The sequence below is a fragment of the Streptomyces sp. WAC03905 genome (assembly GCF_057371075.1).
This window is the reverse complement of the sequence record NZ_JBXYDZ010000003.1, coordinates 4,050,815-4,106,498: the sequence shown is the minus strand read 5'-3', so window position 1 is coordinate 4,106,498 and position 55,684 is coordinate 4,050,815. Positions and strand designations below refer to the sequence as shown.

General features: G+C 72.0%; 53 protein-coding genes, 4 tRNA genes and 2 pseudogenes (2 of these 59 cut by a window edge). 28 read left to right on the top strand and 31 right to left on the bottom strand.

From position 1 onward, the window contains the following. The 9 genes from AC2RP6_RS21080 to AC2RP6_RS21040 form a co-directional block, all read left to right on the top strand. On the top strand, positions 1-23 hold the 3' portion of the coding sequence (locus AC2RP6_RS21080; RefSeq protein WP_486447601.1) for a hypothetical protein. Its footprint begins 157 nt before the window's first position; only the last 23 of its 180 coding nucleotides appear in the window; its start codon lies beyond the left edge, outside the window; it ends in the stop codon at positions 21-23. 301 nt (positions 24-324) lie between these two features. Next, positions 325-873 (top strand): tRNA adenosine deaminase-associated protein, encoded by a 549-nt coding sequence (locus tag AC2RP6_RS21075; RefSeq protein ID WP_486447600.1) that lies wholly within the window; start codon positions 325-327, stop codon positions 871-873. 59 nt (positions 874-932) lie between these two features. Further along, entirely contained in the window at positions 933-1,361 is a 429-nt protein-coding gene (tadA, locus tag AC2RP6_RS21070) for a tRNA adenosine(34) deaminase TadA (protein WP_486450393.1), read from the top strand. 126 nt (positions 1,362-1,487) lie between these two features. After that, a tRNA-Ser gene (locus AC2RP6_RS21065) sits at positions 1,488-1,572 on the top strand. A gap of 175 nt (positions 1,573-1,747) precedes the next feature. Continuing rightward, entirely contained in the window at positions 1,748-2,044 is a 297-nt protein-coding gene (locus AC2RP6_RS21060) for a hypothetical protein (protein WP_486447599.1), read from the top strand. Between the two features lie 377 nt (positions 2,045-2,421). Further along, a complete protein-coding gene (locus AC2RP6_RS21055) occupies positions 2,422-2,583 on the top strand; it encodes a hypothetical protein (RefSeq protein ID WP_167344740.1) in 162 nt (53 codons plus the stop codon). 227 nt (positions 2,584-2,810) lie between these two features. Further along, complete coding sequence (locus AC2RP6_RS21050; protein WP_486447598.1) at positions 2,811-3,779, top strand: RNA polymerase sigma factor SigF; 969 nt, start codon at positions 2,811-2,813, stop codon at positions 3,777-3,779. A gap of 230 nt (positions 3,780-4,009) precedes the next feature. Further along, a complete protein-coding gene (locus AC2RP6_RS21045) occupies positions 4,010-4,852 on the top strand; it encodes an RNA polymerase sigma factor SigF (protein ID WP_486447597.1) in 843 nt (280 codons plus the stop codon). 127 nt (positions 4,853-4,979) lie between these two features. Then, the gene (locus AC2RP6_RS21040; RefSeq protein WP_486447596.1) at positions 4,980-5,783 is read left to right on the top strand and encodes a hypothetical protein; all 804 of its coding nucleotides are present in this window, start codon (positions 4,980-4,982) and stop codon (positions 5,781-5,783) included. Between the two features lie 34 nt (positions 5,784-5,817). Here the strand turns inward: AC2RP6_RS21040 and AC2RP6_RS21035 are convergent, their stop codons facing one another. Beyond that, positions 5,818-6,057 (bottom strand): hypothetical protein, encoded by a 240-nt coding sequence (locus tag AC2RP6_RS21035; RefSeq protein ID WP_486447595.1) that lies wholly within the window; start codon positions 6,055-6,057, stop codon positions 5,818-5,820. A 118-nt stretch (positions 6,058-6,175) separates the two neighbouring features. Between AC2RP6_RS21035 and AC2RP6_RS21030 the strand changes: the two genes are divergently transcribed. Beyond that, a complete protein-coding gene (locus AC2RP6_RS21030; protein WP_486447594.1) occupies positions 6,176-6,607 on the top strand; it encodes a MarR family winged helix-turn-helix transcriptional regulator in 432 nt (143 codons plus the stop codon). Between the two features lie 61 nt (positions 6,608-6,668). Further along, positions 6,669-8,228 (top strand): annotated as a pseudogene (locus AC2RP6_RS21025) (MDR family MFS transporter); the annotation flags it as partial. 87 nt (positions 8,229-8,315) lie between these two features. Here AC2RP6_RS21025 and AC2RP6_RS21020 read toward each other — a convergent pair. The 9 genes from AC2RP6_RS21020 to AC2RP6_RS20980 form a co-directional block, all read right to left on the bottom strand. Continuing rightward, on the bottom strand, positions 8,316-8,996 hold the full coding sequence (locus AC2RP6_RS21020; protein WP_486447593.1) for a TetR/AcrR family transcriptional regulator: 681 nt from the start codon (positions 8,994-8,996) through the stop codon (positions 8,316-8,318). A gap of 115 nt (positions 8,997-9,111) precedes the next feature. Then, complete coding sequence (locus AC2RP6_RS21015) at positions 9,112-11,346, bottom strand: ArnT family glycosyltransferase (RefSeq protein ID WP_486447592.1); 2,235 nt, start codon at positions 11,344-11,346, stop codon at positions 9,112-9,114. Then, the gene (locus AC2RP6_RS21010) at positions 11,343-12,623 is read right to left on the bottom strand and encodes a bifunctional glycosyltransferase family 2/GtrA family protein (protein ID WP_486447591.1); all 1,281 of its coding nucleotides are present in this window, start codon (positions 12,621-12,623) and stop codon (positions 11,343-11,345) included. The genes AC2RP6_RS21015 and AC2RP6_RS21010 overlap by 4 nt, the downstream gene beginning before the upstream one ends. Before the next feature lie 25 nt (positions 12,624-12,648). Beyond that, positions 12,649-14,205: a sensor histidine kinase gene (locus AC2RP6_RS21005; RefSeq protein ID WP_486447590.1), complete on the bottom strand. Its 1,557-nt coding sequence runs from the start codon at positions 14,203-14,205 to the stop codon at positions 12,649-12,651. Next, complete coding sequence (locus AC2RP6_RS21000; protein ID WP_486447589.1) at positions 14,205-14,972, bottom strand: response regulator transcription factor; 768 nt, start codon at positions 14,970-14,972, stop codon at positions 14,205-14,207. Before AC2RP6_RS21000 ends, AC2RP6_RS21005 begins: the two co-directional genes overlap by 1 nt. Positions 14,973-15,039: 67 nt before the next feature. After that, positions 15,040-15,921, bottom strand: a complete 882-nt coding sequence (locus tag AC2RP6_RS20995; RefSeq protein ID WP_486447588.1) for an amidohydrolase family protein — start codon at positions 15,919-15,921, stop codon at positions 15,040-15,042. After that, positions 15,905-16,243: an antibiotic biosynthesis monooxygenase family protein gene (locus AC2RP6_RS20990; protein ID WP_486447587.1), complete on the bottom strand. Its 339-nt coding sequence runs from the start codon at positions 16,241-16,243 to the stop codon at positions 15,905-15,907. Before AC2RP6_RS20990 ends, AC2RP6_RS20995 begins: the two co-directional genes overlap by 17 nt. Before the next feature lie 148 nt (positions 16,244-16,391). After that, entirely contained in the window at positions 16,392-17,285 is an 894-nt protein-coding gene (locus AC2RP6_RS20985) for a DUF2797 domain-containing protein (RefSeq protein WP_486447586.1), read from the bottom strand. Further along, the gene (locus AC2RP6_RS20980) at positions 17,282-17,716 is read right to left on the bottom strand and encodes an Lrp/AsnC family transcriptional regulator (RefSeq protein WP_486447585.1); all 435 of its coding nucleotides are present in this window, start codon (positions 17,714-17,716) and stop codon (positions 17,282-17,284) included. The genes AC2RP6_RS20985 and AC2RP6_RS20980 overlap by 4 nt, the downstream gene beginning before the upstream one ends. Positions 17,717-17,823: 107 nt before the next feature. On the opposite strand from AC2RP6_RS20980, the gene AC2RP6_RS20975 reads away from it, so the two are divergent. Then, positions 17,824-18,735 (top strand): SMP-30/gluconolactonase/LRE family protein, encoded by a 912-nt coding sequence (locus tag AC2RP6_RS20975; protein WP_486447584.1) that lies wholly within the window; start codon positions 17,824-17,826, stop codon positions 18,733-18,735. An 18-nt stretch (positions 18,736-18,753) separates the two neighbouring features. On the opposite strand, the gene AC2RP6_RS20970 is transcribed toward AC2RP6_RS20975, so the two are convergent. The 3 genes from AC2RP6_RS20970 to AC2RP6_RS20960 form a co-directional block, all read right to left on the bottom strand. Then, positions 18,754-19,119 carry a PH domain-containing protein gene (locus AC2RP6_RS20970; protein WP_486447583.1) on the bottom strand — a complete coding sequence of 122 codons (366 nt, stop codon included), beginning with the start codon at positions 19,117-19,119 and terminating at the stop codon, positions 18,754-18,756. Between the two features lie 208 nt (positions 19,120-19,327). Next, a tRNA-Arg gene (locus tag AC2RP6_RS20965) sits at positions 19,328-19,400 on the bottom strand. 254 nt (positions 19,401-19,654) lie between these two features. Continuing rightward, positions 19,655-19,745 (bottom strand) — tRNA-Ser (locus tag AC2RP6_RS20960). Between the two features lie 186 nt (positions 19,746-19,931). On the opposite strand from AC2RP6_RS20960, the gene AC2RP6_RS20955 reads away from it, so the two are divergent. From AC2RP6_RS20955 to AC2RP6_RS20945, 3 genes are all read left to right on the top strand, one after another. Further along, a complete protein-coding gene (locus AC2RP6_RS20955; protein WP_486447582.1) occupies positions 19,932-20,357 on the top strand; it encodes an SSI family serine proteinase inhibitor in 426 nt (141 codons plus the stop codon). A 120-nt stretch (positions 20,358-20,477) separates the two neighbouring features. Beyond that, positions 20,478-23,810 carry a response regulator gene (locus AC2RP6_RS20950; RefSeq protein WP_486447581.1) on the top strand — a complete coding sequence of 1,111 codons (3,333 nt, stop codon included), beginning with the start codon at positions 20,478-20,480 and terminating at the stop codon, positions 23,808-23,810. Positions 23,811-23,823: 13 nt separating this feature from the next. Then, complete coding sequence (locus tag AC2RP6_RS20945) at positions 23,824-24,399, top strand: antibiotic biosynthesis monooxygenase (protein WP_053624990.1); 576 nt, start codon at positions 23,824-23,826, stop codon at positions 24,397-24,399. Between the two features lie 39 nt (positions 24,400-24,438). On the opposite strand, the gene AC2RP6_RS20940 is transcribed toward AC2RP6_RS20945, so the two are convergent. The 15 genes from AC2RP6_RS20940 to AC2RP6_RS20870 all read right to left on the bottom strand — a co-directional run bounded on the left by AC2RP6_RS20940 (position 24,439) and on the right by AC2RP6_RS20870 (position 38,701). After that, positions 24,439-26,088: a long-chain fatty acid--CoA ligase gene (locus tag AC2RP6_RS20940; protein WP_486447580.1), complete on the bottom strand. Its 1,650-nt coding sequence runs from the start codon at positions 26,086-26,088 to the stop codon at positions 24,439-24,441. A gap of 152 nt (positions 26,089-26,240) precedes the next feature. Continuing rightward, entirely contained in the window at positions 26,241-26,774 is a 534-nt protein-coding gene (locus tag AC2RP6_RS20935; RefSeq protein WP_486447579.1) for a SigE family RNA polymerase sigma factor, read from the bottom strand. A gap of 136 nt (positions 26,775-26,910) precedes the next feature. Beyond that, a complete protein-coding gene (locus AC2RP6_RS20930; RefSeq protein WP_486447578.1) occupies positions 26,911-28,077 on the bottom strand; it encodes a lipid-transfer protein in 1,167 nt (388 codons plus the stop codon). Continuing rightward, positions 28,074-28,457 carry a MaoC family dehydratase gene (locus AC2RP6_RS20925; protein WP_486447577.1) on the bottom strand — a complete coding sequence of 128 codons (384 nt, stop codon included), beginning with the start codon at positions 28,455-28,457 and terminating at the stop codon, positions 28,074-28,076. Before AC2RP6_RS20925 ends, AC2RP6_RS20930 begins: the two co-directional genes overlap by 4 nt. Further along, positions 28,454-29,485, bottom strand: a complete 1,032-nt coding sequence (locus AC2RP6_RS20920; RefSeq protein ID WP_486447576.1) for an acyl-CoA dehydrogenase family protein — start codon at positions 29,483-29,485, stop codon at positions 28,454-28,456. Before AC2RP6_RS20920 ends, AC2RP6_RS20925 begins: the two co-directional genes overlap by 4 nt. Further along, complete coding sequence (locus AC2RP6_RS20915; RefSeq protein ID WP_486447575.1) at positions 29,485-30,432, bottom strand: bifunctional MaoC family dehydratase N-terminal/OB-fold nucleic acid binding domain-containing protein; 948 nt, start codon at positions 30,430-30,432, stop codon at positions 29,485-29,487. Before AC2RP6_RS20915 ends, AC2RP6_RS20920 begins: the two co-directional genes overlap by 1 nt. Further along, on the bottom strand, positions 30,429-31,580 hold the full coding sequence (locus AC2RP6_RS20910; RefSeq protein ID WP_486450392.1) for an acyl-CoA dehydrogenase family protein: 1,152 nt from the start codon (positions 31,578-31,580) through the stop codon (positions 30,429-30,431). The genes AC2RP6_RS20915 and AC2RP6_RS20910 overlap by 4 nt, the downstream gene beginning before the upstream one ends. A 179-nt stretch (positions 31,581-31,759) precedes the next feature. After that, a complete protein-coding gene (locus tag AC2RP6_RS20905; RefSeq protein ID WP_486447574.1) occupies positions 31,760-32,062 on the bottom strand; it encodes a hypothetical protein in 303 nt (100 codons plus the stop codon). A gap of 334 nt (positions 32,063-32,396) precedes the next feature. Continuing rightward, on the bottom strand, positions 32,397-32,810 hold the full coding sequence (locus AC2RP6_RS20900; RefSeq protein WP_486447573.1) for a DUF6344 domain-containing protein: 414 nt from the start codon (positions 32,808-32,810) through the stop codon (positions 32,397-32,399). A gap of 331 nt (positions 32,811-33,141) precedes the next feature. After that, positions 33,142-33,226: transfer RNA gene (locus AC2RP6_RS20895), tRNA-Ser, on the bottom strand. 49 nt (positions 33,227-33,275) lie between these two features. Then, positions 33,276-34,232 carry a trypsin-like serine peptidase gene (locus AC2RP6_RS20890; RefSeq protein ID WP_486447572.1) on the bottom strand — a complete coding sequence of 319 codons (957 nt, stop codon included), beginning with the start codon at positions 34,230-34,232 and terminating at the stop codon, positions 33,276-33,278. A gap of 208 nt (positions 34,233-34,440) precedes the next feature. Beyond that, positions 34,441-35,487 (bottom strand): YeiH family protein, encoded by a 1,047-nt coding sequence (locus AC2RP6_RS20885; RefSeq protein ID WP_486447571.1) that lies wholly within the window; start codon positions 35,485-35,487, stop codon positions 34,441-34,443. Beyond that, positions 35,487-36,035 carry a cysteine dioxygenase family protein gene (locus AC2RP6_RS20880; protein ID WP_486447570.1) on the bottom strand — a complete coding sequence of 183 codons (549 nt, stop codon included), beginning with the start codon at positions 36,033-36,035 and terminating at the stop codon, positions 35,487-35,489. The genes AC2RP6_RS20885 and AC2RP6_RS20880 overlap by 1 nt, the downstream gene beginning before the upstream one ends. 87 nt (positions 36,036-36,122) lie before the next feature. Continuing rightward, the gene (locus AC2RP6_RS20875; RefSeq protein ID WP_486447569.1) at positions 36,123-37,028 is read right to left on the bottom strand and encodes a LysR family transcriptional regulator; all 906 of its coding nucleotides are present in this window, start codon (positions 37,026-37,028) and stop codon (positions 36,123-36,125) included. Between the two features lie 89 nt (positions 37,029-37,117). Then, entirely contained in the window at positions 37,118-38,701 is a 1,584-nt protein-coding gene (locus AC2RP6_RS20870; protein ID WP_486447568.1) for a S1C family serine protease, read from the bottom strand. A 237-nt stretch (positions 38,702-38,938) separates the two neighbouring features. Between AC2RP6_RS20870 and AC2RP6_RS20865 the strand changes: the two genes are divergently transcribed. From AC2RP6_RS20865 to AC2RP6_RS20855, 3 genes and pseudogenes are all read left to right on the top strand, one after another. After that, on the top strand, positions 38,939-39,727 hold the full coding sequence (locus AC2RP6_RS20865) for a glycerophosphodiester phosphodiesterase (RefSeq protein ID WP_486450391.1): 789 nt from the start codon (positions 38,939-38,941) through the stop codon (positions 39,725-39,727). An 85-nt stretch (positions 39,728-39,812) separates the two neighbouring features. Next, positions 39,813-40,414 (top strand): annotated as a pseudogene (locus AC2RP6_RS20860) (ATP-binding protein). 217 nt (positions 40,415-40,631) lie between these two features. Next, positions 40,632-41,606, top strand: coding sequence for a DUF5926 family protein (locus AC2RP6_RS20855; protein WP_486447567.1), 975 nt, complete (start codon positions 40,632-40,634; stop codon positions 41,604-41,606). A gap of 181 nt (positions 41,607-41,787) precedes the next feature. Here AC2RP6_RS20855 and AC2RP6_RS20850 read toward each other — a convergent pair whose 3' ends face one another. Continuing rightward, a complete protein-coding gene (locus AC2RP6_RS20850) occupies positions 41,788-42,360 on the bottom strand; it encodes a hypothetical protein (RefSeq protein ID WP_486447566.1) in 573 nt (190 codons plus the stop codon). 109 nt (positions 42,361-42,469) lie between these two features. Continuing rightward, positions 42,470-43,228: a bifunctional DNA primase/polymerase gene (locus AC2RP6_RS20845; protein WP_486447565.1), complete on the bottom strand. Its 759-nt coding sequence runs from the start codon at positions 43,226-43,228 to the stop codon at positions 42,470-42,472. Positions 43,229-43,624: 396 nt separating this feature from the next. Between AC2RP6_RS20845 and AC2RP6_RS20840 the strand changes: the two genes are divergently transcribed. Both AC2RP6_RS20840 and AC2RP6_RS20835 read left to right on the top strand, forming a co-directional pair. Next, on the top strand, positions 43,625-45,175 hold the full coding sequence (locus AC2RP6_RS20840) for a PP2C family protein-serine/threonine phosphatase (protein ID WP_486447564.1): 1,551 nt from the start codon (positions 43,625-43,627) through the stop codon (positions 45,173-45,175). Positions 45,176-45,291: 116 nt separating this feature from the next. Beyond that, positions 45,292-46,758: an aminopeptidase P family protein gene (locus tag AC2RP6_RS20835; RefSeq protein ID WP_486447563.1), complete on the top strand. Its 1,467-nt coding sequence runs from the start codon at positions 45,292-45,294 to the stop codon at positions 46,756-46,758. Positions 46,759-46,839: 81 nt separating this feature from the next. Here the strand turns inward: AC2RP6_RS20835 and AC2RP6_RS20830 are convergent, their stop codons facing one another. Beyond that, positions 46,840-47,283, bottom strand: coding sequence for an ATP-binding protein (locus tag AC2RP6_RS20830; RefSeq protein ID WP_486447562.1), 444 nt, complete (start codon positions 47,281-47,283; stop codon positions 46,840-46,842). Between the two features lie 234 nt (positions 47,284-47,517). Here AC2RP6_RS20830 and AC2RP6_RS20825 point away from each other — a divergent pair, with 234 nt between their 5' ends. The 8 genes from AC2RP6_RS20825 to serS all read left to right on the top strand — a co-directional run. Then, the gene (locus AC2RP6_RS20825) at positions 47,518-48,342 is read left to right on the top strand and encodes a hypothetical protein (RefSeq protein WP_486447561.1); all 825 of its coding nucleotides are present in this window, start codon (positions 47,518-47,520) and stop codon (positions 48,340-48,342) included. A gap of 112 nt (positions 48,343-48,454) precedes the next feature. Next, positions 48,455-49,180, top strand: a complete 726-nt coding sequence (locus AC2RP6_RS20820; protein WP_486447560.1) for a YcnI family copper-binding membrane protein — start codon at positions 48,455-48,457, stop codon at positions 49,178-49,180. 76 nt (positions 49,181-49,256) lie between these two features. After that, on the top strand, positions 49,257-49,913 hold the full coding sequence (locus tag AC2RP6_RS20815) for an SCO family protein (RefSeq protein WP_486447559.1): 657 nt from the start codon (positions 49,257-49,259) through the stop codon (positions 49,911-49,913). Next, positions 49,910-50,389: a copper chaperone PCu(A)C gene (locus tag AC2RP6_RS20810; protein ID WP_486447558.1), complete on the top strand. Its 480-nt coding sequence runs from the start codon at positions 49,910-49,912 to the stop codon at positions 50,387-50,389. The genes AC2RP6_RS20815 and AC2RP6_RS20810 overlap by 4 nt, the downstream gene beginning before the upstream one ends. A 21-nt stretch (positions 50,390-50,410) precedes the next feature. Beyond that, positions 50,411-52,372, top strand: a complete 1,962-nt coding sequence (locus AC2RP6_RS20805; RefSeq protein ID WP_486447557.1) for a copper resistance CopC/CopD family protein — start codon at positions 50,411-50,413, stop codon at positions 52,370-52,372. Further along, on the top strand, positions 52,297-53,655 hold the full coding sequence (efeB, locus tag AC2RP6_RS20800) for an iron uptake transporter deferrochelatase/peroxidase subunit (protein ID WP_486447556.1): 1,359 nt from the start codon (positions 52,297-52,299) through the stop codon (positions 53,653-53,655). Before AC2RP6_RS20805 ends, efeB begins: the two co-directional genes overlap by 76 nt. A gap of 42 nt (positions 53,656-53,697) precedes the next feature. Further along, positions 53,698-54,633: a prephenate dehydratase gene (gene pheA / locus AC2RP6_RS20795; RefSeq protein WP_486447555.1), complete on the top strand. Its 936-nt coding sequence runs from the start codon at positions 53,698-53,700 to the stop codon at positions 54,631-54,633. Between the two features lie 524 nt (positions 54,634-55,157). After that, positions 55,158-55,684, top strand: the beginning of a protein-coding gene (gene serS, locus AC2RP6_RS20790; RefSeq protein ID WP_486447554.1) for a serine--tRNA ligase. Its footprint extends 751 nt past the window's final position; the window shows 527 of its 1,278 coding nt (coding positions 1-527); its start codon is at positions 55,158-55,160; its stop codon lies off the right edge, out of view.

Sequence of the window (55,684 nt, the reverse complement as noted above, 5' to 3'; positions counted from 1 at the left end):
GCATGCGCACGTTCCGCTGGTGAACCCGGCGCGCTCCGGCGCGACACGAGCGGTCGGTCGGACGACCGGCGCGACACGAGCGGCCGGTCGGACGACCGGCGCGACCCCCGCCGACCCCGGAACGCCCCGGCGCCGCAACCCCGCACCGGCCCCGGCGGGGCACGGCGCGGCACGACGCAAGCGCGGAAGACCTCTCGCAAAGCCGCTGTTTCTGCCACGATGCCGATTGGGCGGGGCAGGCGGCGCGCAGCACGGCCGCCATGTCCCAACCTCCGGCCGGGGGGACCTCCAACCGGCACGCCTAAGACCAGTGGGAGAGTCACGGTGTATTTCGCCGCACTGCTCGCGCGCACCGAAGACGGGTGGGAAGCGAGCGACATGGAACTCGACGACGTCGAGTCCCTCAGTGATCTGATCGATCTCGCCCGGTCCGCCGCTGTCGACGACGACACGGTGGTCGCCCTCATCGAGCAGGAGGACGCCTGGTTCGGCGTCGTCCGCGTGGACGGCGAGGAGGACCCGCGGTACTACGTGTCGAACGCCGCCGCGGCCGCCCGCAGCTCCTACGGCTCGATGCTGACCAAAGAGCTGCTGGGCAGCGACGAGGAGGACGACGAACTCGACGAGCTGGACCTGGACGGCACCGAGGACGGCGAGGAGGACGCCGTCGCCGCCTTCACGGACGAGGACTCCGACGAGGACGGGGAGCGCGGTACCGGCTCCGAGCCGGTACCGGCCGGTCCGCTCGGCGACCCCCGGCTGCTGGACGACCTCGGCGTGACCAACAAGCAACTGATGACCCTCGACGGAGACGCCCTCTCGGAGATCGCCGAGTCCCTCGGCGCCACCGAGGTCCTGGAGGCCGTCCGCTAGTGCTCACCGCCGACACCACCGATCCCGTCGACCCCGTACGGGACCCGTGGCGGGACTCCATGCGCCTGGCGCTCCAGGAGGCCGCCCGGGCGGTGCCGGCCGGCGACGTGCCGGTCGGCGCCGTCGTGCTGGGCCCGGCCGGGGAAGTCCTCGCCACCGGGCACAACGAGCGCGAGGCGAGCGGCGACCCCACGGCCCACGCCGAGGTCCTGGCGCTGCGCAGGGCCGCCGCCAAGCTCGGGGAATGGCGGCTCCCGGGATGCACCCTCGTGGTCACCCTGGAGCCGTGCGTGATGTGCGCCGGCGCGCTCGTGCAGTCGCGCGTCGCCCGGGTCGTCTACGGCGCGGACGACGACAAGGCGGGCGCCGCCGGGTCGCTGTGGGACCTCGTACGGGACCGGAGGCTCAACCACCGGCCTGAGGTGGTGCGCGGTGTGCTCGGTGACGAGTGCGCCCGTCAGCTGACGGAGTTCTTCCGCGACCTGTGACCGGGCTCGCGACGAAGTCGTGGTGCGACCCGCGTTGCGGGCCGGGAGGACCCGGCACGCGGGCCGTGGCGGGGCTCGCGGGCACCGATTTCGGCGGATGGGGTTCCTTAGGCTAGGATCCATCTCGGTAGTGTGTCCGAGTGGCCGAAGGAGCTCGCCTCGAAAGCGAGTATGGGGCAACCCATCGGGGGTTCAAATCCCTCCACTACCGCTCCGTTCGAAAGCCCCGCCCCGCAAGGGACGGGGCTTTCGGCGTGTTCGGCGGTGCGTCGGGGCCCTGGCGTCCCGCAGTCCGGTGCCCCGGGCGCGCTCCGTGCGGCGGCCCGCGGATCGGCCCTCCGGAGGACAGCGGCGTGACCGCCCGCCCCGTCGGCCGTTGTCACGGCATGACCAAGACCCAGCGCATCCTCGCCGCCTTCGCCCTCGCGGGGGCCGCCGCGGGCCTCGCCGCACCCGCCGCCTCCGCGGACACGGCCCCGATCTCCCCGCTCACCCTCCCGGACGTACCGATCCCCGCTCCCGGGATGCCCGCGGGGACCCAGCCCGCGTCCGTCCAGGAGGTCGTCGGCAAGGTCGGCGAGGGCGCGAACGGGCTCAACGCGCTGATGGACCTGCCCAACCAGCTGGCGCCCGTGATCGCCCCCGTCCAGCCCCTCACCGACCTGGCCGGCGCCATCCAGTAGCCGTGACCGCGACCGCCGCCCCTCGGCGGGATGCGAAGAAGGCCCCGACCGGGGTCGGGGCCATCGACGCGTAGGACGGGGGAAGTGGCATCGGGGGGACAAGCCACTTCCCCCGAGGAGGACGGGCCTGCCGGTCCGTGCCGCAGTCAGGGGGAAGCTCGCGGCCCGGACCCCGCAGTGAGGCCCTGTCCCTCACCCACCGGTTTCCTGCCAGAACCGGTGGGCTCACATCCATCCTGTGCCCACCGCACCCGTCGCCCGCCCGGCAAAGGGCCCGCACCACTGGGCCATTGGTCCTTAAAGGACAGGTGAGTGCCCAAACCTGACCGGTTAGACTCACCCGACTTGCAAGGACCGGTTGGGGAGGCCGCCCGCACGTGGACACCAAGAAGCTCATCACGGGTGCCCTCACCGTATTCGCCCTCTTCGTGATCATCACCCAGCCGAAGCGAGCCGCCGAGATCGTGGAAATAGGCTTCCAGGGGATATCGGATGCCGCCTCCGGCATCGGCGAGTTCATAACCGAACTGGTGCGCTGACCCGTACGCCGAAGCGGTTCCCGGACTTCCGGCCCCCCACTCGACGGGTGGGGGGCTTTTGCGTACCTCCCGCCAGGCATAATGTCCCGATATGCCCAACTTGCCCTCAACACGGAGATATACGGTGCTTGCACACAGTGCACATCTCTTGTGATGCTATGACCGCTTTTGACGGATGAGTTGACTGAAGGGGTGGCGTGACCGTGCCGGCCAGTACTGCGCCTCAAATGCCACCCCGACAGGACCCCCAGGTACCTCCCCAGCAGGAACCCCGGACGGGAGCCCGCCCGGCGCAGTCGCCCGAGGGACCCCCGGCCGGCACCCTCGCCGACCACCCGACCGGCACCCTGGCCGGCCACCCGGCCGACCCCCCGGCGGCCGTCCCCGCGGCCACAGCAGCCCCAACAGCCCCAGCGGCCCCGAGACCGACGAGCCGGGGGGCGGACACCCGGGCCCTCACCCAGGTCCTTTTCGGCCAGCTGAAGGGCCTCCAGCCGGGCAGCAGCGAGCACGCGCGCGTGCGCGGGGCCCTGATCGAGGCGAACCTCCCGCTGGTCCGGTACGCGGCCGCCCGCTTCCGCAGCCGCAACGAGCCGATGGAGGACGTGGTCCAGGTCGGCACCATCGGCCTGATCAACGCCATCGACCGCTTCGACCCGGACCGCGGCGTGCAGTTCCCGACCTTCGCCATGCCGACGGTCGTGGGCGAGATCAAGCGGTACTTCCGCGACAACGTCCGCACCGTCCACGTGCCGCGCCGCCTGCACGAGCTGTGGGTGCAGGTCAACGCCGCCACCGAGGACCTCACCACGCTCCACGGCCGCACCCCGACCACCGCCGAGATCGCCGAGCGGCTGCGCATCACCGAGGACGAGGTGCTGTCCTGCATCGAGGCCGGGCGCAGTTACCACGCGACCTCGCTGGAGGCCGCCCAGGAGGGCGACGGGATGCCCGGACTGCTGGACCGCCTCGGCTACGAGGATCCCGAGCTGGCCGGGGTCGAACACCGCGACCTCGTCCGCCACCTCCTCGTACAACTGCCCGAGCGCGAACAGCGGATCCTGCTCCTGCGGTACTACAACAACCTGACGCAGTCGCAGATCAGTGCCGAGCTGGGGGTGTCGCAGATGCACGTCTCCCGGTTGCTGGCGCGCAGTTTCGCCCGACTGAGATCCGCAAACAGGATCGAGGCGTAACCGGAACGGGTGGAGATCATTCACGCGTTTCCCGACAGAACGGGCTGATCACGTTCTGTCCCTTTCTGTCGTCGGAGATATATGTCGACTTGGCGCTACAGCGTGTTGCCGACATGTGACATTCTGCTTGAACCGCGTTTGCCGCGGCCCCGCCTCCGGTATTCAGGTGGAAGCTGCGTTCCTCTGACGGGCGCTCCGTACGCGACCGTCCGCGACCTCAAGGGGGTGGCATGTCCGTAGACCAGGGCAGCTCCAAGGTGCTCACGCTCGTAAAGCCCGTGACGCCGCCGGCAGTGGCCGAACGCTCGGAAGCCATCGACACCCGCACCCTCTCCCGCTCGCTCTTCCAGCGACTTGCCACGCTGGACGCGGACAGTCCCGAACGGGCGTACGTACGCGACACCCTGATCGAGCTGAACCTGCCCCTCGTGCGCTACGCCGCCGCCCGCTTCCGCAGCCGCAACGAGCCGATGGAGGACATCGTCCAGGTCGGCACGATCGGGCTGATCAAGGCGATCGACCGCTTCGACTGCGAACGCGGCGTGGAGTTCCCGACGTTCGCCATGCCGACCGTCGTGGGCGAGATCAAACGATTCTTTAGGGACACCTCCTGGTCCGTGCGCGTCCCGCGCCGGCTCCAGGAACTGCGCCTGGCGCTGACCAAGGCCAGCGACGAGCTCGCCCAGAAGCTGGACCGCTCGCCGACCGTCCCGGAACTCGCCGCCGTGCTCGGGGTCTCGGAGGAGGACGTCGTCGACGGCCTCGCCGTCGGCAACGCCTACACGGCCTCGTCGCTCGACTCGCCCTCCCCGGAGGACGAGGGCGGCGAGGGCTCGCTCGCGGACCGCCTCGGCTACGAGGACACCGCGCTCGAAGGCGTCGAGTACCGCGAGTCGCTGAAGCCGCTGCTGGCCAAACTCCCGCCCCGGGAACGGCAGATCATCATGCTGCGCTTCTTCGCGAACATGACGCAGTCGCAGATCGGCGAGGAGGTCGGCATCTCCCAGATGCACGTCTCCCGGCTGCTGACCCGCACGCTCGCGCAGCTGCGCGTGGGCCTGATCGGCGACTGACGCGACGCCCGAAGCGACGACAGGCGCGACGACAGGCGCGGGGCCGACGCGGGGGCCCGGATCGACTGTTGGCCCGAGCCGGTGCCGGACGCTTCCCAATTGACGACCCGTCAGGAACACTGGCGCGATGCGAAAGGGATCGCGAGCGGCCGTCGCCCTGCTCACCCTGTGCTGCACGGCGGCCGCCGCCGGCCTCACCGGCTGCGGCGGCCCGGCGCGCGAGGGCTTCTCCGCCGTGGGCGCCGCCGCCCCGGGCCCCGAACGGGGGGCCGGGGAGAACGTCGCACCTCGGGGTGGAGTGGAGCTCCAGCGGCTCGGCGACCCGTCCGCGGCGGGCGGATCCACGGAGTCCTCGGTTACGTCGGCCACTCCCCCGGGAGCAGGGAGCGCGGGGGGTTCCACCCCGGGCGGAGCCTCGGCCGCCGCACCCGGCGGCTCCGGAGGCGCCCCGGGCGCCGCAGGCGGCCCGGGCCGCACCACCACGCCACCGGGCGCTCCCGGCGCCCCCACGACGCCCACGGGTCCCACCGGTCCTGCGAACCCCACGGGTCCGACGGGTCCGACAAGCCCCACCGGTTCTCCCGGCAGGCCCGGCACGACACCCCCGGCCACGCCCCCCGCCACCCCGGCGCACCTGACGCTGTCGGCGCCGGCCCGGGCCGCCGCCGCCGACCGCTGGTGCGAGCGGGTCACCGTCACCTTCACCAACACCGGGACCACCGCGGCCCGCGCGGGGACGGTCAGCTTCGCGACGCACGTGATCGGCGCGCTCGGTGTCGACTGGGCCACGATCACCACGACCCAGCCGCTGCCCGTGCCCCTCGCGGGCGGAGCCTCGAAGACGCAGACCTACACGGTGTGCCTGGAGGCCTGGCGGGTGCCACTGGGCATGCACGTGGACACCCGGAAGGTCACCGCGACCTGGAGCTGATCGCGGTGGACCTCCCGGGAGGCGGTACCGGGCCTCAGCGCAGGACCATCCACGCGGCGGCGCCGATCACGAGCACGAGCGCGACGAGGAGCCCCACCTTCACGCCCGCACCCGACGCCTTGGACGCCTCCTGCTCGGCGCGGCGCTGCTGACGCGCCCCCGGGCCCGCCTGCCGGGCGGGTGCGGCCTCCTCGACGAAGGCACGGAACATCTGTGTGCTGCCCGCGGGGTCGTAGTTGCCCTCGGGGACCTGTGAGTTGTGGTTCTCAGCCATGGAGCAGGACCCTAGCCGGTTTTCCGATTCTTTTACCGCCTCCACCCCCGGATTCATTTGCCTGTAGCAACCACCTGCTTCTATGGTTGCCTGAAGCAACAAGATGGAGGGTCGCCCGGTGCCGACACAGACAACACGGACCACTCCGCACGAGGAGCTGGCCGGCCGGCTGACCGGGATCGGTGCGGTCAAGCGCGAGCTCGCCCGCAACCTGCCCGCCGACTGCCCGCCCGGCGCCGCCGCCGTGCTCACCGTCCTCGACCGGCACGGGGAGATGCGGCTGAGCAGGCTTGCCGACCTCATGGCCGTCGACATCTCGGTCACCAGCCGGCACGTGACCCACATCGCCGAGCGCGGCTGGATCGAGCGCGAGCCGGACCCCGTCGACGGGCGCTGCCGCATCCTGCGGCTCACCCCGGACGGACGGGCGCTGCTCGCCGAGATCGGCGCGCGGTACACGGCAGCCCTGGAGAGAGCCCTCCACGACTGGTCCGCCCAGGACATCGACGTACTCAACACCCTGCTGGCCCGACTCCGATCGAGCTTCTAGCGGAAGGAAAGACATGGCCCAGTCGGAGACGACGACCGCCCCCGTGTCCACATCCGTGGACATGACCCATCCCCAGATCATGAAGGCGCTCTCCGGGCTGATGCTCGGCATGTTCGTGGCGATCCTGTCCTCCACGATCGTCTCGAACGCCCTGCCCCAGATCATCAGCGACCTCGGTGGCACCCAGTCCTCGTACACCTGGGTGGTCACCGCCGCCCTGCTGTCCATGACGGCTGCCACCCCGCTGTGGGGCAAGCTGTCCGACCTCTTCAGCAAGAAGCTGCTGGTCCAGATATCCCTGGTGATCTACGTCCTCGGCTCCGTGGTCGCGGGCATGTCCCAGAACACCGGCACCCTCATCGCCTGCCGCGTGGTCCAGGGCATCGGCGTGGGCGGCCTCTCGGCCCTCGCCCAGATCGTCATGGCCGCGATGATCTCGCCCCGCGAGCGCGGCCGGTACAGCGGCTACCTCGGCGCGGTCTTCGCCGTCGCGACCGTCGGCGGCCCGCTGCTGGGCGGCGTCATCACCGACACCGAGTGGCTCGGCTGGCGCTGGTGCTTCTACGTCGGCGTGCCGTTCGCGATCATCGCGCTGATCGTCCTGCAGAAGACGCTGCGGCTGCCGGTGGTCCGGCGCGACGTCAAGGTCGACTGGCTCGGCGCCTTCCTGATCAGCGCCGCCGTCTCCCTGCTGCTGATCTGGGTCACCCAGGCCGGCGACTCCTACGCGTGGGTCTCGTGGCAGACCTGGGCGATGACGGGCGGCTCGGTGGTCCTCGGACTGCTCTTCGTCCTCGTCGAGTCCCGTGCGAGCGACCCGATCATCCCGCTGCGGCTCTTCCGCAACAAGACCATCACCCTCGCCTCGACGGCCTCGCTCTTCGTGGGCATCGCAATGTTCTCGGGGACCGTGTTCTTCAGCCAGTTCTTCCAGCTGGCCCGTGGCGAGTCCCCCACGATGTCCGGGGTCCTCACGATCCCGATGATCGCCGGCCTCTTCGTCTCGTCCACCGTTTCCGGTCAGGTGATCACCAAGACGGGCCGGTGGAAGGTCTGGCTCGTCTCCGGCGGCGTGCTGCTGACGGCCGGACTGGGCCTGCTCGGCTCCCTGCGCCACGACACCCCGTACTGGCACATCGCGGTCTACATGGCGGTGACCGGCCTCGGTCTCGGCATGATGATGCAGAACCTCGTCCTCGCCACCCAGAACCAGGTGGCTCCCGAGGACCTGGGCGCGGCCAGCTCGGTCGTCACCTTCTTCCGCTCCCTCGGCGGCGCCATGGGCGTCTCGGCGCTGGGCGCGGTCATGGCCCACCGGGTCACCGACTACGTGCAGGACGGGCTCGCGGCCCTCGGCCCGAAGGCCGCGGCGGCCATGGGCCAGAACGGTACGGCCGGGGGCGGGATCCCCGACCTGGACAAGCTGCCCGCACCCCTTCGCGAGGTCATCGAGTCCGCCTACGGGCACGGCGTCGGCGACGTCTTCCTGTACGCCGCCCCGTTCGCGCTCCTCGGCCTGGTGCTGGTGGTGTTCATCAAGGAGGTCGCCCTGAAGTCGAAGCCCGCGGTGCACACCCCGGCGGCTGCTTCGCAGGAGGTCACGGCCGCCGAGGTCACGGACGCCGTCAAGGCCTGACCCCCGTGGCCGCCCGGGCCTAAGCATCCCGACCGAGCGCCGCCGGAGCCCTCCGGCGGCGCTCGGTCGCGCTCAGGCGGTGGTCCGGGCCTCGATGCCCGCGATCAGGACGTCGAGCGCGAGGCAGAAATCGCCCTCGGGCGTCCGCCGGACCGCGCCCCCGCAACCGTGCAGGAACTGCCGGACGGCCAGGTGGGCGCCGGTCCGGGTGGCACCCACCAGTCCGGTGGCGTCCATCAGCCGCTGGAGGGCGGCGTCGAAGGCCCGCGCGTTGGGGCCGATGTTCGGATAGGCGGCGCTGAGCGGAGCCACCCACGGGTGGGCCACCAGCACCTGCCGGTAGCCCCGCGCCAGCTCCTTCAGACCGCCCGGCCAGCCGGCCCCGGCCGGGCCGCCGTTCCCGACGGCCCCGGCGGCCCCGGCGGCCCCGGCGGCCCCGGTGCTCCGGACGGCGGCGGTCCCGGCCGGCGGGGCCAGTTCGCCCAGGGCCCGGTCCAGGGCCAGTTCGAGCAGGTCGTGCTTTGTGTCCACGTACCAGTACAGGGACATCGCCGTGACCCCGAGCCCCGCGGCGAGCCGCCGCATCGAGAATCGGGCCAGCCCGTCGGCGTCGAGCAGCCGCACGGTGGCTGCGGTGATCCGCTCCCGGTCGAGCCCCGAAGGTGCCTCGGGGCGCCGTCTGCCGGGTGGGGCGGGTCTGGCCACCAGCCAGACGCTGGTCCGTGTCTCGCCCGGATCGGCCGCGGTCACCATGCGGGCACCCTCCTCGCGACAGATGGACCGGCCCGAAATGCCCGGTCCGCCCTCTTGATGCTAGCGGGACACGACCTCGGGGCGTGCCCCGTGGATCAGTTCGGGTGACGAGGCATCAGGACGCCGGCACCGTCAGGTCGTAGAAGGTGGCTCCGCCCACCGTGGACGCCTTGAAGGTGGCCTTGACCCAGCTCTCGATCTCCGTGCTGGTGCCGCCGCCCGGTCCTCCCGGACCGCCGCCGCCACGGCGCCCGCCGTCCTCGGCCGCGCCCGTGCCGGTGCCTGTGCCGGTGCCTGTGCCTGTGCCTGTGCCTGTGCCTGTGCCGGCCTGGCCGATGAACCAGTGGATCTTCCCGTCCCGCACGTACTCCTTGAACTGCTCCAGGGAGGGCGAGGGGTCGCTGCCGTTGAAACCGCCGACCGGCATCACCGGTACGCCGGAGGCCAGCTGGTAACTCGCCGCGTTCTGCGATCCGATGGCCGCCGCCGCCCAGGTGTAGGCGTCGGCGTCGGCGGTGAGGGCCGCCTCGGCCTCGGCGCTGACCCGGGCCCCGTTGAGCAGACCGCCGGCGCCCCCGCCGGGACCGCCGCCCGTCATCCCGCCGGGGAAGCCACCCGTCCGCCCGGCCCCGCGGCCGTCCGCACCGGGCATGCCGCCCTGGCCCTGACCGCCCGGCGGTACGGCGCCCTGCGGCGGCGCGCCGCCCGGCTGCTGCCCGCCCGCCGGTCCGCCGCCCGGACCGCCGGCCGGGCCGCCCGCCTGGCCGCCCTGGCCGTTCGGACCGCCCTGACGCAGTTCACCGAAGCCGCCCGGTCCGCCCGGGCCGCCCGTCATTCCGCCGGGGCCGCCCCGGCCTCCGGCCACCGCAGGACCGGCGGTCACGATGGAGCCGGTGTGCGCGGTGCTCACGGTGGTCAGGCAGTACGCGAACGGCCCGGCCAGAGCCGCCGCCACCCCGAGCCCCGCCGTGGCGCGCAGCACCCGCCGCCCGGCACGCCCCGCGAAGGGCAGCGCGGCCGCGGCGAGCAGCCCGCCCACCAGCACCGCCCAGCGCAGCCACGGCAGGTAGCCGGTGGCGCGGCCGAGCAGGACGTACGACCACACCGCCGTCAGCGCGAGCGTGCCGGAGAGGGTGACGGCGGCCGCCACGCTGCCCCGCTCCTCCCACAGGACGGCGACGCCCATGCCGATCAGCGCGGCCACGAACGGTGCCAGCGCCACGGTGTAGTACTCGTGGAAGATGCCCTGCATGTAGCTGAAGACCACCGCGGTGATCAGCAGCGACCCGCCCCAGGCCAGGAACGCCGCGCGTGCCATGCCGTCCACCGAGTCGGTGGCGCGGCGGGCCCGCCAGGTGATCACCAGTCCGGCCACGAGCAGGACCAGGGCCGCCGGCAGCAGCCAGGAGATCTGTCCGCCGATGGTCCCGGAGAACAGCCGGTCGATCCCGCTCTCCCCCCAGCGTCCACCGCCGCCGGGGCCTCCCGCACCCCCGCCGCCGACACTGCCGGTCTCGTTGCCGTTGATCCGGCCGAGGCCGTTGTAGCCGAGGGTCAGCTCCAGGAAGGAGTTGTGCTGGGAACCTCCGATGTACGGGCGGGAGGAGGCGGGCCACAGCTCGACGACGGCGACCCACCAGCCGCCCGCGACCACCGTCGCGCCCCCGGCGAGCAGCAGCTGCCCGATGCGGCGGCGCAGCCCGGTGGGCGCGCAGACGGCGTACAGCAGGGCGAGCGGCGGCAGGATGACGAAGGCCTGCAGCGTCTTGGTGAGGAAGGCGAAGCCGACCGCGACCCCCGCCCAGAGCAGCCAGCGGGTGTGCGCCCCTTCGAGGGCCCGCAGCAGGCAGTACACGGTGACGGTCAGCAGCAGGGTGAGCAGCGCGTCGGGGTTGTTGAAGCGGAACATCAGCGCGGCGACGGGCGTCAGCGCGAAGGCGGCGCCGCTCAGCAGCGCGGCTCCCGGCCCGAACTGGCGGCGTACGGAGGCGTACAGCACGCCGGTGGTCGCGACGCCCATCAGCGCCTGCGGCACGAGGATCTGCCAGGAGCCCAGACCGAAGAGCCGGACCGACAGCATCATCGGCCACAACGCGGCGGGGGGCTTGTCGACGGTGATGGAGTTGCCGGCGTCGGAGGAGCCGAAGAAGAAGGCCTTCCAGCTCTCGCTCCCGGCCTGGACGGCGGCCGAGTAGAAGGAGTTGGCGTAGCCGGAGGCGCCCAGGTCCCACAGGAGCAGGACCGCGGTGGCGATCAGCAGCCCGGCGAGGGCGGGGCGTTCCCAGCGGGGCCGGGAGGTGGCGGCACCGGTCACGGCGGCCGGGAAGAGCGGGAATGCTGCCGTGGTCATCGGCCCTCCTTGGAAGTGGCTGTGCGGGGATCGGTGGTGCGTCGCTCGGGGAAGACCCAGGCGCGCAGGAGCAGGAAGCGCAGCACGGTGGCTGCGAGGTTCGCGGTGATGAGGACGGCCAGCTCGGTGCCGTGCGCGGGATCCGGCGTCGCCGCCGCGAGGGCGGCGAGGGAGCCGCTGGTCAGGGCCAGGCCGATGCCGAAGACCACCAGCCCCTGGGCCTGGTGGCGTACGGCCCGCTTCCTGCCGCGGACGCCGAAGGTGAGTCGGCGGTTGGCCGCGGTGTTGGCCACGGCGGAGAGCAGCAGGGCTGCGCCGTTGGCGAGCTGAGGGCCTGCGCCGCCCCGGAAGGCGGAGTAGAGCACCAGGTAGAGCAGGGTGGAGAGGATTCCGACCGTGCAGAAGCCGATGAGCTGGCGGGCCAGTCCGCCGTCGACGCCGGGCACCGCGGTGCGGTCGCGCGGGTCGTCGCCGAACGGGCGGGCGAGCCGGTCCAGCGGGAGGGCTCCGACGGCCAGGGCCCGGCCCACGCGCCAGACGCCCTTGAGGTCCTCGGTGGCGGTCTTGACGATGTGCACGGTGGAGTCGGGGTCGTCGACCCAGTCCACGGGCACTTCATGGATCCGCAGCCCGGCCCGCTCGGCGAGGACGAGCAGTTCGGTGTCGAAGAACCAGCCCGTGTCCTCCACCAAGGGCAGCAGCCGCTCGGCGACCTCGCGCCGGATGGCCTTGAAGCCGCACTGGGCATCGCTGAACCGGGCGGCGAGGGAGGACCGCAGCAGGAGGTTGTAGGCGCGGGAGACGAACTCCCGCTTGGCTCCCCGCACGACGCGGGAGGAGCGGGCCAGGCGGGTGCCGATGGCGAGGTCGGAGTGGCCGGAGACCAGCGGGGCGACCAGCGGCAGCAGCGCGTTCAGGTCGGTGGAGAGGTCCACGTCCATGTAGGCGAGGACGGGGGCGTCGGACCCGGACCAGACCGTCCGCAGGGCCCTGCCCCGTCCCTTCTCCTCCAGACGGGTGCTGCGGACGCCGTCCAGCGCCGCGGCGAGTCCGGCCGCCACCTCGGGGGTGCGGTCGGTGCTCGCGTTGTCGGCGACCGTGATCCGGAAGGGATAGGGGAAGGTCCGCGTCAGGTGGTCGTGCAGCCTGCGCACGCACGGCCCGAGGTCCTTCTCCTCGTTGAAGACCGGGATCACCACGTCGAGGACGGGCTCGCCCGGTACGAGCGCGAGGGGCGCCCGTACCGGAAGGGCCCCGGGGGAGGTGTCGGTTGGCATGCTCCGACCCTCGCGGGGCCGCCTGTCACCTCAGTGTGCTGAGCCTGTGGCCCATCTGTGAGTCCGGATCCGCCTCTGCATCGGCCCCGGCGAGCGGCAGGACGACCTCGAAGCGGGTCCGTCCCGGCTCGCTCCGCACGCCGACGCTCCCGCCGTGGGCCGTGACCACGGCCTGGACGATGGCCAGCCCCAGACCGGTGGAACCGGCGGCACGGGAGCGGGAGGCGTCACCCCGGGCGAAGCGCTCGAAGACGCGGGGGAGCAATTCGGGCGCGATGCCGGGGCCGTCGTCCTCGATGAGCAGCCGGACGGTGGATGTTTCACGTGAAACATGGGCGGTGACGGTGGTGCCGGGCGGCGTGTGCGTACGGGCGTTGGCGAGCAGATTGACCAGCACCTGCTGGATGCGGGCCGCGTCGGCGCGTACGGGCGCGGGCTCCTCGGGCAGGTTCAGGCGCCAGTGGTGCTCGGGCCCGGCGGCGCGGGCGTCGCTGACGGCGTCGATGACGAGCGGGGCGAGGTCGGTGTCGGTGGCCGTGTGGACGGACGGCGGGCGGCCCGCGTCGAGCCGGGCCAGCAGCAGCAGGTCCTCGACCAGACCGGTCATCCGGGTGGCCTCGGATTCGATCCGGCCCAGGGCGTGCCGGGTGTCGGGACCGGGCTCCTCGCGGCCCCGGCGGGTGAGTTCGGCGTAGCCGCGGATGGAGGCCAGCGGCGTGCGCAGCTCGTGACTGGCGTCGGCGACGAACTGGCGTACCCGCGTCTCGCTCTGCTGGCGCGCCGTGAGGGCGGAGGAGACGTGGCCGAGCATCCGGTTGATGGCGGCGCCGACCTGGCCCACTTCGGTGCGGGGGTCGGCCTCGGCGTCCGGGACCCGCTCGTGGAGGGCGGGCTCGCCCTGGTGCAGGGGGAGTTCGGAGACCCGGGTGGCGGTGGCGGCGACCCGGCGCAGCGGCCGCAGAGCGACCCCGACCAGGGCCTGTCCCGCGAGCGAGGCGGCGATCAGGCCGGCGAGGGTGACGCAGACCTCGACCCCGACCAGGGTGCTCACGGTGGAGTCGACCTCGCGGAGCGGGAAGGCGAGGACGAGTCCTCGGTCGGGGGAGGCCAGCACCCGGTAGGCGCCGAGGCCCGGCAGGTCCGCGCCCACCGCCCGCCCGGGCGATGCCTCCGCGGCCTTCAGCGCGGCGCGGGTGAGGGTCGTGCTCTGGGCCTCCGTGAGGGCCGGTGGCGCCTGGTCGGGCGACCATCCCTCACCGCGGGTGTTGCGGGCGCTGGCGAGGACCGCTCCGGTGGGGTCCAGCCGGACCCCGGCGGCGTCCAGGGGGCTGCCGGGGGGCATGACGAAGCCCGCGCTGCCCTCCCGGGCGGCTTTCCCGCCCGGTGCCCTGGCGGCCATCCTCATGGAGGTGTCCAGCTGCTCGTCGAGCTGGGTGACCAGGTACGAGCGCAACGCGAGGGTGGTGACGGTCCCGATGGCCGCCCCCACCACGGCGATCAGCGCCACGGCCGAGACGACGAGCCGGGTCCGCAGGGACCAGGGCCGGCGCCCGCCCGGCCACCGGCTCCCGCGCGGTGCCACTACTCGGCCGGCTTGATCAGGTAGCCGGCGCCGCGCCGGGTGTGGATCATCGACGGCAGGCCGAGGCCGCTCTCCAGCTTGCGGCGCAGGTAGGAGATGTACAGCTCGACCACATTGGCCTGCCCGCCGAAGTCGTAGGACCAGACCCGGTCCAGGATCTGCGCCTTGCTCAGCACGCGCCGCGGGTTGCGCATCAGGTAGCGCAGCAGCTCGAACTCGGTGGCGGTGAGGTGGACCTCCCGGCCGTCCCGCACCACCTCGTGACTGTCCTCGTCGAGGCGCAGGTCGCCGACGGTCAGGACCGAGCCGCCGCGCGCCGCCTGGGCCGCGCCCGAACGCCGCACCAGGCCGCGCAGCCGGGCCACGACCTCCTCCAGGCTGAAGGGCTTGGTGACGTAGTCGTCGCCGCCGGCGGTGAGGCCTGCGATCCGGTCCTCCACCGAGTCCTTGGCCGTCAGGAACAGGACGGGGACCTGCGGGATCTCGCGGCGCAGCCGGCCGAGGACGGCGAGTCCGTCCATGTCGGGGAGCATGACGTCGAGGACCACCACGTCCGGACGGAAGCCACGCGCGGCCCGCAGCGCCCCGGCCCCGTCGGCGGCGCTGCGTACCTCGCAGCCCTCGTAGCGCAGGGCCATGGACAGCAGCTCGGAGAGGGAGGCCTCGTCGTCGACGACGAGCACCCGGCAGGGCCCGCCGTCGGGCCGGACCAGGGCCGTGTGGTTGCTGGTGGACGTGGACGCAGGGGAGGTGGTCGTCGCAGTCATACGGACACGCTCCCCGGCGCCTCTGAGAGCGTTCTTGCCCCAACCTGTGAATTCCCTGAGAAAGGGGTCAGCCGTCGAGGCCGAAGAGGCGGGCACCGTTGTCGTGGCAGACCGCCCGCAGCCAGTCGTCCCCCAGACCCAGTCGTTCGAGGGCGACGAGCTGGTGCTCGTAGGGGTACGGGATGTTCGGGAAGTCGGTGCCCAGCAGGATCCGGTCGCCGAGGTCCGCGAGCCGTCCGAGGTCTCCGGCCGGGAAGCCGCTCAGCCGTTCGGAGAAGTCGGTGAAGGCCATGGTCGTGTCGAGGCGCACCTCGGTGTGGCGGTCGGCGAGGTCGAGGAAGTCCGAGTACTCGGGCATGCCCATGTGGGCGATGATCAGCGGCAGCCTCGGATGGCGGGCCAGCAGCCGGGCGATCGGTGCGGGGCCCGTGTGCTTGCCGGGGGCCGGCCCGGAGCCGCAGTGGATCACCGTGGGGATGCCGGCCTCGGCCAGCAGGCCCCAGACGGGGTCCAGCAGGTCGTCGTTCGGGTCGTAGCCGCCGACCTGGAGGTGCGCCTTGAAGACCCGGGCACCGGAGGCGACGGCCTGGCGGACGTACGCGGCCACGCCCTCCTCCGGGTAGAAGGTCGCGGTGTGCAGGCAGTCGGGGGTGCGGGCCGCGAACTCGGCGGACCAGGCGTTGAGCCAGGCGGCCATTTCCGGTTTGTGCGGGTAGAGCATGGAGGTGAAGGCCCGGACCCCGAACTCCCGCAGGAGCGCGACGCGCTGCTCCTCCTCGTGCCGGTAGGTGATGGGCCACTCCATGCCGGTCAGCGGGCCGACCGCGTCGAAGTAGTCCCACACCTTCTCCAGGACCCGCTCGGGCATGAAGTGCGTGTGGACGTCGACCAGTCCGGGCAGCCCGAGCCGCGCACGGAAGGCCCGCACCGCATCAGCCGTTGCGGACAAAGCCGTGGCTCCGCTCGACGGTGGCGACGTGCAGGGTGTAGCTCTCGTACCAGTCGGCGCGGCCCTTCTTCATCGCCGCCTGGTGCTCCATGTCCTCACGCCACACCGTGAGGGCCTCGTGGTCCCGGAAGTAGGCGACGGTGATGCCCAGGCCGCCGGGATTGCGCGCGGATTCGTAGCCGAGGTATCCGGGGATCGCCCGGACGATCTCTTCCATGCGGTCGTTGCGCTCGTCGAACCCGGTGTCGTCCGCGGTACGGACGCTGCTGAAGACGGCCATGACGTAGGGCGGTTCAAAGGCCGCCACCGGTTGAGTGGTCATGCCCTCCACCCTCGGTGGAGGGCACCCGGCGTGTCCACCCGGATCGGCTCCGGACGGCCAAAGGGATCCAAGTCTTGACCTGGCGCGCAGGGCGCTCACCTCCACCGTGGACCCTGATGATCCCGCGCGTCGGGCGGCGTCCGCAACGTCAGAACAGCCCGTCCTGCCCGGCCGGAGGGGCGGCGACGGGCGGGATCCGCACCACCGGCGCGGAGGTCACCGCTCCCTGGGCGGGAGGGGCCAGCTCCCAGCCGGCCAGCAGACGGGTATCGACCACGAGCCCGTCCTCGAAGTGCAGGTCGGGCCCGGCGGCGCCGACCAGCCGACCCACGACGGCCCGGCCGTCCGCCATCTCCGCGATCACCCGGTCCGGCGCCGGCAGCCCCGCCCAGCCGTCCATACCGAACACGGCCGCGTGATCGGTGACTTCGCACCTCAGCCGCTCCAGGGATTCCGGCCACCCGGACAGCGCCGCCGCCCGGCCGTGCAGCTCGGCGACCTCCCCCGCCCGTTCCGCCGCGCCGGGCAGGTGCGCCCGGACCGCACGCTTACGGGCGTACGCGATCCGGTCGGGCACCCCGAGCGCCGCCCGCAGCAGCTCCTCGGTGCGTCGGGCCGCCATCAGCGGCCCCCGCCCCAGCCAGGTCCACGTCATCGCCCCCTGCTCCAGCAGCCGGGCGGAGCCGCGCTCCTCGGCGGTGATGCCGACCTTGACCATGCCGGGCCCGAACCAGGCCAGATAGACCCGGTAGGTCCGCGGATCGGCGGCGTTGGTGTCGGCCGCCACGGAGAACGACCGGTCGAGACGGGCGCATGCGGGGCACTGCGCGCTCCCTCCCCGGGCGGACACCAGGGCGGTGGTGGGGCAGGGCGTCCGCTTCCCGGCCCGCCGCACGCCCAGGCAGTGGCGCTTGCCGCGTGCCGCGAAGGCCAGCCGTTGCCCGTACACGGGTGCGCTCACCCGCTCGCCGCGCCCCTGGCCGTACCACCCGATGACGGGGGCGGAGCCCTTCCACCGAATCCCGGTGCACCACCACGTCACAGCGGCAGCGGCCGCTCGAAGAAGGTGTCCAGGACGACGGTCGCGTGCGTACCGCTGACGCCGTCGATCGCGTAGAGCCGGCGCAGCACGTCCTGCAGCTGCTCGGTCGAGGCCGTACGCACCTTCACCAGCACCGACGCACTGCCGGCGATGATGTGCGCCTCCTGGATCTCCGGGATGGCGGCGAAGTCGTCCGCCGACTCGCCCATCCACGCGTTGGAGTCGACCATCACGTAGGCGAGGACCCCGCTGCCGACCGCCGCCGGGTCGACGTCGATGGTGGTCCGCCGGATCACCCCGCGCTCGCGCAGTTTGCGCACACGCTCGTGGGTGGCCCCGGCCGAAAGCCCGACAGCCGTCCCGAGGGCCGCGTAGGACTGGCCGGCGTCCTGCTGCAGGCGCAGGACGAGCGCCCGGTCGATGTCGTCCACGCAATCTTCCTCTCATGGGCCGGAAAACCCTTGCGAAGACGGTACCTGATCCTGCAATCTCACCATCGAGCCGAACATTCTTCGGCCATCTGCTCTCAGGGGGAATCATGTCTGCCATAGCCGACCTCACCTTGTACGAGATTCTGGACGAGCGCTTCAAGACCGGCCGCTGCGCGAACGGAGACGCCCGGCTGGAGCGGCTCTACGACGACTGCCGCTGGGCGGAAGGCCCGCTGTACCTGCCGGCCTGGCGACAGCTGGTGTGGAGCGACATCCCCAATGACCGGATGCTGCGCTGGGACGAGGCGACCGGGGCGGTCTCCGTCTTCCGCTCGCCCGCCGGCCACTCCAACGGCAACACCCTCGACCGCGAAGGCCGCCTGATCTCCTGTGAACAGGGCAACCGCCGCGTGACCCGCACCGAACCCGACGGCAGCATCACCGTCATCGCCGACCGCTTCGACGGCAAGCGGCTCAACAGCCCCAACGACGCCGTGGTCCGCTCGGACGGCTCCGTATGGTTCTCCGACCCGGACTTCGGCATCACCAGCGACTACGAGGGCCGCCGCGCGCCCAGCGAGATCGGATCCTGCAACCTCTACCGGGCCGACCCCTCGACGGGAGAGGTGCGCATGGTCGCCGACGGCTTCCTCGGCCCCAACGGTCTCGTCTTCTCCCCCGACGAGAGCGAGCTGTACGCGGCGGACACCAGGGCGGGCCACATCCGCGCCTTCAAGGTCGCCGACGACGGCACTCTCAGCGGCGACCGGGTCTTCACGGCCTGCCCCGGCGTCGACAACATCCGCTTCGACGACGAGGGCCGGCTGTGGGCGGCCGCGATGGAGGACGGCGTCCGGTGCCACGCGGCGGACGGCACCCTGATCGGCCGCCTGCGCGTCCCCGAGCCCGTCTCGAACATCGCCTTCGGCGGACCCAGGAACAACCGCCTCTTCATCACCGCCACCACGTCGCTCTACTCACTGGTGATGTCGGTGACCGGCCTGCCCCGGGTCCTCTGAGACCGGCCGGACGTCCGGCTACCGGGCGACGAACTGCGTCAGGATCGCCTGCACCTCGTAGACGTCGACGCCCTTGGTGAAGGTCTTCTCGATCGGCGTCGAGCTGCCGGATATCCAGATCTTCAGCTCGGCGTCGAGATCGAAGTGCCCGGCCGTCTCCACGGAGAAGTGCGTGATGCTCCGGTAGGGGACGGAGTGGTACTCCACCTTCTTGCCCGTGATCCCCTGCTTGTCGACGAGCACCAGCCGCCGGTCCGTGAACAGGATCGTGTCCCGGATCAGCAGGAAGGCGGCGTGGACCTGCTCCCCCTGCCCCAGCAGCCGCGCGTAGTCCCGCTGCGCCGACACGGGGTCGACGGTGTGCGCATTTCCGAACAGTCCCATGAGTGCCCCCGTTCTCGACTTCGGGCGATCTTCAAGAACCGTACCGACGCCACCGGGTAGCCGGCGTCCCCCGCCAGAGCCATCCCGCCCCTGACATCTTCCGGGGGACCCCCTCCCCAACAAGGAGGAGATCCGGGAGGTCCCGCCCGGCACGTCCGGGACATACGACAGAGGCCCCGGACTTTCGTCCGGGGCCTCTGGCCTGCTGTGCACTCGGCAGGATTCGAACCTGCAACCTTCTGATCCGTAGTCAGATGCTCTATCCGTTAAGCTACGAGTGCTTGGGCTTCCCGGGGTTTTTCGCCCCGTTGGCCTTGCGAGAACAACAATACATGGACCTTGCCGGGACGCGAAATCCATTACCCAAACCCATCCTGACCTGCGGAAACGCCGTGGATGGAGATCATCCGTGCGAGGTCGCGCAAGAGGCGGGCCGGGCTTGAGCGCCCACATCGGCCACGAGGGACGGGCCTTCGCGCAAGCCCCCGAACGCATCGAAGCCCCGGTCCGTCAGGACCGGGGCTTCGATGAACTGCGGAGGCGGAGGGATTTGAACCCTCGATGGGTGGTAAGACCCAAACCGCATTAGCAGTGCGGCGCCATAGACCGGACTAGGCGACGCCTCCAGCACACCCACGCGTACGAAGGTGCGTGCAGATGATGACACAGGCGCAGGGCCCCTCACCAATCCGCTCCCACGGTACTAGGCGGGACGGGCCGAGGGCAAAGCCTTAAAGGCCCCTCCGCACGCAACATCGGCGCGCTCACGTCGTTGGTCAGGCGAATGACGTACGGACGACCTGGAGTGCCCCATGCTGCGTCTCGCCGCCTTCGCCGCCACCTCGGCCCTGGCCACCGCGGCCGTCGGACCGCTGCCCCCGCTGCCCCTGGGAGCGCTGCTGTCCCCGCCCGACCGGCTGACCATGACCATGGCCGACACCGGCAACCGCCAGCTCGACCGCGAGTACGAGCTCGAATGCGGGCCGGTGGGCGGTGACCACCCCGAGGCGGAGGGCGCCTGCGCACGGCTGGACCAGTTCGCCCGGGAGGGGCGCGACCCCTTCACCCCCGTCCCCCCGGACCAGATCTGCACCAAGCAGTACGGGGGACCCGCGACCGCGCGCGTGACCGGAACATGGAACGGACACAAGGTGAACGCCACCTTCCGCCGGACGGACGGATGCGAAATCAAGCGCTGGGACGAGTTGGAACCTCTGCTTCCGAGTGGGCGTTCCTGACCTGGGAGGATGCCGACGAGCGGCATCGCCGACCCCACATCGGCCACCCCGCCGCGAGCCCGTGGCCTTAGACTCCTCCCGTGACTTGCCGGTAGTCGTTGGTCAGGGAGGAAGCTCGTCGTGAGCAGCAGGCCATCCCGAGGCGCTGCTCGCCTCGCAGCAATACTCGACGCCCTTCCGGACGCGCTGTTGCTCGTCAACGCCAACGGCACGGTCGTGAACGCCAATTCGATCGCGCTCGAGGTCATGGAGAGCCCCGGCACGGGGCTCGTCGGACGGGGCGTGCTCGACCTCCTGCCCGAATTCGACTCCAAGCTGATTCCCGGCTCCATGCGCCGGCCCGGCGAGGACGAGGGCGGGCGGACCACACCCAAGCGGATGGTGGCCCGCCGCACCGACGGGTCGGAGTTCCCCGTCGAGGTCACCAGCGCCCACCTCGACGGCCGCGACGCCTACCGCGAGCCGCAACCCACCTACACAGGCGACGAGCTGCTGATGCTCGTCGTCCGGGACCTCTCCCAGACCGTCGACACCGAGGCCGAGCTGGCCCGTTCCCAGCGGCAGACCGAGATGATCCTGCGCGCCGCCGCCGAGGGCGTCGTGGGCACCGACACCGACGGACGGGTGGTGCTCGTCAACCCGGCGGCCGCCCAGATCCTCGGCTACCGCGCCACCGACCTCGGCAACCGCGAACTCCACGGCCTGGTCCAGCACTCCCGCGCCGACGGCTCCCCCTTCCCCTTCGAGGAGTCCCCGCTCGCCGACACCCTGCGCAGCGGGCGCAAGCACCGCGTACGCGGGCAGGTGCTGTGGAACAAGGCCGGTCAGCCGGTCGCCGTCGACCTGACCACCTCTCCCGTACGGGACGGGGAGCAGCTCGTGGGCGCCGTGATGACCTTCACCGACCGCCGGCCCTACGACGCCCTGGCCGCCCGGCACGCCCAGCTGCTCGCCGTCCTCGGGGACTCCCTGCGCGGCCCGCTGGACGAGCTGCGCGGCGAGCTGGCGACCCTGGCCGCCGACGACGCGGGCCAGCTGTGGCCCGAGGCCAACCAGCTGCTGCACCACCTGGCCGCGGGCTACTCGCGGATGACCACCCTGGTGGACAACGTGCTCGGCTTCCAGCGCCTGGACGCCGGCCGCGAGAAGCTCGCCAAGAAGAAGGTCCTGATCAACGGCGTGGTCACGGCCGGCGTCGACGGCGCCGTCGAGCTGATCGGGCCCGGGCGCGCGCAGTTCGCCGTCCACGCGCCGACCATCGAGGCCGAGGTGGACGGCGAGCGGATCTCGACCGCCCTCGCGCACCTGGTGGCGGACGTCGCCGGGGTGGACGCCACCGGCAAGACCCGTCAGGGCAGCGGGTACAGCGACTCGACGATCGTGGTGGCCGCCGCGCAGCGGGGCGACGTCGTACGGATCGAGGTGCGCGGGCCCTACGAGGGTGGCAACCCGGTCCACGAGCCGATCGTCCGGGGCATCGTGGCCGCGCACGGCGGCGTACTGCAGACGGTGGAGGTCCCGGGCGCGCCCGGCGGGGCCTACGTGCTGGAACTGCCGCTCGGCTCGGGTGCCGGGACGGTGACCCTGCCCGAACCGGCGGAGGAGCCCCCCGCGGCCACCGGCCCGGACGGCGCCGGAACGGCCCCGGGGGCCGCCCCCGGCAAGGTTTCCGGCGGCCGGCGCGGCCGGCGCGGAGTGGACGCCTTCCTGGAGGACGAGGCCGCGGGACCCCAGGCCGCGCAGGGCGGGCAGGGCGGCGGCGCGCTGGCGCTGTCGTCGGGCCGCCGGCGGGCGGGCGAGGCCGAACCGTCCGCGGGGCCCGAGCTCGCGCAGTCCCCGGTGAACCCGGCGGGCCTCGGCACCGGCCGCAGGCGCGGCCGGGCAGGTGACGACAGCGGCGCGGGCGGCGGTGCCGACGGCCAGGGCGGCACCGGTCGCCCCGTGCAGCCGCAGGGCACCGCCGTGCCCGCGCTGCCGCCCGTACCGGCGGTGCCCCCGGTGCCGGTGACCGAGCACCCGGCCGGCCGGCGCCGGGCACTGGGTCCGGCGCAGCCGGGCGGTCCCGTCCCCGCGACGGGGCTCGGCCCGACGCCCGTCCCGGCACGGCCCGTCGCACCGGAGGGCGGCTTCGCGCTGCCGGCCGGTCCGGCCCCCGTCCCCGCCGCTCCGGCCGCCCCCGCGGGTCCCGGTGCCTCCGGGGGCGAGGCCGCACCCGACGCCGAGGCACCGGCCGGACGCCGTGGCCGCCGGGCGCTCGGCTCCCCCGCGGGCGAGCCCGAGGCCCCTGCCGCTGCGTCCGACGCCACCGCCGAGAACCCGACCGGGCGGCGGCGCGCGCTGTCCGGTGCTCCCGCGTGGCCGGCTCCCGCCGCCCGTACCGCCGCCGAGGACGACGGCGCCACCGGCCAGGTCGCGGTCCCCGGAGCACGCCAGGCGCAGGACTCTCCCGCGCAGGCGCAGGCCGCGCAGCCGATCAGTGTGCGCGCGCTGGGCACCCTCGGCCAGGGCATCGCGGTCGACCCCGCCGCGGCGTCCCCCGCGACGTCCCCCGCCGGGGCCTCCGGGTCCGGGCGGCGCCGCCGGCTCGCCGAGCCCAGCCCGCAGGGCCGCGCCTTCGCCATAGGCGCCCCCGAGGCGGGCGCCGACGAGGGTCCCGAGCCGCTGGACGGTCCCGGCGGTGCGGTCGAGGTGGTCAACCGGCCCGTGCCGCAGCCGGTGGACGACGAACTCCCGCCGGAGCCCCTGGACAACCCGCGTCGGCTGCTGGTGTGGCCGGCTCCGGACGTGCAGACGCAGCAGGCGCTCAGCGACCGGGGCTACCGCCCGGTGGTCGTGCACTCCCGCGAGGAGGTGGACGCGCAGATCGCCGCGTTCCCCGCCGCGCTGTTCGTCGACCCGCTGACCGGCCCGATCACCCGGACCGCCCTGCAGTCGCTGCGGCAGGCCGCCGTGGCCGCCGAGGTGCCCGTACTGGTCACGGCCGGGCTGGGCCACGCCACGCGCGAGGCGGCGTACGGGGCAGATCCGGCCGTGCTGCTCAAGGCGCTGGCCCCGCGCGACAGCGAGCAGCACCCCTCCCGGGTGCTGCTGATCGAGGAGCACGACGAGATCGCGACGGCGCTGACCGCCGCCCTGGAACGGCGCGGCATGCAGGTCGCCCGGGCGGGCGCGGACACCGACGCGGTGGAGCTGGCCACACGGATGCGGCCGAACCTGGTGGTCATGGACCTGATGCAGGTGCGCCGCCGGCGGGCCGGGATCGTGGACTGGCTGCGGGCGAACGGCCAGCTGAACCGGACTCCGCTCGTCGTCTACACGGCGACCGGCATCGATCCGGCCGAACTGCCGCGGCTGGCCTCGGGCGAGAGCGTGCTCTTCCTCGCCGAGCGGGCCACCACCACGGACGTCCAGGGCCGCATCGTGGACCTGCTGGCCAAGATCGGCACCAACTAGCGATCCTGGCCCGATGGCCATCATCAACACGACCGAGCACACCGTTCCCGCCGACAACGGGGAGGTGAACCTGCTCATCGCGCGACAGGTGGAGCCCGGGCACGAGGAGACGTTCGAGGCCTGGGCCCACGGGATCCTGGAGACGGCCGCCGGTTTTCCGGACCACCTGGGCTACGGGCTCTTCCGGCCGGCGACGGAGGGCGGGCCGTGGTTCCTGGTCCACCGCTTCCGCAACCAGGCCGCCTTCCAGCGCTGGCAGGACTCTCCGGAGCGGGCGCAGTGGTTCTCCAACTGCCTGGGCCACCACCACACGGAGATAGCCCGGCGGGAACTCCAGGGCATGGAGACCTGGTTCGCCAAGCCGGGTACGACCCGGCCCGCGCCGCCGCGGTGGAAGATGGCGATCAGCTCGGGGCTGGCCATCTTCCCGATCTCGCTCGCCGGGAACGCGGTGCTCGGGCCGTACCTGGTGGATCTGCACTTCGTGCTGCGGACGGCCGCCTTCGCCGTCGTGTTCAGCACGCTGATGACCTACGTGGCCATGCCCGCCGTCAGCAGGCTGCTGCGGCCATGGCTCACGCGGGGGTAGGCCCTTCCCGTCCCGGGGCGTCCTTCCGTACCCGGGGCGTCAGACGAGCTTGGTCACGTCCAGCGCGCCGTCCGCGTACTGCTGCCGGATCACCTTCTTGTCGAACTTGCCGACGCTGGTCTTCGGTACCGCCTCGATGATCGTCCAGCGCTCCGGCAGCTGCCACTTGGCGATCGACTGCGAGAGGAACTCGCGCAGTCCCGTGTAGTCCACGGTCGCGCCCTCCTTGAGGACGACCGTCGCGAGCGGCCGCTCGCCCCACTTGTCGTCGGGTACGGCGACCACCGCGGCCTCGGCGACCTCGGGGTGCGCCATCAGCGCGTTCTCCAGCTCGACGCTGGAGATCCACTCGCCGCCGGACTTGATGACGTCCTTGGCACGGTCGGTGAGGGTGAGGTAGCCGTCGGGGCTGATGACGCCGACGTCCCCCGTCTTGAGCCAGCCGTCCGCGCTGAACTTGTCCTCGGGCGTGAAGGGTTCGCCGGACGCACCGCCGTAGTAGGCGTTCGCGATCCAGTTGCCGCGTACCTCGAGTTCGCCGGCCGACGTGCCGTCCCAGGGCAGCAGGTCACCGGCCGGGCCGACGAGACGGGCCTCGACGCCCGCGGGGAAGCGGCCCTGCGTGATCCGGTAGGGCCATTCCTCCTCGGCGCTCAGACCGGCCGGCGGGTGCGCCATCGTGCCCAGCGGGGAGGTCTCCGTCATGCCCCACGCGTGGCAGACGCGGACCCCGAGCTTGTCGTAGGCCTCCATCAGGGAGGGCGGACAGGCCGCGCCGCCGATGGTGACCTGCTTCATCGAGGTCAGGTCACGCGGGTTGGCGGTGACCTCGGCCAGCAGGCCCTGCCAGATGGTGGGGACGGCCGCGGCGTGGGAGGGCTTCTCCCGCTCGATCATCTCGGCGAGCGGGGCGGGCTGCAGGAAGCGGTCCGGCATCAGCATGTTGATGCCGGTCATGAAGGTGGCGTGCGGCAGGCCCCAGGCGTTCACGTGGAACTGCGGGACGACCACGAGGGTGGTGTCCTTGTCGGTCAGGCCCATCGACTCGGCCATGTTGACCTGCATGGAGTGCAGGTAGAGCGAGCGGTGGGAGTAGACGACGCCCTTCGGGTCCCCCGTGGTGCCGGAGGTGTAGCACATGGCGGCCGCCTGGCGCTCGTCCAGCTCGGGCCAGTCGTAGCTGTCGGAGCGACCTTCGAGGAGCTCCTCGTACTCGTGCACGCGCACGTTCAGGCCGTCGAGCACGGAGCGGTCGCCGATACCGGTCACGACGACGTGCTCGATGGTCGGCAGGTGCGGCAGCAGCGGTGCGAGCAGCGGGAGCAGCGTGCCGTTGACCAGGACGACCCGGTCCGCGGCGTGGTTGACGATGAAGACCAGCTGCTCCGGGGGAAGCCGCAGGTTCAGCGTGTGCAGGACGGCGCCCATGGAGGGGATCGCGAAGTACGCCTCGACGTGCTCGGCGTTGTTCCACATGAGGGTGGCGACCCGGTCGTCCTGCTGCACTCCGAGCTCGTCGCGCAGGGCTCCGGCGAGGCGGGTGGCGCGGAGGCCGATCTCGGCGAAGCTCCGGCGGTGCGGCTCGGCCTCCCCGGTCCAGGTCGTGACCTGGGACTTCCCGTGGATCGTCATCCCGTGACGAAGTATGCGGGTGACGAGGAGCGGTACGTCCTGCATGGTGCTGAGCAAAGCGTCCTCCCGGTGAGCGCTGCGGCGCTGCGGCGGCTACGGATGCTGCCGATTCTGCGCACATACCGGTCGGTCTGTCACTACCCGAGGGTAGAAACCGCCTCGTGTTTCACGTGAAACATTCCCTGGTTTCACGGGGCGCCTCTGCCGTATCAGCGGACCGGGGTGAGTTCCGGGTCCTCGCGGAGCTTGCCCAGCGCCCGGGAGACGGCGCTCTTGACGGTACCGACCGAGACTCCCAGCAGCTCTGCGGTCTGCACCTCGCTGAGGTCCTCGTAGTAGCGCAGGACGACCATGGCACGCTGCCGGTCGGGCAGCCGGGTCACCGCACGCCACATCGCGTCGCGCAGCGCCTGGGCCTCGGCGGGGTCGGAGGAGGGGGCGGGCTCGGTCTCCGGGAGGTCGTCGCACACGAACTCGTCGACCTTGCGCTTGCGCCACTGTGAGGTACGGGTGTTGACCAGGGTCCGGCGGACGTAGCCGTCCAGGGCGCGGTGGTCCTCGATGCGGTCCCAGGCCACGTACGTCTTCGCGAGGGCGGTCTGGAGCAGGTCCTCCGCATCGCAGGGGTTCGCGGTGAGGGAGCGCGCCGTGCGCAGCAGGGCCGTGCCGCGGGTCCTGACGTACGCCGAGAACGACGGGTACGGCGTCGGGTTCGAGGCGAGCGTGCACACAGGCGGGGTCATGTCTCCACGCTAGGAGCGCCCGCCAGCCCTGGAATCGGCCGCAGGTGCCGATGGGGGGTCCGTCTCAGGTTGTAGGAGTAGGGCCATCCCCACCCCCTGAAGGTGGAGGAGGCGGGGCCCGGCACGGACCACGGTCTCAGCCGTCGGCGCCGAGGATCAGCCCGGACGTCGGCACGCCGGTACCGGCCGTGACGAGTGCGCGCGCGGCTCCCGCCACCTGGTTGACGGAGGTGCCGCGCAGCTGGCGGACGGCTTCGGCGATGCCGTTCATGCCGTGCAGGTACGCCTCCCCGAGCTGGCCGCCGTGGGTGTTGAGGGCGAGCGCGTCCGCGGCCACGAAGTCGGCGGCCTCACCCGGCTTGCAGAAACCGAACGCCTCCAGCTGCATCAGGACGAAGGGGGTGAAGTGGTCGTAGAGGATGCCGACGTCGATGTCGGAGGGACGCAGCCCGCTGGTGCGCCACAGCTGGGGCGCGACGACGTCCATCTCCGGCAGGCCGGTCAGGTCGTCGCGGTAGAAGGAGGTCATGCCCTCCTGACGGCGGCCGGCGCCCTGCGCCGCCGCGGTGATGACGGCGGGCGCGTGGCGCAGGGTGCGGGCCCGCTCGGTCGTGGTGACGACGAGGGCCTGGCCGCCGTCGGTCTCCTGGCAGCAGTCCAGCAGCCGCAGCGGTTCCACGATCCAGCGGGAGGCGGCGTGGTCGGCGAGGGTGATCGGCTTCCCGTGGAAATAGGCGGCCGGGTTGTTCGCGGCGTGCCGCCGGTCGGTGACCGCGACGTGCCCGAAGGCGTCGGGGGTGAGGTGATGGGTGTGCAGGTACCGCTGGGCGGCCATGGCCACCCAGGACGCGGGGGTCAGCAGCCCCCAGGGCAGGGACCAGCCGAGCGCCGCGCCCTCCGCCGAGGCCTCGCGTTGCTGGACGCCGGAGCCGAAGCGGCGTCCGGAGCGCTCGTTGAACGCGCGGTAGCAGACCACGACCTCAGCGACCCCGGTGGCGACGGCGAGGGCGGCCTGCTGGACGGTGGCGCAGGCCGCACCCCCGCCGTAGTGGATGCGGGAGAAGAAGGACAGTTCCCCGATGCCCGCAGCCTGGGCGACGGTGATCTCGGGGCTGGTGTCCATGGTGAAGGTGACCATGCCGTCGACGTCGGCAGGGGTGAGTCCGGCGTCGTCCAGGGCCGCGTGCACGGCTTCGACGGCGAGCTTGAGCTCGCTGCGGCCGGAGTCCTTGGAGAACTCGGTCGCGCCGATGCCGGCGATCGCGGCCGCGCCGCCGAGCCGGTCCCGGTTGCGGACGCTCATTCCGCCACCTCCGCGGTGACGGTTCCCGACACGTGCCGGCCGATCCCGTTGGCTCCGAGGACCCGGATCTCGACGGTGTTGCCGACCACGGAGGTGACGGTGCCGGTGAGGGTCATGGTGTCCCCCGGGTAGTTGGGGGCGCCGAGGCGGATGGCCACCTTGCGCAGGACGGCTCGCGGCCCGAGGTGGTCGGTGACGTAGCGGCCGACCAGTCCGTTGGTGGTCAGGATGTTCATGAAGATGTCCGGGGAGCCCTTCTCCCGTGCGAGCGCCGTGTCGTGGTGCACGTCCTGGTAGTCGCGGGAGGCGATCGCGCCCGAGACGATCAGGGTGCGGGTGACCGCGATCTCCAGTGGCGGCAGCGTGTCGCCGACGTTCATGCCTGTTCTCCCTCGGCTATCGAAGCTCCCAGCTCGGCCAGCAGCTCGCTGCCGCAGCCCAGGTAGGCGTCCAGCTGGCGTCCCCACAGGAAGTGCCGGTGGACCGGATGGTCCAGGTCGGCGCCCATACCGCCGTGCAGGTGCTGGCCCGCGTGCACGACCCGTTTGCCCGCCTCGGAGGCCCACCAGGCCGCTGTCAGCGCGTGCTCGTGAGCCGGCAGCCCCTGGTCGATGCGCCAGGCCGCTTCGTACGTGGTCACCCGGATCGCCTCGGTGTCCATGTACGCGTCGGCCGCGCGCAGCATGACGCCCTGGTTGGTGGAGAGCGGCCGGCCGAACTGCTCACGGGTGGAGGTGTGGTCGACCGCGCGGGCGAGCGAGCCCGCGCAGACGCCCGCCTGGAGTCCGGCGAAGGCGGTGCGCGCCGCGGCGAGGGTGGCCTCGTAGGCGCCTTCGGACCCGAGGCGCTCGGCCTCGGCGCCGCTCAGGACCAGGCGGCCGGCCGACCAGGGGGCGGTCGTCTCGACGGGGGACGTCCGCACGCCGGGCGCGTCGGTCCGTACGAGCCACAGGGCCCGCTCGGTGTCCGGGACCAGTACGTGCGTGGCGTCGCGCAGCCAGGGAACGGCCGGGGCGGCGCCGCTGAGCCGGCCGTCGTCGGCGGTGATCCGGCCGCGCGCCGGGAACGCTCCGGTGGCCACGGCTTCCCCGCTGCCGAGCGCGGGCAGCAGACGGGCGCGCTGCTCCGCGCTGCCGTGGGCGGCCACGGGAAGGATGCCGTACGCGCAGGTGGCGGCGTAGGGGACCTGCGCGGTGGCGCGGCCCTGTTCCTCCAGCAGCAGGACCAGCCCCAGCAGGCCGATCTCCTCGACGGCGGCGGCCAGTCCGGCGGCGGTGAGGGCCTTCCACAGTTCCGCGTCGCTGCCGGTGCCGGTGGCGGCGAGGCGTTCGTGGGTGGCCAGGTCGGTGAAGATCCGGGCGGCGAGACCGGCCGCGGCGGCCTGTTCCTCGGTGGGGTGGAAGTCCATCAGCCCTCGCTCCCGCGGAAGACGGGGAGTTCGAGGTCGTCGTCGACGCGCAGGAACTCCAGTCGGACGGGCAGGCCGATGCGCACCTTGTCGTACGGGACGCCGGTGATGTTGCTGATCACGCGGACCCCTTCGGCGAGCTCGACGAGCGCGACCGCGTAGGGCGGATCGAAGGCCGGGAAGGGCGGGTGGTGCATGACGACGAAGCTGAACACGGTGCCGGCACCGGAGGCCTCCACGGTGTCCCATTCGGGGCTCGCGCAGGTATTGCACCCGGGGAGCCAGGGGAAGCGGAGGGTGGCGCACGAGGTGCAGCGCTGAATGAGCAGTCTGTGCTCCCGCACCCCGTCCCAGAATCCCTGGTTGTCGCGGTTGACCACGGGCCGCGGGCGTCGCGCCGCGGCCTCCGGGCGGGCTCCGGGCTCCTTCGCCGGTCGTGCGGCGGGCGCGTACTTGAGGATCCGGAAGCGGTGGGTGCCGGCGGGCTGCCCGCTCGCCCGGACGTCCATCCGGGTCGTCACGAAGTGGCCGGTGCCCAGCTTGGTCGTCTTGCGCGGCGACACGGACTCGATGACGGCGTCGAAGGTGATCGTGTCGCCGGGGCGCAGCGGACGGAGGTACTCCTGCTCGCAGTCGGTGGCGACGACGGAAGTGAAGCCGGCCCCGTCGAGGAGGGCGAGGAGCTCGTCGTAGGCCGAGGAGCGGTCGGAGTGGCCGGAGAGCCCGCCCATGGTCCAGGCCTGGAGCATGGTGGGGGGAGCGACCGCGTCCGGCCCGGTGTAGGCGGGGTGGTCGTCGCCCATCGCCTCGCACCAGTGCCGGATCATCGGCTCGTTGACCGCGTCCTTGCCACGGCCCGCGGTGGCGGCAGGCCGTCCCTCGAAGGCCGCCAGCAGCGCGTGGAAGCGGTCCGCCTCCTCGGCCGTGCCGGTTGCTTCCACCGTCATCGCTTCCTCCCCTTCATGCCGAGCCGCATCATCGCGACGATCTCCCGCTGGACCTCGCTCACCCCGCCGCCGAAGGTGTTGATCTGCGCGGCCCGGTTCATCCGCTCCAGCTCGCCGCCCGCGAAGGCCGCGGGCCCCCGTACGAGCGCCTCCTCGCCCACCACCTCCTGGCACATTCGGTACACCTCGACGGCGGATTCGGTGCCGAGGAACTTCACGCCGCTGGCGTCGCCGGGGGCCAGGCCGCCACTGCCCACGTCCTGTACGAGTCGCCAGTTGAGGAGGCGTACGGCGGCCAGCCGGGCGTGGGCCTCGGCGAGGCGGGACCGCACCCAGGGCAGGTCGGCGGGCCGCTCTCCGGTGGCGGGGTCGGGGGTCCGGGCGTGGCGCAGGGTGTGTGCGTAGAAGTCCTCGGCCTGCATGCCGATGGCGGCGAGGGCCACGCGCTCGTGGTTCAGCTGGTTGGTGATCAGCCCCCAGCCGCCGTGCTCGGGGCCGACGAGGTTCCCCGCCGGTACGCGGACGGAGTCGTAGTACGTCGCCGTGGTGGTGAGGCCGCCGACGGTGTCGACAGGGGTCCACGAGAAGCCGGGGTCGTCGGTGGGGACGAGGATGATCGAGATGCCCTTGTGCTTCGGGGCCTGCGGGTCGGTCCGGCAGGCGAGCCAGATCCAGTCCGCGTTCTGGGCGTTGGAGGTGAAGATCTTCTGTCCGTCGACCAGCCAGTCGGCTCCGTCGCGGACCGCCCGGGTGCGCAGGGAAGCAAGGTCGGTGCCGGCCTCGGGCTCTGAGTAGCCGATGGCGAAGACGATCTCGCCCGCGAGGATCCGGGGGAGGAAGTGGTCCTTCTGCTCGCGCGTCCCGTACTTCATCAGGGTCGGGCCGACCGTGTTCAGCGTGACCATGGACACCGGGGCACCGGCCCGGTAGGCCTCGTCGAAGAAGACGAACTGCTCGTCCGCGCCCCGGCCCTGTCCGCCGTACTCGACGGGCCAGCCGAGGCCGAGCAGCCCGTCGGCCCCGATGCGGCGCAGGAGTGCGCGCTGGCGGGCCGGCTCCTCGGGCACCCCGTCGCGCAGCAGTTCCTTGAAGTACGCGCGCAGTTCGGCACGGAGCCGCAACTGGCCTTCGGTCGGGGCGAGGTGCACGGCGCAGGCCTCCCGGCATCGCATCATCGAGGTACCTGACTGTCCGTCAGATCTGCCCGCGGTGTCAAGGTCGGGAAGGGGAGCGGAAGCCGGGCACGCGCGGGGGCGCCCGCGCTACCGGACCCCAGCCGGTCCGGTCGCACGGGCGCCCTCACGATGCGGAGCGACTGATGCCGCTGTTACCACCCGGGGTGGAAGTCGACCGCCAGGTTGGTGTTGGCCTGGTGGACCGCGGTGAAGGCCGAGCCGTTGACCTGCGCGGCGTTGCGCTGGTTGGAGGCGCCGGAGCCAGTGGCCACCTGCTGCGAGGTGGACGAGTTGCCGTTGTTGCCGCCCCCCACACCGCTGCCGATGATGCTGGCGACGCCCGCATCAGGGAAACGTTTCGCCAGGCCACCGCGCCCGGACATGCCGAAAAGGGCCGCTCCGTCCGGGAACCCCACCGTCTCCCGGGCCTGCGGCCCTGCAATGCCAAGCTTCACGCCCCCGGCACGCTCCCCGGCGCACGCCGGGGTGATCCATCCGTGCCCCGTTGCCGGGACACCGCGTGGCGCGATCCGCGGTCGTGACCGACCGGGCTCCAGCGCCTGCCTACGCTGCTGCTTCCTCGCGTGCCGTGCTTCCGTCCGTGGTCCTGCTTCGACTGACGTGCCTGGTGCTGCTGACGTACCCGGTGTTGCGATGCGTCTGGTGCTGCGACGTATTCCGTGCTGCTGACGTACCTGGTGCTGCGATACATCCGTGCTGCTGTGCCTGCGGTTCCGCTTCGTTCGTCCGGCCTGCCCGTACGGGAACCAAGGGGGCCGGCCACCGGGGCTACGCGGCGAGGGCCAGCGCCTCGCGAGCTGCGGGGGCCGCCGCAGGGACCAGGGTGCGCGCGGCGGGTACTCCGGCGGAGCTCTGGACGCGGGTGGCGGTTCCGGGGTCGGCGCCCATGGCCGCAGCGGTGGTGGATCGGCGGACACCGGGGGTCTTGCCGTGCGCCTCGGCGCGGATGCGCTGCTTCAGGGTCGGCGGGAGCGAACCGCCCCGCATCATCTCCCGCCAGCTCCGCGGGGCCGTGACGACCGGCCGGCGCACGGCGGCGGTGACGGTCGCCGCGGTGGCGCCGGCGGCCGGGGCGGCGGCGGCCGGGGCGGTCTTGCCGCCGAAGCCGAGGGCGGAGAGGACGGCCACGAGGGCCGCGAGGACGGAGGTCCAGATCGACGTGAGGATGGTGCGGTCAGTCATGACGGAGTGCCTCGATTCGCGATGTTCCGACGGGCGGATCTGAATACATTCGTCATGATGTGGGGGCAAGCGCACCGCGTTCATCACACGCGCCGATCTTCCGACAAACACCACTCAGAAGGACCAATCCGGCCTTTCGCCGCCTCGCACCTCTCGGTGCGGCAGGCTCCCCAGCGCCGCCTGAAACAGGCTCTGACCTGCTACTTTGCCCTCGGCATACCGGCAGCTGACCCGCAATCCGAGATTTCTCCCGCCGCGCTACCCCCGACCGAGCCCACCGGACACGCAAGCGGCCCCTGACCGGTCATACCGGTCAGGGGCCGTTCGTCTGCGGTGGGTGTGGGATTTGAACCCACGGTGACTCGCGCCACGACGGTTTTCAAGACCGTTCCCTTAGGCCGCTCGGGCAACCCACCTGGCCGGTACAGAGTACCGGCCGGGCGGGGATGGCGGGCGACGGTGAGGTCAGGAGCTCTGGGCCTTGTCGTAGGCGGCCTTCGCCTCGTTGCCGAGGTACGGGCCGTACATGCGGTTCGGCAGGAAGGTGTAGCCGAAGCTGTTCACCGAAACCTGCGTTCCCAGGCCCGTGGCCTCGTTGAAGTCCTGGAACCAGGGGCCGCCACTGGAGCCGCCGGTCATGTTGCAGCCCAGGCCGTGGTCCTTGGTGAGCAGGAAGTCCTTGCCGCTGTTGCCGCTGCAGTAGACCAGCTTCGTTCCGTCGTACGGGGCCGCGGCCGGGAAACCGAAGGAGTACATCTTCTTGTTGTAGCCGCCGTTGAAGAGGACCCCCTGGGCGCCGACGGCCTGACTGAGGGTCTGGCCGTTCAGCGGCGCGACGACGGCCAGGCCGACGTCCATGTTCATGTCCTCGCTCGCCGCCCACTGGTCGGTGGCGAAGGTCTTGGTGGCCGACCACTGGCCGTAGGGCGCCGACCCGTTGTCGTAGCCGGGCACGAAGACCCAGTTCGTGTGCCAGGCCCCCTGGTACTTCACGCAGTGGCCGGCGGTCATCACCGTGCTGCCGTTGGCGCTGGTGATCGAGTTGCCCGAGCAGGAGGCGGTGCGGCTGCCCATCGTGAAGAAGACCCGGCCCGAGGTCTTCACGACCGCGCCGCCACCCGTCCAGGCACCGCCCGCCTGCGGGAACGCCGTGGGGGATACGGCAGGCGCGGCAGCGGTCGGGGCGATGGCGGTGGGCGCCGCGGCGGTGGGCGCCGCGGCGCGGGCCGCGCCGGGAACCGCCGTCACGTCGAGCGGAACGGCCTCCCGCATCCGCTCGGCGGTCCAGAAGCCCTGGGTGTGCTGCTGCCGGAAGGACGCCGGGGCGTCCGCCGCGGTCGAGGGGGTGGCCGCCGTCAGGACGCCCGCGACCAGGGCGCCCGCCGAGAGCAGGACGGACAACGCCGTGCGATGACGATTCACGCATGACTCCTTCTGCCGTGCCCGGACCGGTCGGAGCCGGGCAGGGTGGGGGTGAAGAGCGGTCGGTGCGGATCGGCTGTGCGTGGTGCGGCGTACGTGGTGCGGCTTGCCGGGGCAGAGTGGCACGGCACCGCGTCAAAGTCAGCGGTCGGTCAGAACGTTCGGTCGGTTCCGGCCAGGAAATGGCCAACTCCCGGCCGTTGCAGCGTCATACGGTGAACATCACGCCCGCGTAGGAGACTCCGGCGACGACCACCCACGCGCCGAGCCCCAGCGCCGCCGCTCGTCCACCGGTCCGGGCCAGCGTCGGCAGGTGCACCGCGCTCCCCAGCCCGAACAGAGCCGCCGCCAGCAGCGCCTCCTGTGCCGTGTGCGCCCATTCCAGCGCTACGTCGGGCAGCACTCCGGTGGCGCGCAGCGCGGCCGCCGCCAGGAACCCGGCCACGAACAGCGGCACCGGGGCGGGCCTTCGCCCCGAGGGGGTGCGCACCCCGCGCCGCCGGGCCCGTACCGCGAAGGCAACCGCCGCCACCAGGGGAGCCAGGAGGGCCACTCGCATCAGCTTGACCAGCACCGCTTCGCCGAGGGCGTCCGGGCCGGCCGTCTGCGCGGTCGCCACCACCTGGCCGACATCGTGGACACCGGCACCGACCCAGCGGCCGAAAGCCACGTCCGAGAGCGACAACGGGTCCTGGAGGAGGGGGAGTACGGCGATGGCGAGGGTCCCGCAGAGGGTCACCAATGCCACGGAGGCCGCGACGTCCTCCTCGTCGCTGCCCGAGACCTCACTCACCGCACCGATCGCCGAGGCCCCGCAGATCGAGTACCCGGTGGCGATCAGCAGCGGCTGATCGCCCGGAAGCCCGAGCCGGCGCCCCATCCAGAGGGTTCCGAAGAAGGTCGCCGCGACGACGCCGACCACCATGGCAACGGTGGTCCAGCCCAGCCGGAGCACCTGGTCCAGCCCCAGGCTGAGGCCCAGCAGGACGATGCCGATCCGCATGAGCCTGCGGCCGGCCAGGGAGAGACCGGGCCGTGCGGCTCCTCGTACGCAGGTGCGCGACCCGGGGACGTGGGCCACCGCGATGCCCAGCACCACCGACGCCGTCAGCATCGGTACTTCCGGTATGAGGCGGTGGATGCACCAGGCGATGAATGCTCCGCCCGCCGCCAGTGCCAACCCGGGCCAGGGAGTGGATGTTTCACGTGAAACAGGCCGAACCGCCGTGCTCTGCGGGCGGTGGAGGAGGGCCATCAGTCGACGGGGAGCTTGTAGACGCGACGGATGCTGGTACCCAGCCGGGACACGTCGGCGCCGTACACGTGCACCGATATCGCCTTGGTGGAACAGGAGTTGCGCACCTTGTGGATGTCCCCGGGCGGCGCGAATCCGCAGACCTCGCCCTCGGCGTTGACCACGTCCTCCGTCGCCACCAGGCGGGCGGGGCCCGCGCCGGGAGCGAGCCGGAAGCGGCGTTCGCTCTCCTCGCCCTGGTGCACGCCCGCCACGCACCACGACACGTGATCGTGGATGCAGGTCTCCTGCCCGGGGAGCCACACCAGCGCCACCACGGAGAAACTGCCGTCGGACTCGGCATGCAGGATGTGCTGCCGGTAGCGCTCCGAGTCGCCCTCCTGCTGCGTCGGCGTCAGCAGGTCGGGCGCCCCCAGATGCGGCGCGAGCCGTTCGCCCACCAGGTAGGCGGTGAGGTCGGGAGCCAGCCCCCGCTCCACGACCGTGCGGATCTCACTGACGAGGGCGGCCATCCTCGTGGTGGTACGGGCCGGTGTGGTGGTGGTCATACGGGCAGCGTGCGGGCGTCCTTCCATCGCGTCCAACGACAGTTGTGACCGGAAATCCCAAGCAGCGCTTATGGATGAGGCGGCAGTTCAGCATCCGACCCGGTTCGCGGCCACCTGTTTCAGCGCGTTCAGCACCACGGCCGTCGCCGGGATACGGAGATGGTCGCGGTAGACGTACGCGGCGATGTGCCGGCGGGCGGCCGGCTGGAGCGCCCGCCCGCAGACCCGGTTCAGCGAGAGCGATGGCAGGACCAGCGCGGGCATCATCGCCACGCCCAGGCCCTGGGCCACCAGACTCTGCACCACCAGGTTGTCGTCGGTGGCGAAGCGGATGTCGGGCACGAAGCCCAGCTCGGCGCACTCGTGCAACAGGTTCGCCCGGCAGCGCGGGCAGCCCGCGATCCACCGTTCCTCGGCGAGGTCGGCCAGGTGCACCGCGCGGCGGCGGGCCAGGGGGTGCCCGGTCGGCAGCAGCACCGTCAACTGGTCCTCCAGCAGCCTGACCTCGGCGACCTCCGCCGGTATCTCCTCGTGCAGGCCGGGATAGGTGAAGGCCAGGGTGATGTCGCACTCTCCGCGCTCCAGCCGGCGCAGCGACTCCGGCGGCTCGCCCTCCAGCAGTTCGACCTGCACGCCGGGATGGTCCTTGGCCAGGCTGCTCAGGGCCTCCGGGACGAGGGTGACGTTGGCGCTGGGGAAGCCGCAGAGTCTGACGCGGCCGGTACGCAGGCGGGCGTACGCCCGGAGCTGGGCCTCGGCGGCGGAGAGGTTGCCGAGGATCGTCTCGGCGTGCCGGGACAGGGACTCACCGGCCTCGGTGAGCTGCATCTTGCGGCCCACACGGGTGAACAGCGGGGTGCCGACGGCGCGTTCGAGCGCCTTCATCTGCTGGGTGATGGCGGGCTGGGTGTACCCCAGCACGCGAGCGGCCGCCGAGTAGGAACCGGAGGCGACCACCGTGTGGAACGTCCGTATGTGCCGAGAATCGAACACCAGCGAAGCATAAGCGGACGTTGGAGGGGCCGTGGGCGGAATCCCGCCCCCGGCCCCTCGTCACCGGGCCACAGCCGCGGCCGGTGGTGCTACTTGTCGCCGACCCGCGAGCCCAGCGTGATGTCGACGGTGGTCGGCTTGCCGTCGCGCAGGTAGGTCAGCTTCACCGTGTCGCCGGGCTTGTAGGTCCAGATCATGCTGATCAGGGTCGGACCGCTGTCCACCGGCTTGCCACCGAAGGCCGTGATGACGTCGCCCGGCTTGAGGCCCGCCTTGCCGGCCGGGCCGTTGGGGTCGACGAGCTCGTTGGCGGCCGCACCCTGCTCGGAGATCTTCGCGCCCTCGGCCTTGGCCTGGAGGTCCACGGAGACCGAGATCACCGGGTAGACCGGCTTGCCCGTCTTGATCAGCGATTCGGCCACGTTCTTGGCCTGGTTGATCGGGATGGCGAATCCGAGGCCGATGGAACCGGCCTGGCCGCCGCCGAAGCCGCCGTTCCCGGCCGACTGAATCGCGGAGTTGATCCCGATGACCGCGCCGCGGCCGTCGAGCAGCGGACCGCCGGAGTTGCCCGGGTTGATGGAGGCGTCCGTCTGGAGCGCGCTCATGTACGAGTTCTTGCTGCCGGTGCCGTCACCGGAGGCGACCGGGCGGTTCTTGGCACTGACGATGCCGGTGGTGACCGTGTTGGACAGGCCGAACGGGGCGCCGATCGCGATCGTGGCGTCGCCGACCGCGACCTTGTCGGAGTCACCGAGCGCCAGCGGCTTGAGGCCGGCCGGCGGGTTCTTCAGCTTGAGCACGGCGACGTCGTAGCCCTGGGCGCGGCCGACCACCTCGGCGTCGTACCGCTTGCCGTCGGAGAAGGTCGCGAAGAGCTTGCCGCCGTTCGCGGCGGAGGCCACCACGTGGTTGTTGGTGAGGATGTGGCCCTGCTGGTCGTAGACGAACCCGGTGCCGGTGCCGCCCTCGCCGTCGCCGGCCGAGGCCTCGATGGTGACCACGCTGGGCAGGGCGCCCGCGGCGAGTCCGGCGATGGAGCCCGCCTCGCGCTTGAGGTCCTTCGGGGTGTTGGTGGCGCTGATGGTGGTCGAGCCGCTGCCGTTGTTGCTGCGTTCGGCTGCCCAGTAGCCGACGCTGCCGCCGATGCCACCGGCCACGAGGGCCGCCACGAGCACGGCCGCGATCATGCCGCCCCTGCCCTTGGACTTGGGTCCGGGGGCTCCGTCGGCGGTCGGGTGGGCGCCCCAGACGGGGCCGCCGGCGCCGCCGGCGCCGTACGCCGGCACGGTGGGCGGCGGGGGCGGCCAGCCCTCGGCGCCGTGCGCGGCCGGGGCGGGGGCCTGCCCGTAAGCGGGGTCCTGGCCGTAGCCGGGGTTGTGGCCGTAGGCGGGTGCCGCCGGAGCGGGCGGGATCTGCTGGGTCGGCTCGGTGCCGGGCGCGGGCGTCGGCGGAAGCTGCTGGGTCGCCTGCTCACCGGCGGCGGGCGCCGGACCGGCGGGCGCGGCAGGCGGCGCGACCGGGGCCGCCGGGGCGGCCGCGTCCTGCGGGGCGTGGTCCGGCCGCGGAGCGGGCGCGGGGCCCGCTGCCGCCGTCTCGGAGCCCTGAGCAGGGGTTACGGACGGGGCCGCGGGGGGTGTGGGGGCCGCGGTGCCCTCGTTCTCGGTGCTCACAGCTCTCTCTCCTCGTCACACACAGCTGCAGAATCTTGGCGATATCGATCCGGCTGAACGTTCGACGTGCCGTACAAGTTCCAGGGCAAAGCCTTTCCCATGCCCCGTCAGAGCACTGTAAGCCGGACCTGTGCATCTGCCCCCATTCTTTATGTCGGATATTTCAGACGCACTCGCAGGGTCATACCCAGGCGGCCAAGGGGCTGACGGTGGCACCATGACCCGGTGACCCACGCAATGCCGCGCACCATCCAGGTCGTCGCCCACCGCGGCGCCTCGGAGGACGCCCCCGAGCACACCCTGGCCGCCTACCGCAAGGCCATCGAGGACGGCGCCGACGCCCTCGAATGCGATGTCCGGCTCACCGCCGACGGCCATCTGGTGCTGGTCCACGACCGCCGCGTGAACCGCACCTCGAACGGCCGCGGTGCCGTCTCCGCCCTGGAGCTGGCCGATCTCGCCGCCCTCGACTTCGGCTCCTGGAAGGACCGCGAGGAGTCCCCCGACTGGGACGCCGACCCCGAGCGCACCTCCGTCCTCACCCTGGAACGCCTGCTGGAGCTGGTCGCGGACGCCGGCCGGCCGGTACAGCTCGCGATCGAGACGAAGCACCCGACCCGCTGGGCCGGACAGGTGGAGGAGCGCCTCCTGTTCCTCCTCAAGCGCTTCGGTTTGGACGCCCCGCCGCCCGGCGGCCCCCACCCCGTCCGGGTCATGAGCTTCTCCGCGCGGTCCCTGCACCGGGTGCGCGCCGCCGCGCCGACGGTCCCGACCGTGTTCCTGATGCAGTTCATCTCGCCCCGGATGCGCGACGGGCGCCTGCCCGCCGGAGTGACGATCGCGGGCCCCGGGATGAGGATCGTCCGCAATCATCCCGGCTTCATCCGCAAGCTCCAGGGCGCAGGCCATTCCGTGCACGTATGGACAGTGAACGATCCAGAAGACGTTCAGCTCTGCGCTGACATGGGCGTGGAAGCGATCATCACGAACAGGCCCCGCCAAGTTCTGTCCCAACTGGGGCGCTGAAGTACCGATTTGCGCACCCGCCACCCCCCACCCGTCCGTCACAGGGTGTGCCCCGGCGCATCCGCTCCGCAATCGGTCGGCGCGAATGCGTCAGAGCGGCCCGCTCCGGCGGTTTCCGGTCCAGGCCAAAGGGGCATCCAGACCATGCGTGGGGCTAAGGAGGTTCCGGGGGTGGCGTTGGTGGTGGCACAAGAAGTGCCCACGTCGTCGTGCATGGACGTACGCCATGGTCCTGCGGGCGTGGGTGAGGCCAGGCACCGGATGCGCGAGCAATTGCGCATCAGCGGGGTGGCCGAAACGGTCGTGGACGATGCCGTACTGATCCTTTCCGAACTGCTCAGCAACGCTTGCCGACACGGCAGGCCCCTGGGCGCGCGGGAAGTCGGGGACGGGGAGATACGCGCCGCGTGGCGCGTCGACAGGGCGGGACGGCTGACGGTCGAGGTCACGGACGGGGGTGGGCCCACCCGGCCCGTTCCTTCCACGCCCTCGGTCACCGCTCGCGGCGGCCGGGGGCTGAACATCATCAGCGCCCTTGCCCAGGACTGGGGTGTCCGGGACGGAGCGGCGGGTGAGGTCACCGTCTGGGTGGTCGTCGCCTGTGGGCCCCGGCACGAGGATTTCGCTACGCGCGTTGCGCCCCCGGCGATCGACTTCAGCACGGCCTTCGACGATCTCGATGTCTGAACCCGTGGATCCGCCGCCCGGAACACCCTGGCACCGGCATCCCTGACCGCACAACAGCTCAGTACCAGCACAGCAGTACCGGTCATCCGCACGGGCGGCCGCCCGGGAGCGCACGCCGACCGTGCTCCCGGCCGCACCCCACCGGTTCCGGCGGTACGAACGGCTAGGCTCGCGCCCAGACACGACGCCGTACCGCCGCAACCGGGAGACACGCACGATGGCCAAGAAGCGCCCCGCAGCCAAGTCTGCAAAGCCGCAGCTCAACAGCGGTGAGATCCCCGTTGTCGGCGCACGCGAGCCCTGCCCCTGCGGATCCGGGCGCCGCTACAAGGCCTGCCACGGCGCAGCCGCCGCGCACGCCGTCACCGAGCACGTACGGCGCCCCTTCGAGGGCCTGCCGGGCGAGTGCGACTGGGTCGCGCTGCGCGAGCTGGTACCCGCGGCCACCATCCCGCTGTCGCTGAAGGGCGGGCTGCCCGAGGGCGTCCCCTCCGTCACACTGGTGACCGTCCTACCGATGGCCTGGCCGGCGCTGCGCCGCGAGGACGGGTCCGTCCTGCTCGGCCTGCAGAACGAGACCTCCTCCGGTGACCTGAGCCGCGACATGGCCGACACCCTGGAGCGCGCGCTCGTCGCGGAGCCGGGTACTCCGGTCGCCGCCCGACGGGTCCCCGCCGAAGGTCCCCGACTTCAGGATCTCCTCGACGCCGACGGCGGTTTCGAGCCGGTTGTCCACACCGGGTTCGAATTCTGGATTCCGGAATCCGAGAGCGGTCAGAACGCGTCCCCGGAGATCGCCGCCTCGCTGGAGCGCGCCAACGCGGCCGCCATCCCCACCGTCAAGCTGACCGGCGTGGACGCCGCCTACTGGTGCGAGACTCCGGACAAGAACCACCTGCGCTGGGTCATGCCGCACCCCGAGGAGAAGCTGCTCGACGCCCTCGCGCGCCTGCACGCGGCCGGCACGTCCTCGCTGGGCGAGGGCACCAAGCTCGTCGGCTCCTTCCGCGCCCACGGGCTGATGGTCCCGGTCTGGGACCTGCCGACCGGAGTGACGGCCGACGACGTCGAGAAGCCGGCGGCGGAACTGGCTGAGCGGCTGGCCAAGGCGCTGGCCGCGGATGCTCCGCTGACCACCGAGGAGCGCCGTGCGCGCGGCGGTCTGACCAACCGCCAGGTGACCCTCAGCTGACGTCGAGTCCCCGCGCGGAGCCGGTGACCGGAGTCACAACTCCCGCTAATCGTCTGCAAATCGGTGTCTGAATATCAGAGATCGAATTTGCGTACAGGCGATCTCTTGTTACCGTTCTTGTAGCCCGGTCGCTGGTGCATCCCCCGTCGCCAGCGACCGGGCCCTTGTTTTTAGGCGGTACTCAACCGTCGCCCGGTGCCGGTGAGTTGCTTCCGGACCGCAAGAGCAGCTGTCCTTCATCATCCGGAACTGCAAACTCCGCAACTGCGGAGTAGCTCTCCGGCTCCCCGGCCGAGTTCTCTTTGGGCGTCTCGCACAAACCGGGTTCGTCACCGGCACCGACCGCGCACGCGATCTGCACCGTGCGCCCCGCAGGCCCCATCACCGTCAGCACGGCATCCAGCGCGCGACCACTCGTGTTCCGGTAGTAACTCCTGCCCCACGTCCGGCCTTCGGCCACCACCACGCACGTCTGCGCCTCCACTCCGTGGGGCGAGGACAACTCGGGGCCGCAACGGGAATCCGTTCGGGGCTGCTCCGCCGGGCCGGACGGATCGGTCGCGGCGGGCGCCGCCGGGCGGGCTCCCGACTCCGGGGCCGTACGAGAGGGCTGCGAAAAGCCGAGGGTCCTGAACAGGCCGCCCCCCTTTCCGTCGTCCTGACCGGCAAAATCCGGCCCGGCCATCGCGCCGGCGAGCGGGAGCGACAAGATGATCAGCACACCGGCGCCGATACCGATCAGGCGGAGATTCATTCGCCGAAGATAGCGACGCGGGAAAGGGGCGCGGAGATCCCCGCGCCCAATTCCCTTGGAAACCGGTCCCGCTGGCACCCGTACGAGTGATCCGGAGGGCCGTCGCAGGTCAGTACGCGAGCCGGCTGCCGCCGCCCGGCGCCCCGCTGCTCGCCTCCACCAACGCGTCCACGACCGCCTCGACGTCGGGCAGCCAGAGCCGTGCGCCCGCGGTCTGCGACGCCCGCGTGCCGGGGGACTTCGGATCCACCCGCCGAGGGGGCATCGGACGCGGCTCGCGCTCCCAGCGCACCTGGCCGCCGCTGGACGCGGCGGACGGAGGCAGCAGCAGGTAGCCGCCCTCGCCGTGGAACCGCAGCGAGGAGGGCACGTGGTCCTTCGCGTACAGGAGTTCCCCGAGCCGCTCCAGCGAGTACGGCGCGACGAGCAGCGCCCACCGGGTCGGCGTCGCGACGACCGGACCGAGGCGCATGCCCTGGGCGTCGAGTCGTACGAGGGCCCGCGCGGCCGGGGCGGCCGGGAGGCTCACCGCGCACGGAGCCGACCCGCCGGTCGCCATCAGCAGGGGCGCGGTGGGCCGGTTGGTCCACCACCAGGCCACCATGCGGGGGTCGGTGGAGGCGGCCAGCAGGCCCGGGTCGAAGGGATGGGCGCCGGGGACGGCGCAGTCGGGATCGGGACAGGCACAGCGCGCGCCGTCCGTACCGGACCGGCCGACGCCGGGCAGCACGGGCCACTGGTAGGCGGTGGCGCAGGTGAGCGCCGCTTCGAGGGGGGAGGGAGTGCCGCCGCTCTGTACCCGGTCGGGGCGTAGGGACTGAAAGCGATCGCGGAGCCGCTGGAGACGCCTTCCGAGGATCTCGCGCATGTGCGCTCGTTCCTTTCCGTTGAACGCCGAGGGCCACATCACACCATGCAACCGGAGACTCACCACACGTACAGGGTTTCGCGTCACTGTCCGCCGGAAGCAGGTCCACACGGTTCGTGCAGTTCTTACGGGTCCATCAAACGTCCGGCGGGGATGGAGCGCGACCCGCGCCGACTGCCGAGACCGACTGCCGCCGCTTAGGACGACGACCCGCGACCGAGTGGTTCCCGGTACGCCAACTGACCTCGGCCCACACCGAGTACGTACCCGACCCCCCTGCGGAGCTCGTCCAGTCGACCTCAAAAACCGACTGCTTCCAGCTTTTTCCGGCCAAGTTCTAGCCTTGGCCCGACGGTGAGTTGCCGCCTCACGGACACCAGGATTCCCACCTGGGCAATGCTGGACATGCATCCATGTGTGCGTGTAGATGTGGATTCCTTGATGGCGGCGCAGCACGATCTGGGGGTTTGCGATGCTATTTGGCGAATCGCACCAGGTGGAAAGGCGGATGCCATGAGCGCCCCGCATCTGCCGAAAGTGGCTGGAATCGATCCAGCAGTCACGGCGTCGCCGCACACTGCGGCGCCCCCGCCCGCCCGGACCACCCCGGCTCCGGCTCCGCCGCCGGCCGCGGGCAGCCTCATCCAGGACCGCCTGGCGGGCATGGTCTCGGACCTCACCACCCTGCACGAACTCACCGAACGCCTCGCCCGCGCCGGTGACCTCGACACCTCCCTCCACGAGTTCCTGCGCGCCGGAGCCTCCCTCGTCGGCGCCCGCCGCGGCCTGATCGTCCTGGAACCGTCCGACGGGCTCGGTCCCACCACCACCATCGGCCTCGGCCTCGGCCACGCCGAACTGGGGCACATCGAGACCGTGCCGCGCAGCGCGACCTCCTACGGGCGGATCCTCGACGGACTCCCCGACGCCCAGGGCGGCTCCGAATTCCTCCCCGAACCGGACGCGCCCCCCGGCACCGGCGGGTTCGCCGCGCCGGTGGACCCCCGTCACCGCGAGGTCGCCGCGCGTCTGGGGTACGCCGCCAGCTACGCGCTCCCGCTGACCGCCGAGGCCACCGGGCGGCTCGGCGCCGCCGTATGGCTCTACGACGAGCAGGCCGAACCGAACGACCGCCAGCGCGACCTGGCCGGACTGTACGTACGGCACGCCGCCGAGCACCTGGCCCGGATGCTCGAGGTGGAACGATCCCGCACCCGCCTGGCCACCGTCGCGGAGGAACTGCTGCCCAGCCGGCTCCCCCGGATCCCCGGGGTGCAGCTCGCCGCCCGCCACCACACGGGACCGCGCGGCGGAGGCGACTGGTACGACGCGCTGGCGCTGCCCGAGGGCACCCTGGGACTGGCCGTCGGCTCCGTCACCGGGTCCGGCCCGAGCGCCGTCGCAGCCATGGGACGGCTGCGCGCCTCCCTGCGCGCCTACGCCGTCATGGAGGGCGAGGACCCCGTCGCCGTCCTGTCCGACCTGGAACTGCTGCTGCGGCTGACCGAGCCGGCCCGTTCGGCCACGGCGCTCTTCGCCTACTGCGAGCCCGCCGGGGGACCTCAGGGCGACGGGAGCAGCAAGATCATCATGGCCGGGGCCGGACACACCCCGCCCCTCCTCGTCGGCGAGCACCGCACCGAGTACGTGGAGACCTCGCTCTCGGCCCCCCTGGGCATGCTGTCCTGCTGGGAGGCGCCGAGCATGGAGATCGAACCCGCGCCCGGAGAAACGGTGCTGCTCTACACCGACGGGCTGCTGCGCCACACCGGCGACCCGATGGACCGCGCGTACGCGCGGCTGTACGCGGCGGCCGCCGGGGCGCCCCGCGCCGCCCGCGAGGATCCGGCGGTCCTGTGCGACCACGTCCTGCGGACCGTGCTGCCGGACGGGGGACCGACCGACGCCCCCGAGGACATCGTGCTGCTGGCAGCCCGTTTCGAGTGATCGCCGGGGGCCCGGACCGTGACAACCCGCATGATCCGGACCACGGCTTCCCCGCACACGCATACGATGGATGAGGTCCCCACCCAGGTCCGTACCGTCGTAGCTGAGGAGAAGACGTGGCTGACGAGCTCACCCCGGAGACCCCGGAAGAAGAGCAGCCCAAGAAGACGCACAAGCAGCGCAAGAACGGTCTGTACCCGGGCGTCAGCGACGAACTCGCCGAGAACATGCGCACCGGCTGGGCGGACACCGAGCTGCACGGCCTGGAGCCGATCGCGCAGGCCGCGCACACCGCCGCCCGGCGCGCCGCGCTGTCCGAGCGCTTCCCCGGAGAGCGCCTCGTCGTCCCCGCGGGCCGTCTGAAGACCCGCTCGAACGACACCGAGTACCCCTTCCGCGCCTCGACCGAGTACGCGTACCTGACCGGCGACCAGACCGAGAACGGCGTGCTGGTCCTGGAGCCGGCCGGTCCGGCCGGGCACACCGCGACCATCTACCTGCTGCCGCGCTCCGACCGTGAGAACGGCGAGTTCTGGCTGTCCGGCCAGGGCGAGCTGTGGGTCGGCCGCCGGCACTCCCTCGCCGAGGCCGAGCAGCTCCTGGGCCTTCCCGCCAAGGACGTCCGCGAACTGGCCGAGGCCCTCGCCGAGGCAGAGGGCCCGGTGCGGGCCGTGCGCGGCCACGACTCGGTCATCGAGTCGGCCCTCACCGACAAGGTGACCAAGGAGCGCGACGAAGAACTGCGCGTCTACCTCTCCGAGGCCCGCGCCGTGAAGGACGACTTCGAGATCGGCGAGCTGCAGAAGGCCGTCGACTCCACCGTCCGCGGTTTCGAGGACGTCGTGAAGGTCCTCGACAAGGCCGAGGCCACGTCCGAGCGCTACATCGAGGGCACCTTCTTCCTGCGCGCCCGCGTCGAGGGCAACGACATCGGCTACGGCTCGATCTGCGCCGCCGGCTCGCACGCCTGCACCCTGCACTGGGTCCGCAACGACGGTGACGTCCGCTCCGGGGACCTGCTGCTGCTCGACGCCGGCGTGGAGACCCACTCCCTGTACACCGCCGACGTCACGCGCACGCTGCCGATCAACGGTGCGTTCACCGACATCCAGCGCAAGATCTACGACGCGGTCTACGCGTCGCAGGAAGCCGGCATCGCCGCGGTGAAGCCGGGCGCGAAGTTCCGCGACTTCCACGACGCCTCCCAGCGCGTGCTGGCGGAGAAGCTCGTCGAATGGGGCCTGCTGGAGGGCCCGGTCGAGCGCGTCCTGGAGCTCGGCCTGCAGCGCCGCTGGACCCTGCACGGCACCGGCCACATGCTCGGCATGGACGTCCACGACTGCGCCGCCGCGCGCACCGAGGCGTACGTGGAGGGCACGCTGGAGCCGGGCATGTGCCTCACCGTCGAGCCGGGTCTCTACTTCCAGGCCGACGACCTGACGGTCCCCGAGGAGTACCGGGGCATCGGCGTCAGGATCGAGGACGACATCCTCGTCACCGAGGACGGCAACCGGAACCTGTCGGCCGGTCTGCCCCGCTCCTCGACCGATGTCGAGGCCTGGATGGCGCGCCTGAAGGGCTGACGACCGCGGGCGGGCGTCCTCGCCGCGGCCGCAGCGTGTTCGGTGGGCGGGATCCCGGAACGGGTCCCGCCCACCGACGTGTCAGGACACCTCCAGCAGCGCGTCGTCGCGCCACTTCAGCACCTTGTCGAAGCTCACCACGGCGCCGCGGCCCGGCCGGTTGCGGAACCGGACGTGGTCGGAGAGCTCGGCGATCAGGTGCAGGCCCCGGCCGTGCTCGGCCAGGGCGGGTCTGCGGCGGGCCACCGTGGCGGGCGGGAACCCCGGACCCGAATCGGTCACCTCGATGCGGCAGCAGTCCCCGTCCAGATAGGCCGTGACGTGATACGCCCCGGTCTCGTCCGTGAGGCCGCCGCCCCCGCCGTGCTCCACCGCGTTCGCGCAGGCCTCGCTCAGCGCCACCGAGAGATCGAAGGAGATGTCCGGGTCCACCCCCGCGGTCTCCATCGTCCCCAGCAGCAGTCGCCTGGCGAGCGACACGCTCGCGGCTTCGCGCCTCAAGTGGACAGACCACCAGATGCTCATACGGATACCTATTGCCGCCCACGAGGGCCCGTAAGCGCCCTTGGGCCGTACGGGACCCCGGAGTCCCCGTACGGCGGATGCGGCTCGCCCGGCGGGCGGTGTACGCCGTGTCGTGCGGCCCGGGTGGGCGGCCGGATGCGGACCTGTCGGTACCGCCTTCGCAGAGCGGGTCCATGCGGACCTTCCGGACCTGCCGTATGGAGGGCATCGGCGCAGTGCGATGATGACCCGGCCATGTCTGACCCCCACGCGACGCACGCCGGAGCCGGCCTCCGGCTGATCCGGGCCGCGGTGTTCACCGCGGTCTGTGTCGTGCTGTCCGCGGCCGGGCACGCCCTGGCGTCCTGCGCCACCGTGCCGTGGTGGTCCCTGGGCATCGGATTCCTCGTCGTCTTCGCCGTCGCGGCCCCGCTCGCGGGGCGCCGCCGGACGCTGCCCGGCCTCGCCGCCGGGCTCGCCGCGGGGCAGCTCTCCCTGCACGTGCTCTTCGGCCTCGGCCAGCACGGCGCCGCGGCCGAACAGACCGCCGACGGCGCAACCGACGCCTCGCTCGCGGAACTCGCCGCCCGGCTGGTGTGCGGGGGCAATTCCATCCCGCCGAGCCCGGCCGACGCCCGCCGGATCCTGGAGGCCGCGGGCCTGGACCCGGCCGCCCTGGCCGCACAGACCGGGCAGGTCGCGGAGCAGGGCCACGGGGTGCACGCGCATGCGGCGCAGGCCGTCACTGCCGCACCCGGGAACGGCCTGTTCAGCCCGGCCATGATGCTCGGGCACCTGCTGGCCGCCCTCGTCGCGGGCTGGCTGCTCGGCCGGGGCGACGCCGCGCTCTTCCGACTCGTCGAGCTGTCCCGGCTCACCACCGGGGCGGCCCCGGTACGCCCGCTGCGCGCCGCGCTGGCCTTCGTCCGGGCCCTCGGCGCCGGACTCGGCGCCCCGGACCGCACCCCGCGGACCGGTCGCCGGGCCGAAGCCGGACCCACGGCCTCCACCGGCCGGGAAGCACTGCAGCACACGGTCGTCCGCCGCGGACCGCCCGTCGCGTTCACCCTCGCAGCCTGACGCGGCACCCACCTCCCCCGGGACACACACCGGGAGCACCGGTGCCGCGCAACTCCGCGCGCGCCCGCGTGCGGAGCAACCGTCACCCCTGCTTCCGTGGAGTGTTCCTGCCATGAAGACCTCTCGCGTCTCCTTCGCCGCCGCCCTCGCCGCCGGCTCCGTCCTCGTCCTCTCCGGCACCGCCTTCGCACACGTCGGCGTACAGCCGGTCGGCGAAGCCGCCAAGGGCGGGTACGCGACGCTCAACTTCAAGGTCCCCAACGAGCGCGACAACGCCTCGACCACTCAGCTCGAGGTCAACTTCCCCGTCGACCAGCCCCTCACCTCCGTCATGCCGCAGGACGTCCCCGGCTGGACCGTGAACGTCGAGAAGACCAAGCTCGACAAGCCGCTGACCGTGCACGGCAAGCAGGTGGCCGAGGTCGTCACCAAGGTGACCTGGTCCGGCGGGAAGATCGGGCCCGGCATGTTCCAGCAGTTCCCGGTGTCCGTGGGCAAGCTCCCCGAGAACGCCGACCGGATGGTCTTCAAGGCGATCCAGACCTACGACAACAACGAGGTCGTGCGCTGGATCGAGGAGCCGAAGGAGGGCGCCGCGGAGCCGCAGACCCCGGCACCCGTGCTCAAGCTGACCGCCGCGAAGGCCGACGACCACCACGCCGACGCCAAGACCGACGAGGCGAAGAACGCCGGGGAGGAGGCGGGCCACGGCCACGACGAGGCCGCTTCCGACCACGACGCCTCCGACACGACGGCGCGCGCCCTCGGTATCGCCGGCATCGTCGTCGGACTCGGCGGTGTCGCCTTCGGCGTGGCCTCGCGCCGCCGCTCCGCCTGACGGGCCACGCCCTCGGGCGCCGTCGCTCCGTACCTCTTCCGCATCACCACATCCCCGATCACAGGGACATCCCTCCATGCGCACCACTCGTGTGACGGCCGCCGCGCTCCTCGCCGCGGCCGTCCTCACCCTGACCGCCTGCGGCGGCTCCGAGCCCGCCAAGAGCAGCGGGGTCACCCAGATCGCGGGCGGCCAGAGCGGCGACAAGGCCGCCACCGTCCTGGACCGCCCCTTCAACAAGCCGGAACTCGTCCTGACGGACACCAGCGGCAAGCCGTGGAACCTCCGCGAGCAGACCAAGGGCAAGCCGACGCTCATCTACTTCGGCTACACCAACTGCCCCGACGTGTGCCCGCTGACGATGAGCAACATCGCGGTCGCCAAGAAGAGCCTCTCCAAGGAGGACCAGGACAACCTGCGGGTCGTCTTCGTCACCACCGACCCCGAGCGGGACACTCCGGAGTCCCTCGGCGCGTGGCTCAAGGCCCAGGACCCGTCCTTCACCGGACTCACCGGCGACTTCGCGACCATCCAGGCCGCCGCCCGGACCCTCGGCATCGGCATCGATCCCGCCAAGAAGGAGGCCGACGGAAGCGTCGTCTCCATGCACGGCGCGCAGGTCATCGCGTTCTCGCCCAAGACCGATGAGGGCTACGTCCTCTACGGCGAGGGCACGACCGTCGACGACTACGCCAAGGACCTGCCGAAGCTCATCAAGGGGGAGAACCCGTGACCGCCCGCACCACCCGCATCCTCGCCGCCGCCCTCTCCCTGACGGCAGCCCTCGCCCTGTCCGGCTGCTCCGGCGAGAGCGAGCCGAAGATGACCGTCAGCGGCGCCTTCATGCCGCAGCCGGTCAACGACAAGATGGCCGGCGGCTTCATGGTCATCGAGAACGGCTCCGGCACCGCCGACAAGCTCACCGGTGCCACCTCGCCGCTCTCCGACGATCTCCAGATACACGAGACCAAGGACCAGAAGATGCAGCAGGTCCAGTCGATGGACGTGCCGGCCAACGGCGAGCTCCGGCTGGAGCGCGGCGGCAACCACATCATGTTCATGGGGCTGAAGAACACCCCCGAGGTCGGTGACAAGGTCACCGTCGAGCTCCGCTTCGAGAAGGCCGGCTCCGTCAAGGTCGAGCTGGACGTGAAGGACCGCACGTACAACGCGCAGGCTCCGACATCCACGGCCCACAGCGGCCACTGACGGACCGAGGACTGACACGCCATGACGGCCACCGCCCCCTCTCCGGCCCGCGCCCGAGCCACGGCACTGCTGCCCCGGCTCGCGCTGGTCCTCGCAGCCCTGCTGGCGACCCTGTTCACCGCGGCCTCCCCGGCCACGGCACACGCCGCACTCACCGCGAGCGACCCGACGGACGGGGCGGTGGTCGCCACGGCCCCCGCCCAGGTCACCCTCTCCTTCTCGGAGCAGGTCGCCATGGGCGACGACTCGATCCGCGTCCTCGACCCCCAGGGCCGGCGGGTGGACACGGGTGAGCTCCGCGACATGTGCAGCGGCAGCACCGTTCGCTACGGCACCGCCCTGCACTCCGGCCTGCCCAACGGCACCTACACCGTCGCCTGGCAGGCCGTCTCGGCCGACAGCCACCCGATCTCCGGCGCGTTCACCTTCTCCATCGGAGCGCCTTCGGCCACCGAGGTCTCCCTCCCCACCACGACGGCGGGCGGCGGGCCGGTCGGGATCGCCTACGGCATCGCCCGCTACGCCGCCTACGCAGGCTTCACCGTTCTGGTGGGCGGCGCGGCCTTCATCCTGCTGTGCTGGCGCCGTGGCGCATCCGAGCGTCCGCTCCAGAAGCTCGTCGTGCGGGCGTGGGTCACCCTGACCGCCGCCACCCTGGCGATGCTGGTGCTCCGGACTCCCTACACCGGGTCCGGCCGGTTCGCCGACGCCTTCGACCTGGACGGGCTGCGGGCGGTACTGGAGACCAAGACGGGCGCGTCGCTGGTGTCCCGCCTGCTCCTGCTGGGTGCGGCCGCCCTCTTCGTCGCGGTCCTCTTCGGCGTGTACGCACGCCGCCTGCAGGACACCGACGGCGAGGCGGAGGACAGGGACACGAGCGACCTCACCTTCGGCCTGGCCATCGGCGGCACGGTGGTCGCCTGCGGCATCGCGGCCACCTGGGCCCTCTCCGAGCACGCCTCCACCGGGATCCAGCCCGGTCTCGCGATGCCGGCGGACATCCTGCACATGCTGGCCGTCGCCACGTGGCTCGGCGGGCTCTCCGCACTACTGGTCGCACTGCACAAGGTCCCCGGGATCGAGCGCTCGGCGGTGCGGCGCTTCTCCCGGGTCGCCTTCGTCAGCGTGGTGGTCCTGGCCGTCACCGGCGTCTACCAGACCTGGCGTCAGACCGGCAGCTGGTCCGCCCTCACCGACACCGACTACGGACGGCTGCTCCTCTTCAAAATCGCCCTGGTCGCCGTTCTCGTCGCCGTCGCCTCCATGTCGCGGAGGTGGACCGCCCGGCTCGCCGAAACTCCCGCCGCGGCACTCGAAGGTCCCGACACCGGGGTGGGCGCGAAGGCGGCCGCAGCCGACGATGTTTCACGTGAAACATCGCCCGCGGCCACCACCACCATCCCTGCGAACCCGGAGCGGGCCGCCCAGCTCGCCCGGCAGCGCGCCGCTCTGGAGAGCGCTCGTGAGAAGCGCGTACGGGACGCGGACCCGGACCGCGCGGGCCTGCGGCGCTCGGTCCTCGCCGAGGCGGCGATCGCCGTGGTCCTGCTCGTGGTGACCACCGTCCTCACCAGCACCGAGCCGGGGCGCACCGTCGAACAGGAGGGGGCTCGGGGCTCCAGCGCCACCGCCGTCCCCGACCGGGCTGTGAAGATCACCCTGCCGTTCGACACCGGCGGCCAGAACGGCAGGGGATCGGTGCGGCTGGAGCTCGATCCGGGCCGGGTCGGCGCCAACACCCTGCACCTGTGGGCGGACAACGGCGACGGACAGCCCTTCGACCTCCCCGAGATCAAGGTCTCCTTCACCCTGCCGGCCAAGGACATCGGTCCTCTGCCGGTCGTGCCCGACCGGGCCGCCCCCGGGCACTGGACCGCATCCGGGGTCCAGCTGCCGCTCGCCGGCGAATGGCGCATCGACGTGACCGTCCGTTCGTCCGACATCGACCAGACCACCGTCCAGAAGACCGTGAAGATCGGCTGACCAGCGTGACCGAGAGCAACCCCGACATCGAGATCTCCCGGCGCCGGCTGCTGGGCACCGTCGGCGCCGCGGGCGCCGCCGGCCTGGCTCTCGGCGGCGCGAGCGGCGCCCTGGCCCACTCCGCGCTCGCCGGCTCCGCAAGCGGCTCCGCCGCCGGCGCGGCAGGGAGCCTCTCCTCCCTCGGAGCCACCCAGGTGCAGTTCCACGGGGACCACCAGGCCGGCATCACCACGCCCCTGCAGGCCAAGGGGCACGTCGTCGCCTTCGATCTGGCCGCCGGAGCGGGCCGCACCGAGGCCGCCGCGCTACTGCGGCGCTGGTCCGACACCGCTCGGCGGCTGATGGCGGGCGAGACCGCACCGACCGCCGACAGCGGCATCGCCCTCGATGCCGGGCCGTCCTCCCTCACCGTCACCTTCGGCTTCGGCCACTCCTTCTTCGAGCGCACGGGCCTCAGTGCCCGTCGGCCCGTCGCCCTGGACCCGCTGCCGGACTTCTCCTCCGACCGGCTCGACGCCCAGCGCAGCAACGGCGACCTCTGGGTCCAGATCGGCGCCAACGACGGACTCGTCGCCTTCCACGCCCTGCGCGCGCTGCAGAAGGACGCCGGGGACGCCGCGCGCGTGCGCTGGCAGATGAACGGCTTCAACCGGTCCCCGGGCGCGACCGGCACTCCGATGACGGCCCGCAACCTCATGGGCCAAGTCGACGGCACCGGCAACCCCAAGCCCTCCGAGCCCGACTTCGACCAGCGGATCTTCGTACCCGCCGCCGGCCCGGGGCCCGCGGAGCACGCCTGGATGGGCGGTGGCTCGTACGCCGTGGTGCGGCGCATCCGGATGCTGCTCGACGACTGGGACAAGCAGTCCCTCGCGCAGCAGGAGCAAGTCATCGGCCGGACCAAGGCCACCGGTGCCCCGCTGACGGGTGGCGGGGAGACCACCGAGATGGCGCTCGACAAGATCGGCGCCGATGGCAAGCCCGTCATCCCGTCCAACGCGCACGCCCGTATCTCCGCCCCCGAACAGAACGGCGGGGCCGCCATGCTGCGGCGCCCCTTCTCCTTCCACGACGGGATCGGACCCGACGGCGCCCCCGACGCCGGGCTGCTGTTCATCTGCTGGCAGGCCGACCCGCTACGAGGATTCGTGCCCGTCCAGCGCAAGCTCGACCGCGGCGACGCGCTGTCGGCGTTCATCCGCCACGAGTCCAGCGGCCTGTACGCGGTTCCGCCCGGCCCGCGCAGCGGCGAGTACGTGGGGCAGCGGCTGCTCGAAGGGTGAACAGCACCGCGGTGGCCGGCACCCCGGCATTAGGCTGATCGCATGTCAGCCACCCGCTTCACGTATCTCGGTCCCGAGGGCACCTTCACGGAGGCCGCCCTGCGCACCCTGCCGGAAGCCGCGACCCGGGAACTCGTCCCGATGGTGTCGGTCCCGGCCGCCCTGGACGCCGTACGGGGTGGCGAGGCCGCGGCCGCGCTGGTCCCGATCGAGAACTCGGTGGAGGGCGGCGTCACGGCCACCCTCGACGAGCTGGCCTCGGGCGAACCGCTGATGATCTACCGCGAGGTGTTGCTGCCCATCGCGTTCGCCCTGCTCGTACGGCCGGGGACCGCCCTGTCCGACGTGAAGACCGTGACCGGGCACCCCGTCGCGCAGCCCCAGGTACGCAACTGGCTGCGGGCGAACCTGCCCGACGCGGTGTGGGAGTCGGCGGCGTCCAACGCCGACGGCGCCCGGCTGGTGCAGGAGGGACGCTTCGACGCAGCCTTCGCGGGCGAGTTCGCGGCCGCCACCTACGGCCTCGTCCCCCTGGTCACAGAGATCCACGACGCCGAGAACGCCGAGACCCGGTTCGTCCTGGTGGGACGTCCCGCGCGGCCGGCCGCACCGACGGGGGCGGACAAGACCTCCGTCGTGCTGTGGCTCGGCGAGGACCACCCCGGTGCACTGCTGGAGCTCCTCCAGGAGTTCGCGGTCCGCGGGGTGAACCTGATGCTGATCCAGTCCCGTCCGACCGGACAGGGCATCGGCAACTACTGCTTCGCCGTCGACGCGGAGGGCCACATCTCGGACCGTCGGGTCAGCGAGGCCCTCATGGGCCTCAAGCGGACCTGTCCGCAGGTCCGCTTCCTCGGCTCCTACCCGCGGGCCGGCGTCGCTCAGAGTGACGTCCGCTCTCCGCGGGCCGGGACCTCCGATGGCGACTTCACGGCTGCCTCCGACTGGCTGGCGCGCTGTCTCGACGGCCGGGCGTAGCGTCGTCCACTGTCCACAGAGTTATCCACAGGTGGAGATGGCTACCTGGGGACAAGTCGACAGAGCGGCACGACAAGGTCGACAAATCGGTCGGGGGACCAAGGTTTCGTGTGGGGAAGCGGTAGGTGAACGTCGTCACCACCGCATCACCGTTCAACTCTTTGGAGCGAGTCATTCCCACCCGAATGAGTGTGTGGGGGCGGTTTGAACCCTGATTCGCCTTGGCCGCCCACCGATCAGGAATGATCTATTCCTGTATCCACAGAGGCAGCACACAGCCTGTGGATAAGCTGCGGACGGTCACAATTCCTGTGGACAAGAACCGCCTCCGGCCCTGCTCAGAGCCCGCCCGAGACCCCGCATTGTGCCCCTTTTCGGGGAATGGGCCCGTTTTTATTGACAGCCGGAGAGGGGTCACTTCCGGTCAGCGATCAAGACTTATCCATTCGTTGCAATTAGGACATAGCGACACGCAGCGTGATATCGGTGTGATCCCAGGAAGCCCAGCCCGGTAGCCTGGAGGGGTGATTGACCTCCGGCTGCTCCGTGAAGACCCTGACCGTGTCCGCGCCTCGCAGCGCGCTCGTGGAGAGGACGTCGAACTCGTCGACGCCCTGCTCTCCGCGGACGAGCGCCGCAGGTCCTCTGGCATGCGCTTCGACGAACTGCGCAATGAGCAGAAGTCCCTCGGCAAGCTCATCCCCAAGGCCTCTCCGGAGGAGCGGGCGGAGCTGCTGAAGAAGGCCGAGCAGCTCAAGCAGGACGTCAAGGCCGCCGAGGCCGAGCAGAACGAGGCCGACGAAGCCGCCAAGCGCCTTCTGCTCCAGCTCGGAAACATCGTCCACGAGGACGTTCCGGTCGGCGGCGAAGAGGATTTCACCGTCCTGGAGACGCACGGCACCATCCGTGATTTCGCCGCCGAGGGCTTCGAGCCCAAGGACCACCTGGAACTCGGCGAGCTGCTGGGGGCCATCGACGTCGAGCGCGGCGCCAAGGTGTCGGGCTCGCGCTTCTACTACCTGACCGGTGTGGGCGCCCTGCTGGAGCTGGC

What these genes read in the sequence shown, in the direction of transcription:
- AC2RP6_RS21010 (WP_486447591.1), bottom strand. Translation starts at nt 12,623, where the DNA reads ATGCCAACCGACACCTCCCCCGGGGCCCTTCCGGTACGGGCGCCCCTC.
- AC2RP6_RS20805 (WP_486447557.1), top strand. Translation starts at nt 50,411, where the DNA reads ATGACGGCCACCGCCCCCTCTCCGGCCCGCGCCCGAGCCACGGCACTG.
- AC2RP6_RS20830 (WP_486447562.1), bottom strand. Translation starts at nt 47,283, where the DNA reads ATGAGCATCTGGTGGTCTGTCCACTTGAGGCGCGAAGCCGCGAGCGTG.
- AC2RP6_RS20930 (WP_486447578.1), bottom strand. Translation starts at nt 28,077, where the DNA reads ATGAGCGTCCGCAACCGGGACCGGCTCGGCGGCGCGGCCGCGATCGCC.
- AC2RP6_RS21060 (WP_486447599.1), top strand. Translation starts at nt 1,748, where the DNA reads ATGACCAAGACCCAGCGCATCCTCGCCGCCTTCGCCCTCGCGGGGGCC.
- AC2RP6_RS20935 (WP_486447579.1), bottom strand. Translation starts at nt 26,774, where the DNA reads ATGACCCCGCCTGTGTGCACGCTCGCCTCGAACCCGACGCCGTACCCG.
- AC2RP6_RS20815 (WP_486447559.1), top strand. Translation starts at nt 49,257, where the DNA reads ATGCGCACCACTCGTGTGACGGCCGCCGCGCTCCTCGCCGCGGCCGTC.
- AC2RP6_RS21015 (WP_486447592.1), bottom strand. Translation starts at nt 11,346, where the DNA reads ATGACCACGGCAGCATTCCCGCTCTTCCCGGCCGCCGTGACCGGTGCC.
- AC2RP6_RS20925 (WP_486447577.1), bottom strand. Translation starts at nt 28,457, where the DNA reads ATGAACGTCGGCGACACGCTGCCGCCACTGGAGATCGCGGTCACCCGC.
- tadA (WP_486450393.1), top strand. Translation starts at nt 933, where the DNA reads ATGCGCCTGGCGCTCCAGGAGGCCGCCCGGGCGGTGCCGGCCGGCGAC.
- AC2RP6_RS21045 (WP_486447597.1), top strand. Translation starts at nt 4,010, where the DNA reads ATGTCCGTAGACCAGGGCAGCTCCAAGGTGCTCACGCTCGTAAAGCCC.
- AC2RP6_RS20845 (WP_486447565.1), bottom strand. Translation starts at nt 43,228, where the DNA reads ATGCGCGAGATCCTCGGAAGGCGTCTCCAGCGGCTCCGCGATCGCTTT.
- AC2RP6_RS21035 (WP_486447595.1), bottom strand. Translation starts at nt 6,057, where the DNA reads ATGGCTGAGAACCACAACTCACAGGTCCCCGAGGGCAACTACGACCCC.
- pheA (WP_486447555.1), top strand. Translation starts at nt 53,698, where the DNA reads ATGTCAGCCACCCGCTTCACGTATCTCGGTCCCGAGGGCACCTTCACG.
- AC2RP6_RS20900 (WP_486447573.1), bottom strand. Translation starts at nt 32,810, where the DNA reads ATGACTGACCGCACCATCCTCACGTCGATCTGGACCTCCGTCCTCGCG.
- AC2RP6_RS21000 (WP_486447589.1), bottom strand. Translation starts at nt 14,972, where the DNA reads ATGACTGCGACGACCACCTCCCCTGCGTCCACGTCCACCAGCAACCAC.
- efeB (WP_486447556.1), top strand. Translation starts at nt 52,297, where the DNA reads ATGGCGCATCGACGTGACCGTCCGTTCGTCCGACATCGACCAGACCAC.
- AC2RP6_RS21040 (WP_486447596.1), top strand. Translation starts at nt 4,980, where the DNA reads ATGCGAAAGGGATCGCGAGCGGCCGTCGCCCTGCTCACCCTGTGCTGC.
- AC2RP6_RS20945 (WP_053624990.1), top strand. Translation starts at nt 23,824, where the DNA reads ATGGCCATCATCAACACGACCGAGCACACCGTTCCCGCCGACAACGGG.
- AC2RP6_RS21020 (WP_486447593.1), bottom strand. Translation starts at nt 8,996, where the DNA reads ATGGTGACCGCGGCCGATCCGGGCGAGACACGGACCAGCGTCTGGCTG.
- AC2RP6_RS20920 (WP_486447576.1), bottom strand. Translation starts at nt 29,485, where the DNA reads ATGGACTTCCACCCCACCGAGGAACAGGCCGCCGCGGCCGGTCTCGCC.
- AC2RP6_RS20825 (WP_486447561.1), top strand. Translation starts at nt 47,518, where the DNA reads ATGTCTGACCCCCACGCGACGCACGCCGGAGCCGGCCTCCGGCTGATC.
- AC2RP6_RS20855 (WP_486447567.1), top strand. Translation starts at nt 40,632, where the DNA reads ATGGCCAAGAAGCGCCCCGCAGCCAAGTCTGCAAAGCCGCAGCTCAAC.
- AC2RP6_RS20850 (WP_486447566.1), bottom strand. Translation starts at nt 42,360, where the DNA reads ATGAATCTCCGCCTGATCGGTATCGGCGCCGGTGTGCTGATCATCTTG.
- AC2RP6_RS20990 (WP_486447587.1), bottom strand. Translation starts at nt 16,243, where the DNA reads ATGACCACTCAACCGGTGGCGGCCTTTGAACCGCCCTACGTCATGGCC.
- AC2RP6_RS20820 (WP_486447560.1), top strand. Translation starts at nt 48,455, where the DNA reads ATGAAGACCTCTCGCGTCTCCTTCGCCGCCGCCCTCGCCGCCGGCTCC.
- AC2RP6_RS20970 (WP_486447583.1), bottom strand. Translation starts at nt 19,119, where the DNA reads ATGGGACTGTTCGGAAATGCGCACACCGTCGACCCCGTGTCGGCGCAG.
- AC2RP6_RS20955 (WP_486447582.1), top strand. Translation starts at nt 19,932, where the DNA reads ATGCTGCGTCTCGCCGCCTTCGCCGCCACCTCGGCCCTGGCCACCGCG.
- AC2RP6_RS20915 (WP_486447575.1), bottom strand. Translation starts at nt 30,432, where the DNA reads ATGACGGTGGAAGCAACCGGCACGGCCGAGGAGGCGGACCGCTTCCAC.
- AC2RP6_RS20865 (WP_486450391.1), top strand. Translation starts at nt 38,939, where the DNA reads ATGCCGCGCACCATCCAGGTCGTCGCCCACCGCGGCGCCTCGGAGGAC.
- AC2RP6_RS21050 (WP_486447598.1), top strand. Translation starts at nt 2,811, where the DNA reads ATGCCACCCCGACAGGACCCCCAGGTACCTCCCCAGCAGGAACCCCGG.
- AC2RP6_RS20840 (WP_486447564.1), top strand. Translation starts at nt 43,625, where the DNA reads ATGCTGGACATGCATCCATGTGTGCGTGTAGATGTGGATTCCTTGATG.
- AC2RP6_RS20880 (WP_486447570.1), bottom strand. Translation starts at nt 36,035, where the DNA reads ATGACCACCACCACACCGGCCCGTACCACCACGAGGATGGCCGCCCTC.
- AC2RP6_RS20885 (WP_486447571.1), bottom strand. Translation starts at nt 35,487, where the DNA reads ATGGCCCTCCTCCACCGCCCGCAGAGCACGGCGGTTCGGCCTGTTTCA.
- AC2RP6_RS20975 (WP_486447584.1), top strand. Translation starts at nt 17,824, where the DNA reads ATGTCTGCCATAGCCGACCTCACCTTGTACGAGATTCTGGACGAGCGC.